The organism is Catenulispora sp. EB89, assembly GCF_041261445.1.
Taxonomy (GTDB): domain Bacteria; phylum Actinomycetota; class Actinomycetes; order Streptomycetales; family Catenulisporaceae; genus Catenulispora.
Window position 1 is genome coordinate 171,594 of sequence record NZ_JBGCCU010000002.1, and the last position, 57,671, is coordinate 229,264.

Genomic DNA, 57,671 nt, shown 5'->3' on the forward strand with positions numbered 1-57,671 from the left:
ATCACCAGCACCCGGTCGGCCTGGCCGGCGACCACGCCCAGGTCGTGGGTGATCAGCACCATGGCGGCGCCGGTCTCCTTCTGCGCCGCCCGCAGCGCCTCCAGCACCTGCGCCTGGACCGTCACGTCCAGTGCGGTGGTCGGCTCGTCGGCGATGATCACGTCCGGGTCGTTGGCCATCGCGATCGCGATCACCACGCGCTGCCGCATGCCGCCGGAGAACTCGTGCGGGTACTGGTCGATCCGCTTTTCCGGGGAGGGGATGCCGACGATCTCCAGCAGCTCCATGGCGCGCTTGCGCGCCACGTCCTTGGAGACGTCGTTGTGCGCCAGCACCGCCTCGGACAGCTGCCAGCCGATCTTGTAGACCGGGTTGAGCGAGGTCATCGGGTCCTGGAAGATCATCGCGATCTTCTTGCCCCGGACCTCGGTCATCTCCTTCTCGGTGAGCCCGAGCAGCTCCCGGTCCCGGAACAGCACCGAGCCGGTGATCCGCGCGGTCTTGGGCAGCAGCCCCATGACCGCCATCGAGGTCACCGACTTGCCCGAGCCGGACTCGCCGACGATGCCCAGCACCTCGCCGGCGTGCAGGTCGTAGGAGACCCCGCGCACGGCCTTGACCAGTCCGTCGTCGCCGGGGAACGTGACGGTCAGGTCCCGGACCGACAGCACGGTGTCGGCGGCCGGGACCGTGCCGGCCGGGAACCCGGTGTTCTCTGGTGTCATGCGCGGGCCTTCGTCTGCGTCGGGTCGAGGGCGTCGCGCAGGCCGTCGCCGATGAAGTTCACGGTCAGCGCGATCAGGATGATGAACAGGCCCGGGAAGTAGAACAGCCAGCCCCGGCCGCCGGTGGCCGCGGTCTCGCCGCTGGTGATCAGCGAGCCCAGCGAGATGTCCGGGAACTGCACGCCGAAGCCCAGATAGCTCAGCGCCGTCTCGGTCAGCACCGCGGCGGCCACCAGCAGCGTGAACAACACGATGATCGGGCCGGCCACGTTCGGGATGATGTGCCGGAAGATGATCCGCCGGTCGGTGGCGCCCAGCGCCCGCGCCGCCTCGATGTACTCCTTCTCGCGCACCGAGAGCACCTGGCCGCGCACCACGCGGGCCGAGCCGGTCCACAGCAGGCCGGCCAGCACCACGGCCAGCAGCGCCCAGTTGTTGCCGAACTTCTTGCCCAGCAGCGCGCCGACGGCCAGCGCCGGGATGGTCAGCACCAGGTCGACCAGGCGCATCATCAGGGTGTCGGTGACGCCCCGGTAGAAGCCGGAGACCGCGCCGTAGATCGAGCCGAAGACGGTGCCGGCGATCGCCACGGTGAAGGCGATCTTCAGCGACAGCTGGGTGCCGGCCATCACCTGCGCCATGTGGTCGGCGCCGTTGGAGTCGGTGCCGAACGGGTGGCTGAACGAGGGCGCCACCGAGAAGTCGTTGGTGAAGTCGTTCGGCCCGTACTTCCACACCACCGGCCCGATGAAGGCGAACAGGATCACCAGGATCAGCACGAACAGCGAGGCCACCGCCAGCTTGTGCTGCCGGAACCGGCGCAGCACCAGCTGCCACTGGTTGCGCGCGGCCACCGTGAACTCGTTGTCGGTCGGCTCCGGGCCCGACTGCAGTATGTCCTCGCCGCCCGGGGTGACGGCGTCTATCATCAGCCCGGGCTGCTGGCCCTGTTCGCCCAGGAACTCGGCGCCCCGGCCGCCGGGGGTCCCGGGCAGGTCCGGTTCCACCGGCTCGTCGTTGACGTCCCGCGGCGGGATGTTGTCAGCCACGCTCATCCCTCCTAGGACAGCCGGATTCGGGGGTCGAGGACCGCGTAGAGCAGGTCCGCGATCAGGTTGAAGACGATCACCAGGGTGGCCGAGATCAGCAGCCAGGCCAGCACCGTGTTGGTGTCCTGGGTCTGGATGCCGTTGATGAACATCGTGCCCAGGCCCTGCCACTGGAAGATGCGCTCGGTGATCACCGTGCCGCCCATGATCGCCGCGACGTCCAGCGTCACCTGCGTGGTCATCGGGATCAGCGCGGTGCGCAGGCCGTGCCGCACCATGACCCGGCGCGGGGACAGGCCCTTGGCCCGGGCCAGCCGCATGTAGTCGCTGTTCAGCACGTCCAGCATCGACGCGCGCTGGAACCGGGCCCAGGTGGCGTACGAGCTCAGCGCCAGGGTGATGGTCGGCAGCAGCAGGAAGCCGAACCAGGACCCGACCCCGCCCCACTGCCCGCCGGGCGGGCCCAGGGTCTTGATGCTGGTGCCCAGCGAGTTGTTGATGTCGGTGGCCCAGATCTTCAGCAGGATCGCGAACCAGAACACCGGCAGCGACAGGAAGAAGAACCCGATCAGGGTCGCGACGTAGTCGGTGATGCTGTACTGCTTCATCGCGGTGATCACGCCGACGATCACGGCCAGGATCAGCGCGATGATGATCGCGCAGATCACCAGCCGGAAGGTGACCCAGACCCGGCGGCTCAGCTCGGCGTTGATGTCGAACGCCGACCCCTGCACCGAGGGCCCGAAGTTCCCGTGGATCACCAGGTTCTTGATCCAGTTCCAGTACTGGACCAGCAGCCCGTGGTTCAGCCCGAGCGCCTTCTCGCGCGCGGCGATCTCGGCCGGCGCCGGCGGCGGGTTCTTCGCCTTGAAGTCGCCCAGCGGGTCCGCACCCCAGGCGACCAGCAGGAAGACCAGGAACGTGGACAGGATCAGGATCGGGATCGACACCAGCAGTCGGCGGATGGTGAAGGCGAGCATCTTTCGGGCCTTCTTCGTTAAGAGGGTGGAAAGTGACAATTCGCGGCGCGAAACGGCCTATGAGCGGCGCCTGGCGTCGCCAGGTGGCCCTTACAGCCAACCAGGATGCGGCGGACCACCTGTCTAGCCATGCTTGCTCCTAGACCGTTTCGCTAGTTCTCGACGTTTGCTGGCGTTCCGTGTGCCGCAAATCGCCACTCTCCACCCTCTAGAGCGGACGGGACCGTACCTGCGCCGGCAGGGAGGCCGGGCGCACGCTAGGCGCGCCCGGCGGTACTCCTGACTACTTCTCGCCCCACTGCGCGATGTTGTACGTCGGCCCGATCTGCGTCGGGTTGTCGCGCACGTTGCCCAGGGTGTTCTTGTACGCGATCATCGTCGGCTTCTGGTACAGCGGGAGCGTGTACGCGTCCTTGGTGATCTGCGCGTCGGCCTCGTTCAGGTCCTTCTCGCGGGCCGTCTGGTCGGGGTTGACCGTGGCGTCGGCCAGCCACTTGTCCACGTTGGCGTTGCTGTAGTACCCGTAGTTGCTCTGCGGGTTGCCCTGCGTCGTGGTGGTGTACAGGGGCTGGTTCGCCGAGTTCGGGAACGGGGTGTCCACCCAGGCGAAGACGATGATGTCGTACTGGTGCTGGGCGTCGGCCTGGGTCAGCGTCTTGCCCAGGGCGTCGGTGGAGCTGACGTTGACCGTGATCCCGAGCTGCTTCATGGCCTGCGCGAACAGGTTGCAGGTGTCCTGGCGCAGCTGGTTGCCGACGGTGTAGCGCATGCTGAACGCCGGGACGGCCTTGCCGGTCGGGTCGACCAGCGCGGTGCCCACGCCCTTGTACCCGGCCGAGGTCAGGAGCTGCTTGGCCTTGTTCAGGTCGCCGGACTCCGGGTACATCGCGGACGTGTTGTCCTGGTAGCCGGGCTGGCCGGGCACCACCATGCGGTTGTTCAGCACGGCCGCGTCGTTGTCGAACTGCTTGATGGTCCGGTTCAGCAGGCCCAGCCGGTCGAAGGCGGTGAACATCGCCTGGCGCAGCGCGACCTTGGCCGGCTCGGTCTGGTCGGCGTTGGCCGGGCCGCCGAAGGCGGTGTTGCGCAGGTTCAGGTCGATGTGCTCCCAGACCAGGCCCTGGTTGATGTGGTAGTCCACGCCGGAGATGCTCTTGACCCGGTTCACCAGGTCCAGCTGCGGCTGCGGGTAGATGCCGTCCACCTCGCCGTTGGCCAGCGCGGTCGGCTCCTGCGAGGAGTCGGTGATCGCGCGGAAGTCGACCTCGTCCAGGTTGGCCGGCTTGCCGTAGTACTGCGGGTTCTTGATCGTCTTGATCAGGCTCTTGTCGGCCGAGACGCCGCCGGGGGCGATCTCGAACGGGCCGCCGGAGACGGTCGGCGGGTTGGCGTCCAGCCAGGTGAAGGAGGCCGCGACGTCGCCGTGCTGCTTGGCGATGTGCGAGGGCAGGATCGAGGTGAACAGGCTCTTCCAGTCCGAGAACGGCTTGTCCTGCTTGAAGGTGACGGTCACCGTCTTGCCGTTGTTGCTGCCCGCCACCGAGGCCACGTCGCTGTAGCCGGTGGTGCTGGCCACGTCGACGTTCGGGTTGGTGCCGTTCTGCGCCTGCCACAGGTAGATGAAGTCGTCGGCGGTGATCTCGGTGCCGTCGGACCACTTCGCGTTCGGCTGGATCTGGTAGACGATCTTCTGCGGCGTGGTCGCGGTGCCGTTGGTGACGACCGGGTCGCCGGCCATCAGGTCGGCGTTCAGCACCAGCGAGTAGTCCGGCTGCGGGACGTAGACGTCCGGGTAGATGCCGTTGGTGGTCTGCGCGTAGTCGAACGTGTTGCCCAGGGAGGTGAGCGGGTTCCAGTCCTGGACCGTCTTCTCGATGGTCCAGGTGATCTTCCCGCCCGGTTTCACGGTCGCGACGTTGACCGAGTTGCGCTGTGCGATGGGGGTTCCGGTGCCCGAACCCGAACTCGTCCCGGAGTTCGATCCTCCGCTGCTCTTGCTGCTGCTGCACGCGGTGGCGGCCAACGCCACCGCTGCCGCGATCGCCCCGGTCTGCAGCGCGAGTGTCCTCCTGCTGACGCCCATCTTTCTCCTCCTGTCGGGACACACGATGCGAACGCGCTGCTGGGAGCGCGTTCGCCACTCTATTCCCGACAAAGGGGGCATTCAGTGTGAGCATGCCAAAAGAGTGACAGGTGGTGATCAAAGGCGAAGCAGAACACGAAGGGCCGGCACCGCACAGGTGTGCGGTGCCGGCCCGGAACAGCCTTGGGGAATCAGCCGTGGCGGATCGGCCCCGGCGGATCAGTCCTCGCGGATCCAGGACATCATCGAGCGCAGCTTCTTGCCGGTCTCGGTGATCGGGTGCGCGGCCTCGGCCTCGACGTACTTCTTGTAGTTCGGCAGGCCGGCGTCGTACTCGGCGATCCAGTTGTCGGCGAAGGTGCCGTCCTGGATCTCGGCGAGCACCTGCTTCATCGTGGCCTTGGTCTGGTCGTTGACGATGCGCGGACCGGTGACGTAGTCGCCCCACTCGGCGGTCTCGGAGACCGACCAGCGCATCTTCTCCAGGCCGCCCTCGTACATCAGGTCGACGATGAGCTTGAGCTCGTGCAGGCACTCGAAGTAGGCCACCTCCGGCTGGTAGCCGGCCTCGACCAGGGTCTCGAACCCGGCCTTGACCAGCGCCGAGGCGCCGCCGCAGAGCACCGCCTGCTCGCCGAACAGGTCGGTCTCGGTCTCCTCGGTGAAGGTGGTCTTGATGACCCCGGCCCGGGTGCCGCCGATGCCCTTGGCGTAGGACAGCGCGAGCTCGGTGGCGGTGCCGGTGGCGTCCTGCTCCACGGCGATCAGACACGGCACGCCGCGGCCCTCGACGAACTGCCGGCGCACCAGGTGGCCGGGACCCTTGGGGGCGACCATGCAGACGTCGACGCCGGCCGGGGGCTTGATCAGGCCGTAGCGGATGTTCAGGCCGTGGCCGAAGAAGATCGCGTCGCCCTCGGCCAGGTTCGGCTCGACGGCCTCGGCGTAGACCTTGCGCTGCACCGGGTCCGGCACCAGAATCATGATCACGTCGGCCTCTTCGCAGGCCTCGAACGGCGTGACGACCCGCAGCCCGGCCTCCTCGGCGGCCTGGCGGGACTTGGACCCCTCGTGCAGACCCACCCGCACGTCCACGCCGGAGTCGCGCAGGGACAGCGCGTGCGCGTGGCCCTGGGAGCCGTAACCCAGAACCGCGACGCTGCGGCCCTGGATGATGCTCAGGTCCGCGTCGTCGTCGTAGTACATCTCAGCCATGGTGGTCGCTCATTTGCTTTCTGTGGGTGCGGTTGTGGTTGTCCCGGGAGCCGTTGGCAGCGTGGGCGTGGTTGCCCTCGTGGTGCGACCGGACGTCCTCGGGGGTGATGCTGCGCAGCGGCCGGTCGGCGATCGAGCGGGAGCCGCGGCCGATGGCCACCATCCCGGACTGCACCAGCTCCTTGACCCCGAAGGGCTCCAGGACGCGCAGCAGCGCCTCGATCTTCTCGCTGTCCCCGGTGGCCTCGACGGTCACGGCGTCGACCGCCACGTCGACGATCTTGGCGCGGAACAGCTGCACCGTGGCCATCACCTCGGCGCGGGTCTCCTGGTCGCAGCGCACCTTGACCAGCAGCAGCTCGCGCTGCACGCTGGCGGCCGGCTCCAGCTCGACGATCTTCAGCACGTTGACCAGCTTGTTGAGCTGCTTGGTGACCTGCTCCAGCGGATGGTCCTCGACCGTGACCACCAGGGTGATGCGGGAGACGTCCTCGTGCTCGGTCGGCCCGACCGCCAGCGACTCGATGTTGAAGTCGCGGCGGGCGAACAGGCCGGCGACCCTGGTCAGGACGCCGGGCTTGTTCTCGACCAGGACGGACAGGGTGTGTCGTGACATAGTCTCTATTCCTCCCCGTCACCGAAGTCTGGGCGCACGTCTTGCGCGGCCAGGATTTCATCATTGGACACGCCTGAGGGGACCATCGGCCACACCATCGCGTCCCGGTGCACCACGAAGTCCACGACCACCGGCGCGTCGTCGATCTCCATCGCCCTCTCGATCGTCTTGTCCAGATCGTCCGGCGACTCGCAGCGCAGGCCCACACAGCCGTAGGCGTCGGCCAGCTTCACGAAGTCCGGGATCCGGCGCGAGTCCAGGTCGGTGTTCGAGTAGCGCTTGCCGTAGAACAGGGTCTGCCACTGCCGGACCATGCCCAGGCTGCCGTTGTTGATGACGGCCACCTTGATCGGGATGTTGTTGATCGCGCAGGTGGCCAGCTCCTGGTTGGTCATCTGGAAGCAGCCGTCGCCGTCGATCGCCCAGACCGTGGAGTCCGGCATGCCGACCTTGGCCCCCATCGCGGCCGGGACCGCGTAGCCCATGGTCCCGGCGCCGCCGGAGTTCAGCCAGGTGTACGGGTTCTCATAAGAGATGAACTGCGAGGCCCACATCTGGTGCTGGCCCACGCCGGCGGCGAAGATCGTCTCGGGGCCCGCGATCCGGCCCAGCCGCTCGATCACCTGCTGCGGCGCCAGCGAGCCGTCGGAAGGCAGCTCGTAGCCCAGCGGGTAGGTCTTGCGCCAGCCGTTGAGCTGCTCCCACCAGCCGGCGTAGTCGCCGCGCCGGCCGGCGGCGTGCTCGGCCTGGACCGCGACCACCAGGTCGGCGATCACCTCGCGGCAGTCGCCGACGATCGGCACGTCGGCGGTGCGGTTCTTGGAGATCTCCGCCGGGTCGATGTCGGCGTGCACGATCTTCGCGTTCGGGGCGAAGCTGGACAGCTTGCCGGTCACCCGGTCGTCGAAGCGGGTGCCCAGGGCGACGATCAGGTCGGCCTTCTGCAGCGCGGTGACCGCCGCGACCGTGCCGTGCATACCGGGCATGCCCAGGTGCAGCGGGTGGGAGTCGGGGAAGGCGCCGCGGGCCATCAGGGTGGTGACGACCGGGGCCTCGGTGAGCTCGGCCAGCACCCGCAGCTCGGTGGTGGCCCGGGCCTTGAGCACGCCGCCGCCGATGTACAGCACCGGGCGCTTGGCCTCGGTGAGCATCTTGGCCGCCTCGCGCACCTGCTTGGCGTGCGGCTTGGAGACCGGGCGGTAGCCGGGCAGGTCCATCTCGACCGGCCAGGCGAAGTCGGTGGCGGACTGCAGCGCGTCCTTGGTGACGTCGATCAGCACCGGGCCGGGGCGGCCGGTGGAGGCGATGTGGAAGGCCTCGGCGACGGTGCGGGCGATCTCGTCGGCCCGGGAGACCAGGAAGCTGTGCTTGGTGATCGGCAGCGTGATGCCGACGATGTCCGCCTCCTGGAAGGCGTCGGTGCCGATGTGCGTGCTGGCCACCTGGCCGGTGATCGCGACCATCGGGACCGAGTCCATGTGCGCGTCGGCGATCGGGGTGACCAGGTTGGTGGCGCCGGGCCCGGAGGTCGCCATGCAGACCCCGACCTTGCCGGTGGCCTGCGCGTAACCGGTGGCCGCGTGCCCCGCGCCCTGCTCGTGGCGGACCAGGATGTGCCGCAGCCGGGTGGAGTCCAGCAACGGGTCGTAGGCCGGGAGGATCGCGCCGCCGGGGATGCCGAAGACGGTGTCGACCCCGCTCTCCTCCAACGACCGGATCAACGAGGCGGCGCCGGAGATCGCCTGCTGATCGCCGCGGTCTGTCATGACTTTCTCTTCTCTGAAGACTCGTACTGGGCCAACAAAAAACCCCCGGAGCCGGAAGGCTCAACGAGGGGAGGCGCGTGGCTACTTGTTGAAAGTCAGCCTACGCGCCTGGCAAGTACGAGAATCGACTGTCGTGTCGTCATGGTCGTTACCCTCCTCCTCGCCCCTTCCCTGTGTCAAGCATTGATCGGAGCGGTCTCGCCATGCGAAATGGCCCACGTGGCCGCGAGCGGTTCGGCGACCACCCGGTTGCGGCCCCCGGTCTTGGCCCGGTACATCGCGGCGTCCGCGCGCCGGAGCAGGTTGGACGCCGTGCCGCCGGGCTCGGAGAACGCCACGCCGATCGACGCGCCGAGGCAGTGCGCCAGCCCTTCGATGCGGTACTCCTCACACAGCCGGCCGCGGATCCGCTCGGCCACCCCCAGCGCGCCGCCCACCGTGGTGCCGACCTCCAGCACGATCACGAACTCGTCGCCGCCGAAGCGCGCCACGGTGTCCCCGACCCGCAGCGAGCCGGAGATCCGGCCGGCCGCCTCGACCAGCACCCGGTCGCCGGTCTCGTGGCCGACGGAGTCGTTGACGCCCTTGAAGCCGTCCAGGTCCAGGAAGATCACCGCGACCGGCTCCCACTCGGCCTGCCGCTGGGTCAGCGCGTGCTCCAGCCGGTCGGTGAGCAGCGCGCGGTTGGCCAGGCCGGTAAGTGCGTCGTGATAGGCGTGGTGCTGCAGGGTGGCGGCCGCGCGGCGCAGGTCCTCGGTCAGGCGCTGGTTCTCGAACAGCGTCAGCGCCTGCCGGGCCACCAGCGCGACCAGCACCGCGGCGCCGGCGATCAGCACCACCGGGTCCATCCGGCGCCCGGTGTCCAGGCCGTCGGCCAGCACACCGCCCAGGCTGAAGGCGCCGGCCAGGTACGGCAGTATCCCGCGCACCGTCCGTAACAGCGAGGCCCAGCGGGACGGCGAGTCGATGAAGCGCGTCCCGGAGCCGATGCCGCGTGCGGCGGGGACGTCCGGGGCGGCCAGCGTGAGCGCGACCTCGCGGCCGGTGGCGGCGTCGCAGTCGTGCAGGCCGATCGAGCATCCGGTGCCGCACTGGTGCATCAGACCCGCGGCCGCGGCGCCGCCGGCCGCGCCGCGGCCGATCCGTTCGGGCCGCCAGCCGTCGCCGTACCAGGCCGCCACCGCGATCACCAGGTAGCCGGCGAACCAGCCGGTGTCCAGGATGCCGCCGGACCGGTAGCCGTCGCGCACTGCGGGCATGGTGAAGATCGAGTCGCAGACCACGATCATCAGGTAGCCGACCCGCACCCCGGTGCCGATCCCGCCCCGCTCCCCCGGCGTGCGCGCCCGCAGCGCCAGCAGCAGGCTGACCAGCACCAGGTCGAAGGCCGGATAGCCGAGGACCAGGAAGGTGCGCACCGGGGAGTCCACCCGCTCGATGGCCAGCGCCAGCGCGAGCACCCAGGCCACCACGAACAGCGAGCCGGCCACCAGCGTGGTGTCCAGCAGCAGCCGGACCCGGACCGACAGGCTGACCTGCTCGCCGTGCGCGGTGACGAAGGCGGCCAGGGCCAGCGGCCCGAAGAACAGGAAGGACCAGTCGGCGGCCGACGGGCTCGGCGGCGTGACGTCCAGGACCAGCTCGTACCAGGCCCACACCGCGTTCCCGACCGCCGCGGCCAGACAGGACAGCCCGGCCAGCAGCCACGAGTAGCAGCGGAAGCAGGCCATCCGGTAGAAGCGCACCATCAGGACCGTGCGATGGATGCACGCCGCCGCCGCGAGACCCGCGGCGGCGGCCAGACCCGCGTCGCCCATCAGGGCCGGGACCGCGCCGGCCGGACCGACCAGGGCCACGGACGCGTGCGCGGCGATCAGAACGGCGGCGGCCTTATAGCCCGGCGGCACGCCGTGGATGCGCGCCCCGGGCAGCCGCCGCATGTGCAGGGCCGGAATCGGCCCTCGCCTGTCCAGTCCCATGGCAGTGCGTCACCAACCCTCGCTGACTTCCGACGGAAGGCTGACTCTAGGGCACTGACCCCTTACGCACCGTCATATTAGCGGGAGATAACCGAGATGAGAGCGTGAATCATCACCGATCGGGTCAATAGCCTGCCTTTCGGAGGACTTCTCAGGGCCCCCTTCAGAGCACTGTCTCACCATTGGCGAGCAGACCAAAGGTCACCGCGTCGACGAGTGCCTGCCAGGACGCCGTGATGACGTTCTCGTCCACGCCGACGGTCGACCACTCCGTCGTGCCGTCCGAAGTGGTGATCAACACCCTGGTACGCGACGCCGTGCCGTGGTCGCCGGTCAGGATCCGCACCTTGTAGTCCATCAGCTCCAGACCCGCCAGCGCCGGGTAAGCGGCGGCCAGCGCGGTGCGCAGCGCCGTGTCCAGGGCGTTGACCGGGCCGTTGCCCTCGCCGGCGGCGAGCACCTCCTCGTCCTTGACCTTCAGCTTCACCGTCGCCTGGTTGACCACCGCGCCGTCGGCCAGCTGCTCGGCGAAGGTGCGCCAGGACAGCACCTCGAAGAAGCGCACCGGCGCGCCGCTGAGCTCGCCGCGCAGCAGCAGCTCGAAGCTGGCGTCGGCGGCCTCGAAGGAGTAGCCGTGCGCCTCCAGCTCCTTCACCCGGTTGGTCACCCGGCCCAGCGTGTCGGGGTCCGCGGACAGGTCGAAGCCGAGCTCGCGGCCCTTGAGCTCGATCGAGGCCCGGCCGGCCATCTCCGAGACCAGCATCCGCATGTCGTTGCCGACCAGCTGCGGGTCGATGTGCTGGTACAGGCCGGGGTCGACGCGGACCGCCGAGGCGTGCAGCCCGGCCTTGTGCGCGAAGGCCGACAGCCCGACGTAGGGGGCCTGCGGGTTCGGCGCCAGGTTGGTGACCTCCGAGACCGCGTGCGCGATCCGGGTCATCTCGGCCAGCCCGGCCGGCGGGATCACCTCGCGGCCCAGCTTGAGCTGCAGGTTGGCGACCACGCTGAACAGGTTCGCGTTGCCGGAGCGCTCGCCGTAGCCGTTGGCGGTGCCCTGCACGTGGGTCGCGCCGGCGTCGACCGCGGCCAGCGCGTTGGCCACCGCGCAGGCGGCGTCGTCGTGGGTGTGGATGCCGATCCGGGTGCCGGTGGCCTCGCGCACCTCGTGCACGATGTCCGCGAGCTGCGCCGGGAGCATGCCGCCGTTGGTGTCGCAGAGCACGACCACGTCCGCCCCGGCCTCGGCCGCGGTGCGCAGGCACTCCAGGGCGTAGTCCCGGTCGGCCAGGTAGCCGTCGAAGAAGTGCTCGGCGTCCAGGAACACCCGGCGCCCCTCGGCCCGCAGGTGCTCGACGGTGTCCCGGATCATCGCCAGGTTCTCCTCCAAGGTGGTCCGGAGCGCCAGGTCGACATGCCGGACATGGCTTTTGGCCACCAGCGTGACGATCGGCGCCCCGGACTCCCGCAGCGCGGCCACCAACGGGTCGTCGGCGGCCTTCACACCGGTCCGGCGGGTTTTGCCGAACGCGGCGAGCTGCGCGTGCTTCAGGTCGAGCTCTGTTTGAGCCCGCCGGAAGAACTCCGTGTCCTTCGGGACGGCCCCGGGCCATCCCCCTTCGATGAAGCCGACGCCCAAGGAGTCCAGGTGCCGGGCGATCGTGAGCTTGTCGGCGACGGCGAGGGTCAGGCCCTCCTGCTGGCTGCCGTCGCGCAGGGTGGTGTCGTAGACGTGGAAGGACTCGTAGTCGCCTTGTGCGGACATGCCCGGGACTCCTCGGCTGTGCAGGCTTCATAGAAAAAACAGAAAACCTCCCGTGGGAATCCACGAGAGGTCTGCGCGCTGGCGGTGGGCAGTGGCTTATCGCTGCTCCGGTGCCGGCGCGCACGCCGTAATAATCTGCGGCTGATGCTGCATGGGATCAACATTGCCACAACTCCGCGCGGCTGGGACAGTGCATCTCGTCATGCGGGATCGGGCACATCACGCATGTGGCGCAGCGGCGAGAAGAACACCCAGGCCACGGCCACGTAACTGCCGATCACCGCGATCCACAGCGTGGGCCGCAGCCCGAGCCAGGTGCCGACCACACCGCCGAGCAGCGCGCCCAGCGGCATGGTGCCCCAGACGATGAACCGGACGCTGGCGTTCATCCGCCCGAGCAGCGCGTGCGGGGTGATCGCCTGCCGGTAGGAGACCTGCGCGACGTTGTAGACGACCGCCATCATCCCGAAGAACGCCAGGCCGGCGCCGTAGAGCAGCACGGCCCAACCAGGCCTCGCCAGCGGCGCCAGGAACGCCGGGATCCCCAGCACCAGCGGCGCCAGCCAGATGATCCGCGCGCTGCCGAAACGCTTGGCCAACGGCCCGGCGGCGACGCCGCCGACCATCCCGCCGACCGCGGCCAGAGTCAGCAGCAGGCCGACGCCGCTCGCCTTGAGGTGCAGCACCCGGACCATGAAGGGCATCTCCACGGCCAGCATCATCGCGCTGAACAGGTTGCTGGTGCCGGTGCAGGCCACGACCTTGCGCAGGATCGGGTGCCCGAGGACGAAGTGCAGGCCCTCCTTGACGTCGTCCCGGATCCTGCGCTCCTTGTGGCCGGGATGCGGCGGCTGCTCCGGCGTCCGGATCAGCAGCAGCGACAGCGCGGACAGGCCGTAGCTGGCCGCGTCGGCGACCAGCGCCCGCGCCGCGCCGAGCGCCCCGACCAGCACGCCGCCCAGCGACGGCCCGGCGAACTGTGCGAAGGACTGCGTGACGCCGAGCTTGCCATTGCCGTCGACCAGGTCCTCCCGCTCCAGCAGGGTCGGCAGGTAGCTCTGGTAGGCGACGTCGAAGAACACCGTCAGCACGCCGGCCAGCAGCGCGACGATCAGCAGGTGGAGGTAGGTCAGGTGCAGCCCGGGCAGCGTCGCCAGCGGCACCGAGGCCATCAGCAGCAGCCGGCCCAGATCGCACCACATCATCAGCCGGTGCTTCGCGGCCCGGTCCACCATGGCCCCGGCCGGCAGCGCGACCAGCAGGAACGGCACCGTGCTCATCGCGGTGAGCAGGCCGACCTGGAAGGTGCTGGCGTCCAGCAGCACCACGGCGGCCAACGGCAGCGCCAGCACGGTGACCGAGCTGCCGATCTCGCTGACCGACTGGCCGCCCCACAGCAGCAGGAAGTCGCGGTGGCGCCACAACGAACGGCGGGGCGCGGAGTCGGTCGGGGTCTGTGTCACCTTTAAAGGCTGTGTCACTCCCCGACCTTCTCGCGCGCCCCGCTCGGTTTCAACCGAACAGCGGCGAAAACCCCGCCACTAGGCGATCTTGCGCAGCCAGTGGTGCAGGTCCGGAGCCTTGCCGGTCTGGATGTCGAGCAGCGCCTCGCGGATCTTCAGCGTCACCGGGCCCGGCTCGCCGTTCCCGATGGTGAACTCGCCGTCCTTGCCCTTGACCTTGCCCAGCGGCGTCACCACGGCCGCGGTGCCGCAGCCGAACACCTCGGTGATCTCCCCGGAGGCCACGCCGTCGCGCCACTGCTCGACCGAGATGGTCCCCTCCTCGGCCGGGATGCCGAGGTCGGCGGCCACCTTGAGGAGCGAGTCGCGGGTGATGCCGGGCAGCAGCGAACCGGTCAGCGCCGGCGTCATCAGCCGCGCGTCGGCGCCCTGGCCGTAGACGAAGTAGAGGTTGTTGCTGCCCATCTCCTCGACGTACTTGTGCTCGAAGCCGTCGAGCCACACCACCTGGTCGCAGCCCTGCTCCACGGCCTGGGCCTGGGCCAGGAAGCTGGCCGCGTAGTTGCCGCCGCACTTGGCCTCGCCGGTACCGCCCTTGACCGCGCGCACGTAGTCCTCGGACAGCCACACCGTCACCGGCTTGACGCCGCCGGCGAAGTAGGAGCCGGCGGGACCGGCGATCAGCATGAACAGGTACTCCTTGCTCGGCGAGTTCACGCCGAGGCCGACCTGCGTGGCGAACATGAAGGGGCGCAGGTACAGGCTGCGGCCCTCGCCCTCGGGCACCCACTCGCGGTCGGTGCTGACCAGCGCGTCGATGGCGGCCAGGAACAGGTCCTCGGGCAGCTCCGGCATCGCCATCCGGGCCGCGCTGCGGTTGAAGCGCGCGGCGTTGGCGTCGGGGCGGAAGGAGACGATCTGGCCGTCGTCGGTCCGGAACGCCTTCAGACCCTCGAAGATCTCCTGGCCGTAGTGCAGGACCGAGGCCGCCGGGTCCAGGCTCACCGGGCCGTAGGCCGCCAGGACGGCGTCGTGCCAGCCCTTGCCCTCGGTGTAGCGGATCGTGACCATGTGGTCGGAGAAGATCTGGCCGAACCCGCCGACCGCCTTCAGCGCCTCGCGCTCTTCAACGGGCTTGGGGGTGCTGCTCGGCTTAAGTTCGATGGTCAGTGACATCTCGCGCGTCCTCCTTGACGGCCTAGACGGCCAGCTCTGGCCCGGTGTGCAGCCGAGGTGCGCAGCTCGCAGCGCCCCTCCCAGGGAAAATCCCATTATCTGAGACCGTACCTCAGGAGCGGGTCGAGGCATACCTCGGTTCACGCCCTGGCGCGGGCGTGACGCAAACCGGCCTGGCATCCTGCTGCCGCCAGGCCGGTCTCCGGGTGTGGATGTGTTACAGCGGCGTGTTACAAACCGGCGGCCCTGGCCGCCAGCGCGTCGCCGATCTCGGAGGTCGTCCGCGGCGTGGTCTGCGTGGCGCGCTCGGTGAGGTCGGCCTCGACGGCCGCCTCGATCCGGCGCGCGGACTCGGACAGGGCCGGGCTGGCCTTGGTCCGTCCGAGGTGGTCCAGGAGCAGGGCGGCGGAGAGCACCGCGGCGGTCGGATCCGCCTTGCCCTGCCCCGCGATGTCCGGCGCCGAGCCGTGTACGGGCTCGAACATCGACGGGAACGTGCCGGTGACGTCCAGGTTCCCGGAGGCCGCCAGCCCGATGCCGCCGGTGACGGCGGCGGCGAGGTCGGTGATGATGTCGCCGAACAGGTTGTCGGTGACGATCACGTCGAACCGCTCCGGCTGGGTGGCCAGGAAGATGGTCGCGGCGTCGACGTGCAGGTAGTCGGTGGCCACCTCGGGGAACTCCGCGGCGACCTCGGTGAAGATCCGGCTCCACAGAGAGCCGGCGAAGACCAGCACGTTGGTCTTGTGGACCAGCGTCAGCTTCTTGCGCGGCCGGGCCTGGGCCCGGGCGAAGGCGTCGCGCACCACGCGCTCGACGCCGTAGGCGGTGTTCAGGCTGACCTCGGTGGCCACCTCGTGCACCGTGCCCTTGCGGATGGTCCCGCCGTTGCCGGTGTACGGACCCTCGGTGCCCTCGCGGACCACCACGAAGTCGACCGCGCCGGGCTCCTTCAGCGGACCCGGTACGCCCGGGAACAGCCGCGAGGGCCGCAGGTTGACGTGGTGGTCGAACGCGAAGCGCAGCTTGAGCAGCAGCCCGCGCTCCAGCACGCCGGAGGGCACGCTCGGGTCGCCGATCGCGCCGAGCAGGATCGCGTCGTAGCCCTTGAGCTCGTCGAGCACCTCGTCCGGAAGCGTCTCGCCGGTGGCGTGGTAGCGGCGGGCCCCGAGGTCGTACTCGGTGCCCTCCACCTTCACGTCCTGCGGCAGCGCGGCCTGCAGGACCTTCAGGGCCTCGGCGGTGACCTCGACGCCGATGCCGTCGCCGGGGATCACGGCCAGCCGGATGGAAGAGGGTGCTGTCATGGTCCTACGGTAGACCGTGTCTCGATGGGCAAGCTGCGAGCGTTCGCTATCTGGACAGCGGGCCTCAGCGGCTGCGCCGGTCCAGCGCCTGCTGCAGTGCCTCGCGGGCGGCCGCGGCCGCCTCGGAGGACGCGGCGGAAGTGTGACGGGGACGGCGGGTGCGGGTCATGGCGGACTCCAGACAGACTCGAGATGCGGAATTGTCGTCGTAATGGGGAGGACGACTCCGAAGGGGTGCCGGAGTACTGCTGAGAATCGACTACCGCGGTAAGGGTGGCCTGCGGCGCAAGGAAAACACTAGGACATCCGACTAAATCTTGTCTGCGTCGCGGGCGGATGTTCTTACGATGTGAGACCACCGCGAAGCGCCCCACTCCGTCCCCGTTCGCCGTCCGAGTGCCGCTTCCGCCCCGCGGGCGAAGAATCAGGAGCTATGAGCCAGGCCCCCGCGCACCGCCACGGAACCCGCGCGCACCAGCCCGAACAGCCCCGCGAGCGCTACGGCGACCGCCTCTTCCGCCCGGAGCGCCTGACCACGGAGATCCCCCGCCTGTCGGCCCTCGCGGCGATGTACGACGACCACACCTTCCGCTGCCTGAAGGCCCTCGGCGTGTCCCCCGGATGGCGGTGTCTGGACGTCGGCACGGGCCTCGGCTCCGTGGCCCGTTGGCTGGCCGCCGCCGTGGCCCCGGAGGGCACCGTGACGGCCCTGGACCGCAGCACGCGGATGCTGCACTACTCCGCGAACCCCTCGAACCTCGAAGACCTGGAGGCCGACGCCCTGGACGCCGAGCCGGGCCGGTACGACCTCGTGCACTGTCGCACCATGCTGATGCACACCCCGCAGCGCACCGCCCTGCTGGCCCGCCTGGCCTCCTGGGTCCGCCCCGGCGGCTGGCTGATGGTCGGCGACGACGTGGACTTCGCCACCCACTCCTCGGCGCACCAGGCGCTCCGCCAGACCTTCACCGCGATGCGCCGCATGCTGAACACCACCATCGGCACCGACTTCCACTTCGCCCGCGACTACCCGGGCCGGCTGCGCGACCTGGGCCTGACCGACATCGGCGTGGACGCCGCGACCCCGGCGCTGCGCGCGGGCGCCGCGGCGAACGAGTTCTGGCTGCGGACCTGGGACCAGCTGTGGCCGCGGATGGAGCTGGACGAGGCGGTGTACCGGGAGGCGCGGCGGCTGTTGCAGGATCCCGAGGTGGTGGACCTGTCGCTGACGCACATCACGGCCTGGGGCCGGCTGCCGGAGTAGCGATCCGCGCGGCGGCGCCACCGCCGGGGCACGTCGGCAAGCCAGGCAAAAGGGTTGTCCCGGCTCGTGCTCGCGCGGCCGGTGCGGCCCGGCACGCCGACGGGCGGCTCCGGAATCCCGGAACCGCCCGTCGCAGCATTCTCATTCACCGGCTCCCGCCGGCCCCGCTCAGTTCTCCAGCGAGATGCTGTGCACCGCCGTCGCGCCGATGGCCGCCTTGATCTCCTCCAGCAGCCCGGCCGGCACCACCGAGTCGACGGTCAGCGCGACCAGCGCCTCGCCGCCCTTGGCGGCGCGGGCGACCTGCATGCCGCCGATGTTGATGCCCGCGGCGCCCAGGACCCCGCCGAGCTGGCCGACCACGCCGGGACGGTCGGTGTAGCGCAGGAAGAGCAGGTGCTCGGCGATGGTGACGTCGAGCTGGAAGTCGTCGACCTCGACGATCTTCTCCACCAGGCGCGGGCCGGTGACGGTCCCCGACACCGACACCACCGAGCCGTCGGCCAGGACGCCGCGGACCGTGGTCATGTTGCGGTAGTCCGGGCTGTCCGAGCTGGTGGTCAGGCGCACCTCCATGCCGCGCTCGGTGGCCAGCAGCGGGGCGTTCACGTAGGACACCGAGTGCTCGACCACGTCGGCGAACACGCCCTTGAGCGCGGCCAGCTCCAGCACCTTCACGTCGTGCTGGGTGATCTCGCCGCGGACGATCACGTCCAGCTGGGTCGGCGCGGCGCCGGCCAGGGCGGTGAACACCCGGCCCAGGCGCTCGGCCAGCGGCAGGCCGGGGCGCACGTCCTCGGCGATGGTGCCGCCCTGCACGTTCACCGCGTCCGGGACCAGCTCGCCGGCCAGCGCCAGGCGCACCGACTTGGCCACCGCGATGCCGGCCTTCTCCTGGGCCTCGTCCGTCGAGGCGCCCAGGTGCGGGGTCACGACGACCTGGTCCAGGTCGAACAGCGGGGACTCGGTGCACGGCTCGGTGACGAACACGTCCACGCCGGCGCCGCCGACCCGGCCCTCCTTGATCGCGATGGCCAGCGCGGCCTCGTCCACGATGCCGCCGCGGGCCGCGTTGATGATCCGCACGCCCGGCTTCACCTTGGTCAGCGCCTCCTCGCCGATGAGCCCGAGGGTCTCCGGCGTCTTCGGCAGGTGCACGGTGATGAAGTCGGACTCGGCCAGCAGCTCGTCCAGGCTCACGACCTTCGCGCCGAGCTGCCCGGCCCGGGCCGGCTGCACGTACGGGTCGTAGGCCAGCAGCCGCACGCCGAACGGCGCCAGCCGCTGCGCGACCAGCTGCCCGATCCGGCCGAAGCCGACGATGCCGACGACCTTCTCGTCCAGCTCCACGCCGGTGAACTTGCTGCGCTCCCACTTGCCGGACTTCAGCGAGGCGTTGGCCTTGGGGATGTGCCGCGCGGTGGCCAGCAGCAGCGCGATGGCCAGCTCCGCGGCCGAGGTGATGTTCGAGGTGGGGGCGTTCACCACCATGACGCCGGCCTTGGTGGCGGCGCCGACGTCCACGTTGTCCAGCCCGACGCCGGCCCGGGCGACCACCTTCAGCTTGCCGGCCACGGCCAGCGCCTCGGCGTTCACCTGGGTCGCGGAGCGGACCAGCAGGGCGTCGGCCTCGGGCAGCGCGGCGAGCAGCTCGGCGCGGTCGGCGCCGTTGCAGTGCCGGATCTCGAAATCGGGGCCGAGCGCGTCGACCGTGGCCGGCGACAGTTCCTCGGCGATCAGGACGACGGGTTTCTCGGACACCACAGGCTTCGTCACGACAGCTCTTCCTTCTCGCAGGTCAGGAGTGAATTCGCCCGGATTCCACGACGCTGTGATGTGGGCTGTACGCGATTCAATATAGCCCTTGGGTGGTGCGTCTCACGTCTGTCGCCGCGTAATGAGACGCGGTGTCGGTTGTACAAGTTGGAGTGTGGTGCGTGACGCAGCGCATACAAGGCGGCCTCCGTCACCGTGCGGGGAAGACGTAGCATCGTGTGCATGAGTATCACCGTCGAGCACGGGATCACCGAGGACGCCATCCACAAGGCGCTCTCGAAGGTCCAGGACCCTGAGATCCACCGCTCCATCACCGAGCTGGACATGGTGAAAGAGGTCCACGTCGCCGCCGACGGCGCCGTCCAGGTGGCCATCTTCCTCACGGTCGCCGGCTGTCCGATGAAGGACCGGCTGACCAACGACATCAAGCGCGAGGTCGGCGCGATCGACGGCGTCACCGCGGTCGAGGTCGAGCTGGACGTGATGAGCTCGGAGCAGCGCGACGCGCTCAAGACCAAGCTGCGCGGCGGCCAGGTCGACCGGGAGATCCCGTTCGCCCAGCCCGGCAGCCTGACCCGGGTCTACGCGATCGCCTCCGGCAAGGGCGGCGTCGGCAAGTCCTCGGTCACCGTGAACCTGGCCGCGGCGCTGGTCGCGAAGGGCCTGAAGGTCGGCGTCGTGGACGCCGACATCTACGGCCACTCGATCCCGCGCATGCTCGGCGTGACCGAGCCCCCGACCCCGATCGACGACATGATCCTGGCGCCGACCGCGCCCTCGGGCGTGAAGGTCATCTCCATCGGCATGTTCACCCCGGGCAACTCCCCGGTGGTCTGGCGCGGCCCGATGCTGCACCGCGCGATCCAGCAGTTCCTGGGCGACGTCTACTGGGGCGACCTGGACGTGCTGCTGCTGGACCTGCCCCCGGGCACCGGCGACATCGCCATCTCGGTGGCCCAGCTGGTCCCGAACGCGGAGATCCTGGTGGTCACCACCCCGCAGCAGGCCGCCGCCGAGGTGGCCGAGCGCGCCGGCACCATCGCCGTGCAGACCCGCCAGCGCATCACCGGCGTCATCGAGAACATGTCCTGGATGCCCTGCCCGCACTGCGGCGAGCAGGTGGACGTCTTCGGCAGCGGCGGCGGCGAAACCGTGGCCGAGGCCCTGACCCGGGCCACCGGCACCAAGGTCCCGGTGCTCGGCCAGGTCCCGATCGACGTGCGGCTGCGCGAGGGCGGCGACAACGGCCAGCCGCTGACCGTCTCGGCCCCGGAGTCGCCGGCGGCGCAGGTGCTGATCGGGATCGCGGACAAGATCGCCACCCGGAGCCGCGGGCTGGTGGGGATGTCGCTGGGCGTCTCACCGGTGCGGAAGTAGTTCGGCAGCTCGCAGAACACTGAGCGCGTGCCACGATGAGGCATGCGCTCAGCACCCCCTCTCGGCGACGAACTGACCGCCCTGCTCGGCAGCCCGAAGCGGGTGCGATCGCTCGCCAGCAGCCCGCGCTCAGAGGTCTGGCGCGCAAGACTGGATGGCACGCCGGCGGTGATCAAACAGCTGGTCGCCGGCCCCGGTGCGGAGGAGCGCTACGCCCACGAGGTCGCGGCGATTCAGGCCGCGTCGGTCGTGCAGCCGGCGGTGGTGCCGCGGCTCCTCGGCACCGATCCGGCCGAGCGCGTGCTGGTGACGGAGTCCATCGAGGAGCAAAAGCCCGCCGCGGACTGGGTCATCGGCTACGCCTCGGCGCTGGGCCGCCTGCACAGCACACCGACCGAGGGCGTCGATCTGCCGACCTGGTCCGGGCCGACAAGCGCGGACATCGAGGCGTTCCTGAAGCTGGCCGCGTGGCTCGGCATCCCGGTTTCGGATGAAGTCGGCACCGAACTGGAAGCCATGCTGACCCGGCTCGCGGCCCGCTCCGCGCGCGGGGACCTGCTCCACGGCGACCCCTGCCCGGCCAACGACCTGCACACCGCGGACGGCGTCCGCTTCGTCGACTTCGAGCAGGCCGCGCTCGGCGACGGCACCGTCGAGCTGGCCTACCTCCGCATCGCGTTCCCGACCTGCTGGTGCGCGACCGCGCAGCCGCCCGAGCTGATCGCCGAGGCCGAGGCGGCCTACGCCGCGGCCACCGGCCGCGTGATCGACGAGCACGAACTCGCCGACGCCTGCGCGGGCTGGACGATCCGCGGCGACGCCCTGGTCCAGCGCGCCCACCGCGAGACGGCGGACCACCTCGCGCGGCTGACCGTCGAGGACTGGAAGTTGTGGACGGTCAGCGCCCGGGACCGGCTCGCCTACCGGCTCGGCGTGGTGGGCCGGCTCGGCGACGGACCACTCCGCGAGACGGCGCTGCTCGCCGAGCGGATGCGCGAAGCCATGCTCCAGCGCTGGCCGGGCCTGCGACCTCTGCCGACCAAGCGGCCCTGACAGCAGCGCCTCTCCTCACCGACTCCTCGCATCGGGCGTCTGGCGCGCCTCGCCGCCGCGCGAAATCCTTCTGCCGCAAGCCGAACCGCCGCCACAAAGCCCGAGAGCGGGTCTCAGAAACCTGAGACCCGCTCTCGCCATGTGTCCGCACCGCCGGAAGGACCCCCGATCCCGCCCCGGCAGCCGGGTAACCGTTTTCGCGGCCTGCGCCGCCGGTACCGGTGCTCCGTCAGTTCAGGAACAACCCGGCGAGCGTCCGGCGCGCACGGCGCCCGCTCTCCCGGCGCAGACGACTCGCCTCTCGCAGCAGCCGCTGGCGGTCAGCCTCGTCGCGCAGCTCCTGTGATCGGTATCGTGCGGCTTCTTCGTATTGGAATAGCATCTTGAAACTCCTTGTGGGATCGCCGGTCTCGGCGGTCGCTGAAATCTGTCTCGGGTACTGCTGGAACTGCGTGTCCTGCTGGGCCTGCTGCGGGCTCGCGGCACGGCGGCCGGGGTTCTGCAGCATGCGCTGACGCGGAAGACCGTGGACGCTCATGCCGGGATCGCGACCTTCTTGGCGGCCTCGACCGCGGCGGCGGCCTCGACGGCGATCTGGGCCTCGACCAGGGCGGCGTCCTTGCGGGGACGCCCACGCGGCCGCTTGCGGGCCACGATCACACCCTGGACGAAGAGCTCACCGCCCCAGACCCCCCACGGCTCGCGGCGCTCGAGGGCGCCAGCCAGGCAGGCGGCCTTCACCGGGCACTCGACGCAGATCGCCTTGGCGAACTCGACGTCGGCCGGGGTCTCGGCGAAGAACACCTCAGGGTCGTAAGCCCGGCAGGGCAGGGTGGTGTCGGTCTGCTCGACGACCGTGTCGAACACGTTCTGCACTGTGAGTCACCTCGTCAGTCGGTTTCTTCCGGCTTGAGTTCTTCAGGCCGGTCTCTTGCGGTACCGCTCCCGATCCGGGGTCACCGTCACGGGCCGTACTGTCGTGCTGGGAAACACGAAGGCCGCGGATCCCTTATCGGGATTCCGCGGCCTCAAGTCCTGCCGGGCTGAAGATAACTCTCTTCATCCAGGTGGACTGGAAGTGCGGAAGTCCCTGTGGCTCACCGGCTTGGAGCCGTTGTCGCCCTTGCTGCTGTCGTTGCCGTCGTAGTCGCGCTCGGAGGTGCCACTGCCGTCGATACCGCTGCCGTTCGGCGCCTGCGGGTCCTCCAGGACCCGGCCCGTCAAGGGGGCCGGAGCCGGCTGGAAGGCCGGACGCGGACGCTCTTGTCCCAGCTGACCGACATAGCCGTGCCGCTCCAGCAGGCCTTCGCCCAGGGCGACGAGCCCCAGGAAGCCGGCCGCACCGGCCAGGCCGGTACCGGAGACGGACTCCACCTGCCAGACGGCGGCGGCCGAGCCGAAGCACTCCTGCCCCGACACCAGGCGGCAAGCGGCGGCGAACTCCTCGAACGCGCGGTAAACCGGCGCAGGGGTCATCGCCTGCACGTCGTCGACAACAACGTCGGTCATGTACCTCATCGAAATTCGCCTCCTTCACTTCGCTTGGTGTGGACGGAGCCGCTGGCAGTCGGCACCACACGTCTTACAGATGGGATGTTCAGTTGAGCCGCACACAGTGCTGCGCCCGGGCGATCTCTCGCCCGCATCGGAAGGTTAAGTGATCCCCGTACAGGGCCGCAAACTATTTTTGACCTGCGGTTACGCCCTTGAGCCAGAACTTTCGGCTCCGATGGCCCCCACCATGGTCGACACAGTTGCCCCCAACCTCGACGCTGACCATGCTGTCAGAGCCGCACGGGCCTGTCACCCCTTTCACGCCAACTTTCTGGAAAACTTCGGAGGAAGATGGGCGAGTATGGGGCGAGGATGAGTGGCGACGGGGCGCACCACCGTTAAAGGGCGAGGGATACAGGGGCGGGATGGACAGGAACCACGGTGCCGTCGGCGACCCGGAGGACGATGACGTCTTCGGCCCGGTCGAGGACGGCGAAGAAGTCTTCGAGTGGATCGACGACGAGAACGGCCCGGACGCGTCCGACGAGTCCGGGGCCAAGCAGCCGAGCCTGACGTTCCGGGAGCGCGTGGCCGCCGTCCGCGCGGGCGGCCGCCGGCTGCGCCGCTCGCGCCGCGAGATCGCGGCCACCGCCGCGGCGGTGGTCCTGGCTTGCGGCATCGGCGGCGCCTGCACCGCCTGGTTCGACAACGTCGCCGGCGCGGCCGACCGCGCCGAGGTGGTCTCGCTGGCCGTCGACTCCGTGGTGAACGGCGACCCCGCGGCCGCCTCCTACAACTCCCAGGACTCCTCCGCGGTCGGCCAGTACGTCGTCGAGATCGCCAACAACGGCCCGGACGCGGTGACCCTGGACTCCGTGGGCGTCGACGCCGGAACCCTGATGACCAGCACCGCCTGGAAGCCGGTCGGCGGCTCGCCCCGGATCCCCGGCGGCGGCACCGCCAGGGTCGCGCTCACCGCCAAGCTGTTCTGCCCGATGGTGCTCATGGCCCAGCAGACCGGGATGTTCGGCGACACCGCCGGCACCGGGGGCGGGCCCTCGCTGGCGTTCCCGGCGCTGCACGTCGCGGTCCGCGACGGCGACGGCGACCTGCGCTCCCTGACCCTGCCGACCCGGGTCGCCACGTCCGCCCCGCCGTCCGCGAACAGCGGGCTGATGACGTTCACCAGGCCCGGCAGCACGGCCGGCCCGCAGATCGTCTCCGCCGACGCCGGGGCCTGCAGCCAGTTCACGGCCGACCGCGCCCAGCGCCTGGCCCTCGGCGGCACCGCGCGGTTCACGACCGACGTCGCCTTCACCTACGTCAAGGTCCATTCCCCCACATCCGACGGGGTGTTCGTGCTCGACTTCACGGTGAAGAACACCAGCAACCACGCCGTGACCCTGACCAAGCGCGCCGACGTGTCCTTCCTGGACGACAACCAGCTGCGCACCGACTGGCTCCCCTCGCCCCTCAAGCTCGCCGCCGGCGCGAGCGCGCCGGCCCAGCTGACGATCGACATCCACAACTGCACCAGCGTCCTGGCCGGCGTCTCGGTGCTCGGCGAGACCATGCTCGAAGTGGACGACCTGAACGGCAGCCCGCCGCAGCCGGTGTTCATAGACCAGGCGCTGTCCGGCTCGCTGCGGCTGGCCGCGGACATCGTCCAGCAGGAGAAGGCGGCGTGCCCATGACCGATCTGATCGAGTCCGAGGACGAACTCCTCGACCCGCCGGCCGGCCCGGCCGTCGCGGCACCCCCGCACCGCCTGGCCTCCGCCCTGCACCGGCTGCGCGAGCGCACCCCGCTGGGCGCCGGGGAAGAGATCGACCCGGACCGCCGGCGCCGTCTGGGCCTGGCCGCCCTGCTCGCGGTCGCGATAGCGGCCGGCGCCGGCGCGACCGGCGTGGCGGTGCACAGCCGCGACCTCGACCACGCCCAGACCCGCACCCAGGACCGGGTCCTGCTGCACCTGCTGGGCGGCGGCGCCAGCATGAACTTCGGCGGGGACATCTCCCAGGACATCGGCGCGCCCGGCACCTTCCAGACCCCGCTGTCCGCCGACTTCACCGTCGCGGTGCGCAACGACGGCGCGAAGCCGTTGCAGGTCACCGCCGTCGGGATCGCGGTACCCGGGGTCGACGTGGTCGCCGCCGCGCCGGCCACGACCCTCGCCCCCGGCGACTCGGAGTCCCTGACCAGCCGCGTCGCCGTGCACTGCACCGCCGCGGACCTGCCGCGGTACCCCTCGGGCGTGACGCTGACCGTGCGCACCCCGGCTGCGGACGGCAAGGCCGCCGGCGCCCCGACCTCCCTGCCGCTGGCCTTCGACGCCGGGCACCCCAGCGCCCTCCCGCTGGCGTCGAACGGCGTCTTCACCGAGGTGGACGGCTTCAGCACCACCTCGACCAGCAGTTTCTACCAGCTCTGCGGCGACGTGCTGACCATGATCCCGCCCCGGGTGAGCGCCACGGCGAGCCCCGGCGACGCGAGCCAGCGCAACCCCGTGGTGGGCTACACCCTGCACATCGACAACAGCCCCGACGCCGCGCAGATGGCGGTGGTGCTGGCGAAGCCGCCGGCCGTCCCCGGCGTGAGCGCGCAGACCGACCTGGCCGGTCCGGAGCAGATCGGGAGCCAGGGCCTGGACGTGAACGTCACGGACCGGATCACCGACTGCGACGCGTTCGGCACCTACCTGGCCGTCCGGGGCGGCGCCACGCAGGCCCCGGAGGCGCTGAACGCGGCCACGCCGATCGGGCTGCAGCCGGTCGACCCGCGGTTCCAGACCACCCCGACGCCGCTTTCCATCACGGCCCAGGCGGTCTTCGACGGGGTCACGCCGGGCACCGCCGACCTGCAGTCCACGCTGCTGACTCAGCTGGCGGCGGTCTGCCCCATGCTGTGACCGTGGCTCTCGATGAGCCCCAGCACCTCCTCGCCGTAGCGGTCCGCCTTCGCCTTGCCGACTCCGGCGATCCGGGTCAGCGCGGCGGGCGTGGCCGGCCGGGTCTCGCCGATCGCGGTCAGCGTGGCGTCGGTGAAGATGCAGTAGGCGGGCAGCTTCTGCTGCTTCGCCTGCCCCGAGCGCCATTCCCGCAGCGCCTCGTACAGCTCCGGGCTCAGGTCGCTGGGGCAGGTCTCGCAGCGGCCGATCTTGCGCTCGGCCGGGTCGATCAGGGACTTGTGACACACCCGGCAGGTGATCGGTTCGACGATCCGGCGCGAGGGCCGGTCCTCGGCGTCGCTCGAACCGCCGGAGCCGCCGGAACCTCGCCGCCGCGCTGAGCCGCCGCCCCTTATGACGCCGCCCGCCGCGCCCTCCCGGGTGTCGCGCCCCACGCCGCCGCGCAGGCCGTCCAGGAAGCGCGAGGGACTGCGCGAGGCCCGGCCGCCCGGCGAGCGCGCAAGCGACCAGGACAGGAACAGCCGCTCCCGGGCCCGGGTGACCCCGACATAGAGCAGCCGCCGCTCCTCCTCGATCTGCTCCGGGGTCTCGGCGTAGGTGATCGGCATCATGCCCTCGGTCATGCCGACCAGGAAGACCGCGTCCCATTCCAGGCCCTTGGCGGCGTGGAAGGTGGACAGCGTCACGCCCTCGACGGTCGGCGCGTGCTGGGCGTCGGCGCGCTCGCGCAGCTCGGCGCTGAACCGGTCGAGGCCGGCGTCCGGATGCGTGCGGCCGTACTCCTCAGCCAGGGCCACCAGCGCGGCCAGCGACTCCCAGCGGTCGCGCAGGCGCCCGGCGCCCTTGGGCGCCAGCGGGGTCCAGCCGTGGCTGGAGAAGATGGCGCGGACCTCGGAGGCCAGGTCGCCGCCCTCGTCGTCGTCCGGCGCGCCGTCCGGCCCGGACCGCCCCGGCAGCGTGTCGGAGGCGTGGTCGGACCGGGCCTTGGCGGCCCCGCGCAGCCAGACCTGGATCGCCTCGCGGACCTCGGGGCGCTCGAAGAAGCGCTCGACGCCGCGCAGTATGTAGGGCACGCCGGCGTCGCTGAGCGCCTGCTCGTACTCCTCGGACTGCGCGTTGATCCGGTAGAGCACGGCGATCTCGGAGAGCCGGACGCCGGCGTCCACCAGCTTCTTGATCTCCCGCGCCACCTCGCGCGCCTCGGTCTCGGCGTCGGGGTGCTCGGCGAACTTCGGCCGCGGCCCGTCGGCCCGCTGCGCGATCAGCTGGACCCGGGCCTTGGCGGCCCGGCCCTCGGCCCGGTCCAGCAGGGCGTTGGCCAGCGCGACGACCTGCGGCGTGGAGCGGTAGTCGCGGACCAGCTTGACCATGGTCGGGTCGTCGAAGCGGTCGGCGAAGTCCAGCAGGTAGCGCGGGTCGGCGCCGGTGAAGGAGTAGATGGTCTGGCTGGCGTCGCCGACCACGCACACGTCGGCCCGGTCCCCCAGCCAGCAGTCCAGCAGGCGCTGTTGCAGGGGGTTGACGTCCTGGTACTCGTCGACGGTGAAGAAGCGGTACTGGTTCCGCACGGTCGCGGCGATGTCCGGGCGCTCCTCCATGATCCCGATGGTGAGCAGGAGCACGTCCTCGAAGTCGATGGCGTTGCGGTCCCGCTTGGCGCTCTCGTACTCGGCGTAGACCTTGGCCACCTCGGCGGCGTCGCGCGGCGGCGTCCGCAGCGCCTTGGCCGCGGCCGCGGCATAGTCGTCGGCCACCACCTGCGTCGACTTGGCCCACTCGATCTCCCCGGCCAGGTCCCGCAGCTCGGCACGCTCGGCGTTCAGCCGCAGCCGCCGCACCGCCTCGGAGACCAGCGGGATCTTGGAGTCGATCAGCTGCGGATTCGGCCCCCCGACGGCCTTGGGCCAGAAGTACTGGAGCTGCCGCAGCGCCGCGGCGTGGAACGTCCGCGCCTGCACGCCCCCGGCGCCCAGCTGCCGCAGCCGCCCCCGCATCTCCCCGGCGGCCCGCTGCGTGAAGGTGACCGCCAGCACCTGGCTCGGGATGTACTCCCCGGTCGCCACGCCATAGGCGATGCGGTACGTGATGGCCCGCGTCTTGCCGGTCCCGGCCCCGGCCAGCACGCACACCGGACCGTGCAGCGCCTCGACCACGGCACGCTGCTCCGGATCGAGCGCGTCGAGCAGCGCGGCGACGGGAACCGGTCCGGAGCCGGATTGAGTCTGCGGCATCCGTCCATGTTCGCATCCATCACCGACACCCAGAACGCGACCATGCGGAAGAATCAGCCCCCCGCGCTGGTTGCACCCCCTGGATGTTCCCGACAGCCGATGAGGAAGTGGAAGATGAACGACCAGATCACGATGTACTCGACGACCTGGTGCGGTTACTGCCGCCGGCTGAAGAGCCAGCTCGAGCGCGAGGGCATCGGATACACCGAGGTCGACATCGAGCAGGTCCCGGACGCCGCGGACTACGTGATGAGCGTCAACGGCGGCAACCAGACCGTCCCGACCGTCGTGGTCGTGGCGCCGGGCGGGGAGAAGGTCGCGATGACGAATCCTTCGCTGGCCCAGGTGAAGGCGGCTGCCGGGCTCTGAGCCGGCGCGCGGTTCCACCACCGCGACGAGCCTCCGGTCCCCGGGACCGGAGGTTTGTCGCGTCCGTGCCGCTGGCGCGGGCAAGACGCTGGCCTCGCTGACGCTGCCGACCTTGACGCTGCCGACCTTGGCGGCGCCGCCGGCCGGCAACGAGCTGCGGCGCGACGAGCCTCCGGTCCCGCCGGACCGGAGGCTTCGGCGTGCCCGATCACGCTCGCGTCTGTCCGGTTCGCTACCGCTGGCCGTTGCGGAAGAGGCGTATCAGGCGGCGGATGATGAAAACGATGAACATGATGGCCTCCCAGGCCTTCCAAAGATGCGCTGACGTCCCCGTTCTCGGGTTCGTCTGCGAAGTTACCGAGCGTCGCCGCGAGCAGCGTCAACCCACGGGTTGACTCCGGGGTGGAACGCGGGTGGAAGGGTCGACCACCTTCGGGTGGGATATGCGGACTCTGCGTGACGAGCCGGTCACCCCGCGACTACACCTGGAGTCATGACCAAGACAGCAGGCGTCTTTCTCGCCCTCATCGTCGTGGGCATCGCGGTGACCACGCACACGCATGCGTCAGGGCCGGTGTGTCCGGCGACGACGACGAGTGGGCATGCGGCCTCGAGCAGCAGCGGAGGCAACAGCAGCGGGAGCAACGGCCGCTAGCCGCACAGCCTTCAGGCCCCGCCTCAGGGCGCCGGCGACCCGTTCGCGATGTTGTAGAGCTGCTTCGCACTCGCGTCCAGATACGGCCCGGCGAGCCAGTTCCCGCTGTGCGCGTTGTGCGCGCTGCCGACGGACGTGTTGGTCACCAACGACATCTCGCCCGCAGCCTGCCCCGGCGCCCGGGCGAACCAGCCGCCGCCCGAAGCGCCGCCGGTGAGATCGCAGCCGGCGCGGTACTCCTTCGCCTGCGGCCCGAGTTCGGTGACGTTCAGCAGTTGCACCGAGTCGGCCGTGCATCCCCACTGCGACATCCCGTTGAAGGGCTGCGCCGCCGGATAGCCGCGGATCGAGATCGGCGGTGTCTTGCCCTGCGCGGTCGGGGCGTTGAACCACATCGGCACCGGCTTCGCGCCTGCCGACTCCACCGCCGAGTCCAGGGTCTGGCCGTCGCTGTTGCGGCCGACCTCGATCACCGCGTAGTCGTGCGCCAGGTCGCCGCCGTGCTCGTCGCCGGTCTTGACCCACTCCGGCGAGGTCCAGACGTGGACCGCCGGGAAGGTGCCGAGCGGGGCGTACGCCGACAGGTCGCTGGGGTCGACGTTCGGGTCGCCGTCGGCGTTGTCGAAGGCCGGGACGAACACCATGTCCAGGTGCCAGGTCCCGCCCTTGCCGTCGTGGACGCAGTGCCCCGCGGTCCACACCAGGCTGGCGTTCTGGCTCTTGATCACGGTGCCGGAGCACACGTAGTAGTTCCCGGAGTTGGCGTCGCCCTGCCGGTAGAAGAAGAGCTTGCCGGTCACCGCGCCGCTGGGCGTGGTGTACGGGCCCGGCAGCTGGTGCGCCGTGATCGGCTGCGGCAGCGGGGCGTTGTCGAACGAGGGCAGCGACTGCTGTCCGGTCAGTCCGCCGTCCTTGCCCTGATGGGCGCCGCCGGCCGCGGACGGCGCGTTCGGGCTGAGCACCGAGCCGACGAAGTCCTTGCCGAAATCCCCGGTGGCGGACGACTCCCCGATGACCCCCGAGCTGGAGCAGGCGGCGGTCAACGATGCCACGGTCGTCAGTGCGACCAGCGTCGACAGCACTCGGCTCTTGATCACCCGGCCCCCGCGTGGGCGTATCAGCATGGCGTCGCCTCCCCTCCCTTCAACGCCGACGACACTACCAATGGTTCTCTAAAAGAAGCCTGAGTCGCCGGCGAATCCGATGAGGGTGGAAGCTCAGGACGCGACCGGATCGCCGCCGTACCAGTGGTCGACCAGGCGGCGCGCGATCGAGATCTCGGTAGGCAGCATCAGGAGTTCACCGGTGTTGACGGCCTCCTTCAGCTCCGCTCGCGAGTACCACTTGGCCCAGTCGAGTTCGGCGCCGTCCAGGTGCAGCGTGGGGTCCTCGACGGTGGCGGTGAAGCCGAGCATCAGGGAGCGCGGCAGCGGCCAGGGCTGGCTGCCGAGGTAGCGCACCGAGGTGATGCGCAGTCCGGCCTCCTCCGCGCACTCGCGCGCGACCGCCGCCTCCAGCGTCTCTCCGGGCTCGACGAAGCCCGCCAGCACCGAGGCCCGGTTCGGCGGCCACGACGCGTTCCGGGCCAGCAGCAGCCGGTCGTCCGGGTCGGTGACGGCCATGATGACGGCCGGGTCCGTGCGCGGGTAGTGCTCGGTGCCGCAGTGGTCGCACTTGCGGACCGAGCCGGCGTAGGTCACGCGCGTCCGGTGCCCGCACACGCCGCAGAAGCTGTGCGTGCGGTGCCAGTTGTCCAGGCCGACGGCGTGCGCCAGCAGGCCGCCGTCGCGGTCCGGCAGCGCCGCCGCGACCTCGCGGACGTGCCGCAGGTCGCCCAGCGCCGGCGCCTCCTCGGCGGCCGGCGGCCGCGGCGAGGTCAGCGCCGCGCCCGGGGTGGAGGCGGAGCCGGCGGTGGAGGCCGTCGGCAGGCCGTCCGGGCCGGGCGTGCCGACGCTGACCGCGAAGTAGGCGACGTCCTCGTCGTCCAGCCCGAGGAAGTAGCGCTGGGCGTCCGGGTAGAGCGCGTCGAAGACCGCGCCGGGGTGGAAGACCAGACCCGCTTCCGGGTCCAGGACCGCCTCGGCCCGGCTGTCGTCGACCGCGAACACCCGGGTGCCCGGGTCGGCCCAGGCCGCGGCCAGCCAATCGTCGTCGGTGCGCCGCTCGCCGGCGCGGTCGACGACCGACCGCGCCAGGAGCATCCGGCCGAGCTCGCCTTCGAAGAACCGTGTCTGGCCGCTCATCGTGCGTCCTCCCCGAACCGTCCCGGCCGCCGTCAGCGCTTCTCGTCCGACGCCTCGGCCAAGTCCGACCACAGGTAGGCGGCCGCCTCGGCGCCCTTGAGCAGCAGCGGAATCGTCATGCTCTCGTTCGGCGAGTGCCAGCCGTCCGAAGGCAGCGACACCCCGAGGAACACCACCGGCGCCTCGATGACTTCCTGCAGGTCAGCCTCCGGGCCGGAGCCGCCCTCGCGGGTGAAGAGCACCTCGCGCGGGTCGTCGGGCTCGCCGAAGGCCTTGCCCATGGAGCGGGTGATCGCCTGCACGGCCGGGTGGTCCAGCGGGGTCATGCAGGGCTTCACGCCGTCGGACTCCCAGTGGTGCGCGCCGGTGAGGCCGGCCGGGATGTTGGCGTAGAACCAGTCCTCGAACTTCTTCGCGACGTCCAGCGGCTCCTGGCCGGCGACGAGGCGCATCGAGATCTTGGCGTGCGCCGCGGACGGCACGATGGTCTTGTGGCCGGGGCCGGTGTGGCCGCCCCAGAAGCCGTTCAGCTCGAACGTCGGCCGTGCCCAGACCCGCTCCAGCGTGGTGAACCCGGCCTCGCCGGCAGTCGCGGCGGACTTGGCGTTGCCCAGCCAGGCCTGCTCGTCGAAGGGGAGCTTGGCGAACATCTCGCGGTCGGTCTCGGTGAGCTCGACGACGCCGTCGTAGAACCCGGGGATCACCACGCGCTTGTCGTCGTCGTGCACCCGGCCCAGCAGGCGCACCAGCTCGGTCAGCGGGTTCGGGATCGCGCCGCCGAACGAGCCGGAGTGCACGTCGTTGGCCGGGCCCCGCAGGTCGATCTGGCCGGTGATCATGCCCCGCATGCCGGTGCAGGTGGACGGCGTCTCGCGGTCCCACATGCCGGTGTCGGAGACCACGACGACGTCCGCCTTCACGCGGTCCCGCTTGTCCTCCAGCAACGCGCGGAAGTTCGGCGAACCCGACTCCTCCTCGCCCTCGGCGATGATCTTCAGGTTCACCGCCGGCGCGGTCCGCCCGGTCACGGCCAGGTGCGCCCGCAGACCGAGCAGGTGGAAGGCCAGCTGCCCCTTGTCGTCGGCGGCACCGCGCGCGTAGAGGCGGTCCCCCTTGACCGTCGGCTCGAACGGCGGGGTGTCCCACAGCTCCAGCGGCGTCACCGGCTGCACGTCGTGGTGGCCGTAGACGGCGACGGTCGGCGCGCCGGCGTCGCCGGACGGCCACTCGGCGAAGACGGTCGGCAGCCCCTTGCCACCGGCGGTCTCCCAGATCTCAACGGTCGGAAAACCGATTTCCCGCAACTTCGCCGCCAGCCACTCCGCCGACCGCCGCACCTCCGGCGCGCTCTCCGGATCCGAGGAGATGGAAGGGATGCGCAGCCATTCATTGAGCTCGGCGAAGAACTCGTCGGCGTGCTCGGCTACATACGGACGGACGGCTTTGTCCGAGGCAGAAGTCATGCCTGCACCTTACTCCTGCCCCGGATCATCAACTTTGCGGGAACCGGTCAGCCGACGAGGTCCGCGGGGACGCCCTGCAACGCCACCGGACGGATGAACCGCCGGATCGCCTCAGTGCCCACGGACGTGCTCCAGGACGCCGACGTGGCCGGCCACGGCCCGCCGTGCTGCATCGCCTCGACCACGGCCACACCGGTCGGCACAGCGTTCCAGACCACGCGTCCCGCCCTCGCCACGAGCGAGGGCAGCAGGGTGCGGGCCGCCTCGCGGTCCGCGGTGCTGGCGTCGTCGGCGATGATCGTCGCGGTCAGCTGTCCCTCCAGCGAGTCCGCGAGCGCCGGGTACTCCGCCGGGTCCGCGCGCACGATCACCGTCGCCGGGCCGAAGTGCTCCTCGCGGTAGTCGCCGGCGAAGTCCTTCGCAGAGATCTGCGCCGCGAACGGCTTCCCCGCCCGCTCGGCGTCCGCACCCGCGCCGGTGATCTGTTCCTGCCAGCGCCGGTGCGCCGCGGCCATGCCGTCGGTGAGCATCGGGATCGGGCCGTTGTCGGCGATGAGGGTACCGGTCAGATCGCCCAGCGCCTCGCCGTCGGCGGTCTCCGGGACGAACACCACGCCCGGCTTCGTGCACAGCTGCCCGGCCGAGCCGGTCACCGCGCCGGCCAGGGTGGCCGCCCACTTCTCGCGGTCCGCCTGGTCGGCGATCGCGCCGGGCAGCACGAACACCGGGTTCACGCTCCCCATCTCCGCGTACACCGGGATCGGCTCCGGGCGCGCGGCCGCGGCGTCCATCAGCGCGCGGCCGCCGCCGAAGGAGCCGGTGAAGCCCACCGCCTTGATCGCGGGGTGCTGGACCAGCTCGATGGACAGCTTGTTGGGGTCGCCGTCGGTGGACTCGGCGTCCAGGAAGCCGAAGGTGCCCTCCGGGGCGCCGGCCCCGGCGACCGCCGCGCTCAGGATCTCGGCGATCCGGCGCGACAGCCGCGGCTGGGCCGGGTGCCCCTTCACGACCACCGGGCAGCCGGCGGCCAGGGCGGACGCCGTGTCGCCGCCGGGGACGCCGAAGGCGAACGGGAAGTTCGAGGCCGCGAACACCGCGACCGGCCCGAGCGGGACGTCGACCGTGTACACGTCGGCGCCGCCGAGCCCGGCGCCCGGCGAGCTGCGGTGCGACAGGTGCCGGCCGGCCGCCACGTGGTCGCCGTACAGCCGCAGCTGCCCGGTGGTGCGGGTGACCTCGCCGTCCAGCCGCGCCTCGGTGAGCCCGGTCTCGGTGCCGGCCAGGGCGACGAGCTCCGCGCGCGCCGCGTCCACGGCGTCGGCGCACGCGTGGAGCAGGTCGCGTCGGCGCTCGGCGTTCCAGGAACCGTAAACGCCCGCCGCGGACGCCGCGGCGTCGGCGGCCTGATCCAGTGTCGTGTGATATGTCACCGGACCAGGGTAACCCCGGTCCGGTCGAGCGCCCAAGCCCTCGGGCTGAGCAGTACCGCTATTCGGACGCCGGCACAGCCGGCCGCCTCCAGCGGAACAGCCGGCCGCGTCTACTTGGACGGCGCGGACTGCGCCCAGAACGTCGCCGAGTCCGCCTTCAGCTTGCTGATGAACGGCTGCGGAGCGAGCTTGCCGGTCATGAACGAGACCGCTGCGGGCTGGAACACCGTCGTGTACCACTTGGAGTCGTCGCGCATCAGCGCGTCCTGGTCCGGGAAGACCGTCCGGTTGGTAAGCGCGGTCTGCACCTTGGCCAGCACATCCGGCGCCGGGATGTCGATCCGCGGGGTCATGTTGCCGGCCTCCGAGGAGATCTTCGACAGCTGGTTCTTGGCCATGAAGTAGAGGACGAACTTCTCCGCGGCGTCCGAGTTCCTGCCGGCCTTCGGCACCGCGAACCCGAAGAAGTTCACGCCCGCGGAGTTGTCCGAGGGCACGCCGCCCTGGTCCGGCATCGCCGGGAACACGAAGCTGTCCACGTCCGTGGTGCGCTTGGTCTCGCTCGGCACCCATGTGCCACCCAGGATCAGCGCGGCCTTCCCGGCGGCCCACGCGTTCTGCTGGTCCTTGGCGTGGGTGCTGGTGGTCCCGGTGTCCTCGGTGTTCCAGCCGGGCGCGAAATAGCCGCCCTTCACCAGCGCCTCAAGCTTCTGCGCGCCGTCCAGCAGCCGCGCGTCGTCCCAGCGGCTGTCGGTGCCGGGCCCGGTGGGCCGCTCCTCGGCGGTGCGCTTGAACTGGCCGGGGCCGAGTTCGCGCTCGAACATCCACTCCACCCAGTACGCGGCGTTGCCGCCGGTGGCGTCCAGCGCCAGCGGCGCCTGCCCCCGGCTCTTGATCTGGTCCAGCAGGGTCATGAACGCGTCCCAGGTCCGCGGCGGGTTCGAGGACAGCTGCGGGAACTTGCCCTTGTCGAAGAACACCGACTCGGAGGCGACCTCGTAGGGCACCATCACGAGCGAGCCGTTCGCGTCGGTCATCAGCGGCGTGTACTTGTCCGGCACGATGTCGGTCAGGTTCTGGTTCTCGCCGGGCACCGGCCGCTGGTACAGCGAGGTCAGGTCGTCGACCGCCACGCCCTCGGCCGAGGCGCCCAGGATGGTGTTGACGCTGCCGTCCGACAGGTCCGGCACCGGCTTGCCGGTCTTGACGGCGGCCGCGACGTCGTCCAGCACGGCCCGACCGTGCCACTGGACGGTCACCGTGACCCCGGTGGCGGCCTGGTACCCGGCCAACGCCTCCTTGATCGCTGCGGCCTGCGGCTCGTCCTCCCTCCACATGGACCAGTATGTGAAGGACTTGGCGCCCCCGGACGCGCCCGACGACTTGCTGCTCGAACAGGCCGGAACGGTCGCGGCCATGACGAGCACCGCTGCTGTCACGGCTATGTTCCGCCTCTTATGTCTTCCCCTGGACTGCGATGGCATGACGGCAGGGTACGACGATGGGGAAAACGCTTACAACGCGGGGCGACCGCCCCGTTCGGGTGCCGTTCACCCGGTGGGCGAAAGGGCCTGGCGACCGTTACCCCGGACCGGGCGTCTCAGCCGTCTCCGAACAGCTCTTCAAGCTCTTCGCGCTCGGCCAGCCCGGTCGGGCGGACGGTCTGTCCGTCGCGCACGTAGACGAACGCCGCGGACACCGCCGACAGCGGCACGCCGCGCATCTCCGCCCAGGCCAGACGGTAGACCGCGAGCTGGACCGGGTCGGCGTCGTGCGACCGGGAGGTCTTCCAGTCGACGACCTCCCAACCGTCAGCGGTCTTGTACACGGCATCGATGCGCCCGCGCACCACCCGGCCGGCCAGCACCACCTGGAACGGCTGCTCGACCGCGGTCGGCACGGAATCGGCCCACGGCGTCCGCAGGAACGCCTCCTGGAGTTCCTTGAGGTCCACCTCGTCGGCGATCTCCTCGTCGGCGGCGCCCGGCAGGTCCTCGTACTCGAACAGCGCCTGCTGCCCGAACAGCGACTCGATCCAGGCGTGGAACTTGGTGCCCAGCCGGGCCGAGGGCTGCGGCGGCTGCGGCATGGGGCGGGCCAGCTCGCGGCGGAAGCGCGAGGGGTCGTTGCGGTACCGCAGCAGCTGGGAGGCGGACATCGAGGAGGGCAGCGGGGCGTAGCGCTGGATGGAGTCGCCGCGCTTGAGCTCTTCCAGCAGGGCTTCCAGGTCGCGGTCCCAGGAGGCGATGGCCGCGCGGTCCTCGGCGGTGGCGGCGGTCTCGGCGTCGAGCAGATGCGGCTCGGCCGGCGGCGGCGCGCCCTCGCGTTGACCGGGCACGTGGACGGCCGGTCCATCGGGATCGCGCTGGTCTTGAGATTCCTCAGTAACGCTTTGAGGATCGGGTTCCTCGGAGCCTGGCTCCGCGGCGCCCGATTCCCCGGATACCGGTTCCCCGGATACCGGTTCCCCGGATACCGGTTCCTCGTCCGGTTCCTCTTCTGGTTCCTCGTACTCGGGTTCATCGAAATTCGGCTCGTCGGCATCCGACGGCATGCCGGCGGCCGGCGCGGTCTCCATCGGCTCGCCGTACACCGCCGCCTGCCGCCGCCACAGCGCGGCCATCACCATCTCGGCCCCGATCCGCCGCCGCTCGGCCGCCTCGGCGTCCGGCAGCACCGGCCAGTGCGCCTCGGTCGCGCCGAGGCTGGGGTTCACGGCGTCCGGGTCCGGCTCGGCGGCCCAGGCGACGATCTCGCCGTGGCCCTCCTGGCAGTGCTCGAACAGCCCGGTCAGCCAGGTGTCCGGTCCGCGGCGCCGCTTCTGCGTCGGCCCCCACCAGTGCCCGGAGGCGGTCAGGTAGTAGCGCGGCCGGGTGACCGTCACGTACTCCAGCCGCAGGTCCTCCCAGGACTCGTACTCCTTGGCCTGCTCCTTGAAGGACTTGAACGCGGCGGTGTTGCCGGCGTCGTCCAGGCTCGGCAGGTGCTCGGCGTCGCCGCGCAGCGGATAGGGCAGCACCGCGCCGGAGCCGATCCACGACTCGCGCGGCTTCTGCGCGGCGCCGGCCAGGTGCGGCACGAACACCGCGTCCCACTCAAGCCCTTTCGACTTGTGCATGGTCAGCAGCTTCACCGAGTCGCCCTGCGACGGCAGCGAGGCGTCGATGCCGCGCTCGTGCCGCTCGGCCGCCTTCAGATAAGCACGGAAAGCGGTTACTGACTGGTCTCCCTCCAGGTCCTGGAAGTCGGCCGCCCGGCTGAGGAACGCCGCGAGGGTCTCCGCCGAGCGCTGCGCCACCAGCTTCGGCGAGGCCGCGACCTCCACGTCCAGCCCGGTCACCGAGATCACCCGGTGCAGCACGTCCAGGACCGGTTCGGACAGCCGGCGGCGCAGGATCCGCACCTCGGAGGCGAACCGCGCGAAGCGCACCCGCGCCTCCGCCGAGAAGGGCAGATCAGGGCCCGGATCCGCCATCGCGTCGGACAGCGACACCACCTCGGTCGGATCCGACCCCGCGACCGCCTCGGCCAGCCGGTCCCGGCCCGCCCGGTCGGCGTACTCCGTGGGATCGCGCACCAGCGCCCGGGCGCGCATGCCGAGCAGCGCCAGGTCCCGCGCGCCGATCCGCCAGCGCGGCCCGGTCAGCAGCCGGACCAGCGAGGCGTTGGCGATCGGCTCGTCCAGCACGTCCAGCATCGCGATCAGGTCCGCGACCTCCGGCAGGTGCACGAGGCCGGAGAGCCCGACCACCTCGACCGGCAGGCCCTGCGCGTGCATCTCCTCGTACAGCGGCGGGATCTGGTTGCCCTTGCGCACCAGCACCGCGATCTCGCGCAGCGCGATCCCGCCCCGGTAGTGCGCGTCGGCGACCATCCGCGCGACCCACTTCACCTCGTCCTCGGCGGTCTCGGTGAGCCCGACGCGGGTCCAGCCCTGGTTCGCCTTCTCCTCCGAGGGCCGCAGCTGCCGGACGCCGGTGTGCCGCTGGCGCAGCGGGTCCGAGACCACGTTCGCGAACTCCAGCAGATGGCCGCCGCTGCGCCGGTTCTCGCTCAACGCGTAGCCGTGCGAGCGGGAGCCGTCCGCCTTCGCGAAGTGGTCCGGGAAGTCGTCGAGGTTCGCCACCGAGGCGCCGCGCCAGCCGTAGATGGACTGGCAGGGGTCGCCGACCGCGGTCACGGGGTGGCCGCCGCCGAACAACCCGACCAGCATCCGGCGCTGGGCCACCGACGTGTCCTGATACTCGTCGAGCAGCACCACTCGATACTTCTCACGCTCGATCGCCCCGACCTCGGGCCGCTCCTCGGCCAGCCGCGCGCCGAGGACCATCTGGTCGCCGAAGTCGATCAGGTCGCGCCGCACCTTCAGGTCCCGGTAGCGCTCGACCAGCTCGGACAGCTCGACCCGCTGCCGGGCGACGTCGGCGGCCTTGAGGAAGTCGGTGTAGCCGCGCTTGGCCTTGCCGTTCCTGGGGTCCCGGAACGACTCCGCCTGCCCGATGAACGCCTCCTCGTGCTCGCGCAGTTGCTCCGGGGTCACCAGGTGCTCGGACAGCTCGCCGTCCAGGGCCAGCACCTTGTCCGCGAGGTCGGCGACCTTGCCCTTGAAGTAGCGCAGCTCCTTGGGCCCGCGCACCGCGGTGACGGCGAGCTGGTAGCGCGTGGCGTCGGCCAGCAGCCGTGCCGAGGGCTCCAGGCCCAGGCGCAGACCGTGTTCCTTGATCAGGCGGTCGGCGTAGGCGTGGTAGGTCGAGACCGTGGGCTCGCCGACCGACTCCTCGATATCGGAGTCAGGGTTGTCGAGCTCTTCGTCCTCCAGCTTCCGCAGCGCCTTGCGGATGCGCTCCGACAGCTCGGCGGCGGCCTTGTTGGTGAACGTCAGCCCGAGCACCTGGTGCGGCCCGACCTGCCCGGTCCCGACCAGCCACACCACGCGCGCGGCCATCACGGTGGTCTTGCCCGACCCCGCGCCGGCCACGATGACGGCCGGTTCGAGCGGCGCCGTGATGGCTTCGAGCTGTTCTTCCGTGTAAGGAACCCCGAGCAGTGCTTTGAGATCTTCGGTGTCCCGGATCAAAGGAGTTGCTTTCCCTCGGGCTGTTTCGGGCAGCACTTGCGGAAGACGCAGGTGCCGCACTGTTTCTCGCCGTACGCGGCGAAGTTCTCGTCCAGGACCCGCGCCGCCATCTTCGCGAGCTTCTTCTCGATCGGCGTCTCGCCGGGCTGCTCCCGCGAGGGGTCCTGCTCGGCGGTCTTGGGCAGCCCGGCCGCGTCGCCCTCGCGCAGGAACACCAGCTCGGCACCGCCGGACTCGTTCGAGACGCCCTGTATCGCGCCCTCGCGCACCACCAGCTGGTAGACCGCGAGCTGCGGGTGTTCCTGGGCCTCGTTCTTGGTCGGCACATTCTTGCCGGTCTTGAAGTCGACCACGTAGACCAGCCCGGCCTCGTCGGTCTCCACCCGGTCGAAGGAGCCGCGGATGCGCAGGTCGAAGCCCTCTCCTTCGCCTGCTTCCTCGGAACTGACGTTGAGCCGGACGTCGAAGTCCTGCTCCGAGGAGTGCAGCAGCCGGCCGCGGTCGGTGACGTGCCAGGCCAGGAACCGCTCCAGCGCGGCCCGCGCCTCCTCCTTCTGCTGCGGCGACTGCCACTGCGCCTCGAAGGACAACCGGTCCCAGACCCGGTCCAGCCGCTCCATCAGGACGTCCAGCCGGGCCGGGGTGTCGCCCTTGGCGACCTCGTCGGCGAGCACGTGCACCACGTTGCCGAAGCCGAGCGCGACGGTCTTCTGCTCGTGCGCGGCGGCCTCGTGGTCCAGGAACCAGCGCAGCGAGCACTCGTCTATGGCCGCGACCTGGCTCGCGGACAGCAGCAGCGGCTTGTCCGGATCGCGCACCGGCTGCTCGGAGGAGGTCTCCTCGACCAGGCCCCACCACTTGTCGGGGTGTGCGGAGGGCACCAGCGGCCGGCCGTCCCCGGCCTGCGCGTCGGCCAGCCGGGCCAGCCGCTCGGCCGCGGCCTGCCGCAGCTGGTCGGAGCTCTTCGGGTCGGTCAGCACCCGGCGCAGGTCGGCGACCAGGGCCGGGATGGCCAGCGCGCGCTTGCGCAGGCCGGGCAGCGGCTGCACCTCGACGCCGAGTTCGTACACGAACCGCGAGGGCGCCTCGGCCGCGGCGTCGTCGCCGATCAGGGAGCTGTCGACGGCGGTCACGACCAGCCGCTCGCGGGCCCGGGTGGCGGCCACGTAGAACAGCCGGCGCTCCTCGGCGAGCAGCGTCGCCGCGGTCGGGATCTCCTCCATCGACCGCAGGCCGTTGCGGCCGATCAGGTCGGCCTGGAGCAGCGAGCCGCGCAGCCGCAGGTCCGGCCACAGGCCGTCCTGGACCCCGGCGACGATCACGAAGCGCCACTGCAGTCCCTTGGACTTGTGCGCGCTCATCAGCTGCACCGCGCCGCCGCGCGAGGACTGCGCCGCCATCGAGTCGCCGGCCAGCTCCTGCGCCTCCAGGTCGGCGATGAAGTTGCGGACGCCGCGACCGGTCGCGCGGTCCTCGGCGCGCGAGGCGTAGTCGAAGAGCACGCACACCGCGTCCAGGTCGCGGTCCGCCGAGCGTCCGGTGTTGCCGCCGCGCTGCGCGGTGCGCTCCAGGCGCTCGGGCCACTTGGTGGCGCTCCACAGCTGCCACAGCGCCTGTTCGACCGAGCCGCCGCCGCGCAGGATCTGGCGGGTGCGCAGCAGGAGCATGCCGAGCTGGTAGGCGGGACGTGCGACGTCCTCTTCCATGGCGATCAGGCGCGCGGGCTCGGCGAGGGCTTCGCGGAGCAGGACCTCGCTGGGCCGGACGCCGTTAACGGTCGCGTCGGTGATCTCTCGGGGCTCGGGCGCGACAGCGTTCTGGTTCGCCACGCGCTCCTCGGCGCGCAGCGCGCGAGCCAGCTTGCGGAGTTCGAACGCGTCCATGCCGCCGAGCGGTCCGGACAGCAGCGACCGCGCGACCTCCGGCGTCAGCGCGTTCTCGTTGTCCGCGACCCGCAGCGCCTGCAACAGCACCGAGACCGAGGGCTCGGCGGCCAGCGGCAGCTCGTCGCCGGAGGTGTCGACCGGCACGCCGGCGGTGATCAGCGCGCGCCGCAGCGCCGGGATCGAGCGGGTCGCGGAGCGGACGAGAACGGCGATCTCGTCCCACGGGACGCCGTCCTCCAGGTGCGCGCGGCGCACCATGTCCACGATGTTGTCGAGCTCGGTGTTCGGCGTCGGGAAGGTGAAGACCTGGAGCGAGCCCTCGACCGGCGCGCCGTCCACGACCGGCCCCTCGGCGGCCAGGTCGCGGTGCTCGCGCACCTTCTCGACCGGCAGCAGCGGGATCGGCATGCGCCGGGTGAGCTCGCGCGAGGCCTTCAGCAGCGCCGGGCCGCAGCGGCGCGAGGTGCGCAGCACCGCGGTGTCGGCGGCGGTGCCGTCCATGTTCCGGAAGGACTCGGGGAAGTCGAGGATGCCGCGCACGTCCGCGCCGCGGAACTGGTAGATCGACTGGTCCGGGTCGCCGAACACCACCAGGTCGGCGCCGTCCCCGGCCAGTGCCTGGAGCAGCCGCACCTGGGAGGGGTCGGTGTCCTGGTACTCGTCCACGAACACCGCGCGGAAGTCGTGGCGCAGTTCCCGGCGGACGTCGTCCTGCCCGGCCAGCAGCACCGCGCGGTGCACGAGCTCGCCGTAGTCCAGGACGCCCTGGACGTCGAGCACGTCGAGGTACTCCTCGAAGAACGCCGAGGCGGCGTACCAGTCGCCGCGGTCGGCCCGCCGCGCGGCCTCGGCCAGCTCGGTCGGGTCCAGGCCGAGCTCCCGCGCGCGGGCCAGCACGGTCCGCAGCTCCTCGGCGAAGCCGCGGGTGGCCAGCGCCGCGCGCAGGTCCTGCGGCCACTGGATGCGCTCGCCGAGCGCACCGCCGCCTATTCCGACATCGATGCTGCCGGAGACCAGGTCACGGACGAACACGTCCTGCTCGGGGCCGGAGAGCAGCCGGATCGGCTCGGTGAACAGCTCGGGGTCCTGGAAGCGGCGGACCAGTGCGTAACAAAAGGAGTGGAACGTGGTCGCCAGCGGCGCGACGCCGGACATCGACAGCCGGCGGCCGATGCGGTCGCGCAGTTCGGAGGCGGCCTTGCGGCTGAATGTGAGGATCAACACCTGGTCGGGGCGCAGCGCCGCGCGATCGGGGTCGGTCTTGGAGATGACCGCTTCGACCAGCGTGTGCGTCTTCCCGGTGCCGGGTCCGGCCAGCACCAGGAGCGGCCCGCCGGGGTGGTCGACGACGCGGCGCTGCGCCGGGTCCAGCGGGGGTCCGCTGACCTGGGACGGCGCCTGCGTGTCGAACAACGTTTCGAATCCTTCGCCGGTGGGTATACCCGAGCGATACACCACGGTCCTCTATGACAACACAGACCACCGACTGTCACGCCCGATTCGGCAATCGATCATGCCTGCGCGCCGATCATGCCGTACCGGCGAACGCGAAGGACCCGCGGGTTCGACCGCGGGTCCTTCACTCTCTTAGGCGCACTTCCCTATCCGGGTCTATTCGCTGCGCAGCACCTCAGCGATCGACGACCGGGCCGCGGAGCGCGCCGGGACCAGCGCGCCGAGGACCGCGATCCCCACGCCGGCCAGGAACATCCAGGCCAGCAGCGGCAGCGAGTAGACGTGGATCATGCTCGGCGCGAGGTCCAGGCCCTGGGCGCGTTCGATCATCGAGACGATCAGCGCGTGCAGGCCGTAGCCCAGCGGCAGCCCGACGATCCCGCCGAGCAGCCCGAGCAGCCCCATCGAGGTCACGATCATCCCCACCACCTGGCGCGGGGTCATGCCCACCGACTTCAGCATGCCGATGTCGCGGCGGCGCTCGCGGGTGTTCAGCAGCACGGTGTTGAACACCCCGAGGGCGGCGACCAGGCTGAGCACGATGGTGATGACCGCCGCGAACATCTCCAGCTCGGCGTTCGGGTTCCCGTAATCGCGGACGGTGACGTCCCAGGTCGGGTCCAGCGCCTTCAGCTTCGCGGCCAGCGCCTGCCGGTCCGCACCGGCCGCGGCGTGCACCTCGAAGCCGTCGGCCTGACGGCCCGGCGCCAGCTGCTGGAAGGTGCTCCAGTCCGCCTGGAACATGCCGTCCCCGCCGGTGATCCCCTCGCCGACGATGACGTCCTTCGCGGTACGGCCGTTCGACTCGATGGTCAGGGTCTGGCCGACGGCCAGGTGGTGCCGGTTCAGGAACCGGGCCGGGGCCACGATCTGGTTCGGGCCGTCCAGCCAGTGCCCCTTGACGATGGTCCAGCCCATCATCGCCGAGTCGCCGCCGTAGTACTGCACGTTGACCTCGCTGGTCATCCCGGCGATCCCGACCATGTCGCCGGCCTGCGACGCCACTCCGTCCACGCCGGGGACGGCGCGCATCGCCCGCTCCATGGCGGCCGGGGCCACGTTCACCGACTTCGCCGGGTCGTGCCCGACGTCCACGGCCACCGCGCCGATGCGGTCCGAGGCGGCGCTGGTGTCGCTCATAGTGCGGGCCAGGCCGTTGGCGAAGACCACGGTGGTCACCCCGAGCAGCACCGCCGCGAAGGTCAGGGCGCTGCGGGCGGGCCGGGCGAACGGCAGCCCCAGGCCCATGCTCACCGAGCGCGGCAGCCGGGAGCCGGCCAGCTTGCGCTGCACCTTCAGGCCGCGGCCGCGCCTGGGCGCCGAGCCGGCCGAGATCGCGGCGATCGCCGACATCCCCGCCGCGCGCCGGGCCGGGAGGTAGGCGGCCAGCGCGACCAGCAGCGGCACCCCGAGCAGGCACACCGCGTCCACCAGCGGACTGATCTGCTGCTGGCCGCCGAGCCCGTTGAAGGCCTTGTTCAGCAGCGGCGAGCCGACCACCAGCCCGATCGGCACCCCGACCACGGTCCCGACGACGGCCGGCACCGCCATGGTGGCCACGTAGACCCGGACCACCTGGCGCGGGGTGAAGCCGATGGTCTTGTAGATCCCGATGTCCCGGTATCCGGAGACCACGGCCCCGCTGACCACGTTCAGCACGATCAGCACCGCGACCGCGACCGCCAGCACGCCGAACGCGATCAGCATCGGCAGCAGGCTCTGCAGCTTGGCCAGCATCTCGGCGCGGGTGGTGTGCCAGGACTGGAAGCCGGTGAGGGTGCCGGTCGGCAGGTTCCCGGTCGCGGCGGTCACGTCCGCCTTGACCTGGGCGTCGCTGCCGGCGTGCGCGAACCGGTAGAGCATTTCCAGGTGGTCCGGGTGCAGGGCCGCCATCTGGGCGGGCACGACCCAGGCGTCAGCGGTCTGCGAAACGGAGTACGCGTACCCGACGATGGTGAAGGTGGGCAGGCCCGGGCCGGTGATGGTGGTGGCGTCCTGCCCCGGCGGCGCCGGGAGGACCTGGCCGACCGGCTGGTCCAGCACGATCTCCCCCGGCGCGCTGGGCCACCGGCCCTGCCACAGCCGGACCCGGTCCACGTCGCCGGGTCCGGGCTGCGAGCGGCCGACCACGGTCATCTGCATCGGGCCGCCCATGTGCGGCATCTGCATGCTGACCTGCGCCGCTTCGAACGGCCCGGCCGCCCCGGTGACCCCGGCGGCGTGCGCGGTCGCGGCGAGCTGCTGGTCAGTGGCCTTGGCGCCGTCGAAGGCGACGACGGCGTGCGCCCCGTTCTGCTGCCCGAAGGCCTGCTCGAACGGCCCTCTCGAGGCCTCCAGCAGCCCCAGCCCGAGCACCGCGCTCATCGCGGACATGGTGACGACGAGCCCGATGACGAAGGTCTGGACCTTGCGGCGTTTCACGGCCGCGCGCGAGGCGCGCCAGACCGGTCCCTTGGCGAATCTCATGGCGTTCACGCGGTCCTCTCCACGGCGCGCTCGGCCACGATCCGGCCGTCGGCGACCTCGACCAGGCGGCTGGCGCAGCGGGCGGCCAGGCGCGGGTCGTGGGTCACCATCAGCAGGGTCTGCCCGAGCTGGTTCAGGTCGATCAGCAGGTCCATCACCTGCTCGCCGGAGCGGCTGTCCAGCGCGCCGGTCGGCTCGTCGGCCAGCAGCAGGGCCGGCCGGTTCATCAGGGCGCGGGCCACCGCGACGCGCTGGCGCTCGCCGCCGGACAGCTGCTGCGGGTAGGTGTTCTGTCGGTCGGCGATGCCCAGCTCGCCGAGCAGTTCCAGCGCGCGGCGCCGGGCCTGGCCGGCCGGGACGCCGCTGAGCTGCGCGGCCAGCGCGACGTTGTCCAGCGCCGGCAGGTCGTCGATCAGGTTGAAGAACTGGAAGATCATCCCGATCCGGCGGCGGCGGAACAGCGCCAGGCCGGTCTCGTTCAGCGCACCGAGGTCCTCGCCGTGCACGACGACCTGCCCGGAACTGGGCCGGTCCAGCCCGGCGACCAGGTTCAGCAGCGTGGACTTGCCGCAGCCGGACGGGCCCATGACGGCCACGGCCTCGCCCTGGCGGATGTGCAGCGTGACGCCGTCGAGGGCGGTGGTGTCCCCGAACTCCTTGCGGACGGCGTCGAGACGGACGATGGGTCCGGTGGCTTCTGCGGACTCTGCGGTCCCTGCGGACTCGGCGGCGGTAGCGGTCATGTGATCAACGTATGGTGGGGGCGCACCGCGGCGGATCGGTCCGTGGTGGTAATCGTCCGGGCCTCTCATCCTGGGGATGTAGACATGCTGTGGGTGCTGGTGGGGGCGCTGCTCGCGGCGTCCGCGGCGGCGGGATGGTTCGCGGTCCTGCTGCGCCGGGAACGCGGGCGCTACGCCCGGGCCATCGAGGAGCGCGGGTGGCTGCTGGAGAAGGAGCGGGAGAGCGCCGCGCAGCAGGCCGTGGACGGTGAGCGGGCGCGGATCGCGCGGGAGCTGCACGACATCGTCAGCCACAACGTGAGCATGATGCTGATCCAGGCGGGGGCGGCGCGGCAGGTACTGGCGGCTTCCCCTCCCCTGACCGAAGCCACCGGGGAGCCGGCCGCCTCGGAAGTGGCCGAGGACGCGTTGCTGGCCGTCGAGAGCGCGGGCCGCGAGACCATGACCGAGCTGCGGCATCTGCTCGGCGTCCTGGCGCCGGCGCAGGACGGCCGCGACGACGGGCCTGGCCTGGCGCCACAGCCGACGCTGGCACGGCTGTCGGCGCTCGTGGACAAGATCGCTTTCGCCGGGCTTCCGGTGGACGTGCGGATCTCCGGCGAGCCGCGCGCGTTGCCCGGCGGCATTGATTCGACGGCGTACCGGGTGGTGCAGGAGGCGCTGACCAACGCGCTCAAGTACGGCGGGTCGAACGCCGAGCTGACCGTCCGCTACGACGACCGCTACCTGCGGATCGAGGTGCTGACCAGTGGGAACGGCTCACTGACCGGGATCGGCGGGACCGTCTCCAGCGAGTCGCTCGGCACCGGCCGCGGCTTGATGGGCCTGAAAGAACGCGTCGCGGTCTACGGCGGCGATCTGGATGCCCGCCGTCGCCTCGGCGGCGGCTTCCGAGTCCGTGCGAAGATACCTTTGGACGCACCATGAGCCCCCGTGTCTTGATAGCCGACGACCAGTCCCTGGTCCGCACCGGTTTCCGCATGATCCTGACCGCCAACGGCATCGAAGTCCTCGGCGAGGTCTCCGACGGCCTGGAGGCGGTCGAGGCCGCCGCCCGGCTGAAGCCCGACGTGGTGCTGATGGACATCCGCATGCCGAACCTCGACGGCCTGGAGGCCGCGCGCCGGATCCTGGCCGCCGACCCCCGGATCCGGATCCTGATGCTCACCACCTTCGACCTGGACGAGTACGTCTACGAGGCCCTGGCCGCCGGCGCCTCCGGCTTCCTGCTGAAGGACGTCACCCCCGAGCACCTGGTGGCCAGCGTCCGCCTGGTGGACACCGGCGACGCACTGCTGGCACCGTCGATCACCCGCCGCCTGGTGGAGAAGTTCGCAGCCCCCGCCGCCGACTCGGCAGGCACCCCGCCGAGAACCCCCGCCGTCCACCGCGACCTGGCCGCCCTGACCCCGCGCGAACTCGAGATCCTGACCCTCCTGGGCCGCGGCCTGTCCAACACCGAGCTGGCCGCGCACCTGGTGCTGTCCGAGGCGACGGTGAAGACGCACGTCGCGCACATCTTCACAAAACTCTCGCTCCGCGACCGGGCGCAGGCGGTGGTGGTCGCTTACGAGACCGGCCTGGTCGCGCCCGGCGACGAGGACTGAGGCCGGGCGCGGGCCGGCGGCGGGCTGTTCGGCCTGGCCCGGCGCGGCGCGGCTTGCCCGACCTGGCCCGGCTGCAGCTGCCGGCGCCGCAGCCATTGCCCGGCCCGCGCGCCGCGCCCGGCGACGAGAACTGAGGCCGGGCGCGTATCGCCCCTACTCCCCCGCGAAGTCCTTCGGCACCTCGTCCATCGACCCGCGCCCCGGCGTCCCGTCCTCCCCCGGCGACCAGCGGGCCCGGACCATGTCGATCCGGCTGCCGTCCGGCTTCAGCGGCGTGCCCTCCTCGCGGTAGTTGGCCAGCGCCTCGCGCTCGTGCCCGGGCAGGAAGCCGCCGTCGCTGCGCACCACGCGCCACCAGGGGGAACCGCCGCCGTACTTGGCCATCGCGGTGCCGACCTGGCGCGGGCCGCCCTCGCCGAGCCAGTCGGCGACGTCGCCGTAGGCCATCACGCGGCCCGGCGGGATCCGGTCCACCACTTCGAACACGCGGTCCACGTACGGAGGCAGTTCGGGTGGTTTGCTCACTTCCATCACTCCTGTCGAGGTAATCCGCCGCGCCCCGGGGAACCCCCTCGTGGGACGATCAACCACAGTCGCCGCACTCGCGGGGCGCCAGGGACTATCGTCCTTGTGTCCGACACGGCGCACCACGACGACAACAAGAGCAGAAAACAGGTGGACAGTGGCAGGGGAGCCCGGCACCACCTCACCGACCCGACCGGGTCCGGTCGAGGCTGCCACGCCTGCCGTCAGCCTGCCCGCCGCCGGGTCGGGAGGTCCTGGTACGCCCCGGAAGTCCGGATCCGACGACAGCCCGGCCGCGCGCCCCACCCGCGCGCCGACACCCGGCCGGCCGACGTCCGTGCCGGTCATCGACGAGCCGCCGGAGCCGCGCCGCATACGCCGCCCGGCCGATCTGCTCCGCGCGGCGGCCAGCTTCGTCTTCATGCTCCTGTTCCTGGGCATCGGGATGGTCGCCGGCGGCACCACCCGAGGCGCGGAGTCGGACATCTCCAAGCTGTCCGCGGACCAGAAGCTTCCACTGGGCCTCGTACTTGCAGTGACGTCGATGCTCCTCGCGGTGGTTCCCATCGTGCTGGCGATCGACCGGCTGTACCAGCGCGACTCGCGGCGCGTGGTGGACTCGGTGCTGGCCGCGGCGATGGCCTACCTGGGCGCGGTCGGGCTGAACGCACTGGTCGCCTCGCCGCACATGCCGAAGACCATCCGGGACGCGCTGACGCTGCCGACCAACGCCGCCGGGGACACCGCGGCGTTCCACATCTACCTGACGACCGTCGTGGCCTATCTGACGATCATCGGGTTCTCCAACCGGCACAACTTCCAGACCGCGACCTGGATCGCGCTGATCGCCTACGGCGTGGTCACCCTGATCCAGGGCGACGCGACGATCATCAGCCTGGCCGAGACCGTCCTGCTGGGCCGGCTGGTGGCCTTCGGCTGGCGCTGGGTCCGCGGGGTGATCAACGACCGGCCGACCGGCGAGGCGGTGCACCACTCGCTGTCGCAGGCCGGGCTGGACCCGCTGTCGTGCCGCCGGGTCCCGGACACCGAGGACGTGCGGCGGTACGTCGTGGCCACCGTGGACCGCGGCGACGTCGACGCCATCGTCCTGGACCGCGACCAGCAGGCCGCGGGCCTGGTGTACCGGCTCTACCGCCGGGCCCGGCTGCGCGGCCCGGCGCAGCGCCGCAACCTGCTGAGCCTGCGCCGGATGCTGGAGCAGGAGGCGCTGATGTCGTACGCGGTCACCGCCGCCGACATCAGCACCCCGCGCCTGCTGGCCGTCCGCGACCTGGGCCCGGACACCGGCCTGCTGGCCTACCAGCTGGTCCCGGGCCGCACTCTGGAGCAGCTGACCGCCGAGGAACTCACCGACGACCTGCTCAGCCAGCTCTGGAGCATGCTCGCCGAACTGCACGAGCACCAGCTGGCGCACCGGCGGCTGTCGGCGCACGCGTTCCTGATCGACGAGGACGGCCGGCCCTGGCTGACCGACCTGCGCCTGGGCGAGGTCGCGGCCGGCACGCTGTCGCGCCGCCTGGACACCGCCGAGATGCTGACCGTGACCAGCCTGTACTTCGGCTACGAGCGCAGCGTCGCGGCAGGCGTGACCAGGCTCGGCGAGGACGACATCGCAGCGGCGCTGCCGATGCTCCAGCCGGTGATCCTGACCCGCAACACCCGCGCCGCACTGAAGAAGTCGAAGGGCCTGCTGAGCAACATCCAGGAGGCGGTCCAGGCCCTGCACCCCTCGGTGGAGCCGGAGCCGGTGAAGCTGGAACGCTTCGGGCCCCGCACGCTTTTCTCGGTGGTCGGCCTGGCCTTCGCGGCCTACCTGCTGCTGGCCTCGAACTACTCCTGGTCCAGCCTCAGCGCGGTGAACTGGTGGTGGACCGGCGCGGTGGCACTGGCCTCGGCGGGAACGTACGTCGCGGCGGCGATGGCCCTGGACGGCTTCGTCCCGGAGAACCTGCGCTGGCACCGCACGGTGCTGTCACAGGTGGCGGCCTCGTTCGTGACCCTGGTGGCCCCGGCGGCGGTCGGCGGCGTGGCGGTGAACACCCGCTACCTGCAACGCACCGGCATCCCGACCCGCGCGGCGGTGACAGCGGTCGGCGCCCAGCAGATCATGGGCCTGGTCCAGCACCTCCTGCTGATCCTGATCTTCGGCGTCATCGCCGGCAGCTCCGGCGACAACAGCGGCGGCGGCTCCCACGCCTCCAGCGCCACCCTGATCGCCATCATCCTGGCCCTGGCCCTCCTGGTCCTCCTGATCGCGACGATCCCCCAACTCCGCCGCTTCGCGGTGAACCGCCTCCGCCCCCTGGTAGCCGGCATCATCCCGCGCATGATGGACGTGGCGCAGAACCCGATCAAACTCGCCGCCGGCCTCGGCGGCACCGTCCTGCTGTCCCTGCTCTACATCTTCGCCCTCTGGGCCTCCATCCAGGCCTCGGCGACCGACGACCGCGCAGCGAAAATCAACTTCGCGGTGGTGGCGGTGGTCTTCCTGACAGCCCAGGCGGCGGGCTCCATCGTCCCGACCCCCGGCGGCGTCGGCGGCGTCGAGGCCGCGCTGATCGGCGCGCTGACGACCTTCGGCCGCCTGGACACCGGGCTGGCGACGACGGCGGTGCTGCTCTTCCGGCTGATGACGTTCTGGCTGCCGGTGCTGCCGGGGTGGATCGCCTACAACTACATGACGAGGCGCGGGGAGTTGTAGGGGTCACCCGATCGTGGGATTCGGGTTGAGAGACGGGGACGGATCGGGGCATACTAGCGAGCAGTAGGGTGCCGCATCTACGAAAGGTGCGGAAGTGAAGCCGGGAGCTACCGATGGAATCGGGTGCCCGGCTTTGCGCTTTTCAGGGGTCGACATCAACGACGCGGGTCACGGCTTCCAGGTGCTGCCAACCGACCGCATCCCCGTTCAGCCACCAGGCAACGGCGCCAGCGGCGCAATCAGCAGCCCACAGCGCTGGCTCGGAGGCACTCACGAAGAAGTCGGTCCGGACATCGCATCCGGGTCGGCCGAAGCGCCGCCAGTTCTGAATCAGCCGAAGTTCAGAGCGATCCTGATCGCGACGCGAATCAAACACGGCCTGGTTCACGCCTTCGACACTCAGCTCGTGCAACAACCTGCCGAGCGACAGTCGGCGAGCTCGCTCACTCGGCACGCTGGGGCCGTGAATACAGACAGCCACCACGGCAGCGACCGGCAGTCCGGCGACCGCCTCCGCGATCAAAGGACGCCGTTCGGGCCGCTCGTCGCGCCAATGGAGCTCCCTCGACTTGCCGTACCGCAGGCCCCGCAGCACGGCCCGTACGTCATCGAGGTCACTGTCATCGACCAGCACCGCGGCGAGCACATAGAAGCACGCTCCTTCGCCTCGCCGGCGACGCATGCTCTCATCCACATAAGCGGTCAGCACCACGCCGATCAGCGTATTGACCAACAAACACGTCGACCGCCGCCCCAAGCGTGAGGCGACGGTCGACTCCACTCAAACGAGCGAAAAACCAGTGCGAAGCCGATCAGTACGAAGGCTTCTCCGGCTCGATCTGGTTCACCCAGGCCAGGACGCCGCCGCCGACGTGCACCGCGTCCTTGTAGCCCGCCGCGTGCACCACGGCCAGGGCCTCGGCGGAGCGGACGCCGCTCTTGCAGTGCAGGACGATGCGCTTCGTCGGGTCCAGCTTCTCCAGGGCGGTGCCCATCAGGAACTCACCCTTGGGGATCAGGGTGGCGCCGGGGATGTTGACGATCTCGTACTCGTTCGGCTCGCGGACGTCGATGAGCTGGATCTTCTCGTCGGTGTCCAGCCACTCCTTCAGCTGGGTGACGGTGATGGTCGAGTCCTTCGCCGCGTCGGCCGCCTCCTCGGAGATGGCGCCGCAGAAGGCCTCGTAGTCGATCAGCTCGGTGACGGTCGGGTGCTCGCCGCAGATCGCGCAGTCCGGGTCCTTGCGGACCTTGACCTGGCGGTAGGTCATCTCCAGGGCGTCGTAGATCATCAGGCGGCCGACCAGCGGTTCGCCGATGCCGGTGAGGAGCTTGATGGCCTCGGTGACCTGGATGGAGCCGATCGAGGCGCACAGCACGCCCAGGACGCCGCCCTCGGCGCAGCTGGGGACCATGCCCGGCGGCGGGGGCTCGGGGTACAGGCAGCGGTAGCAGGGGCCGTACTCGGACCAGAAGACCGAGGCCTGGCCGTCGAAGCGGTAGATCGAGCCCCAGACGTAGGGCTTGTTCAGCAGCACGCAGGCGTCGTTGACCAGGTAGCGGGTCGCGAAGTTGTCCGTGCCGTCGACGATCAGGTCATACTGCGCGAACAGCTCCATCACGTTCGTCGAGTCCAGGCGCTCCTCGTGCAGGTTGACCTGCACCAGGGGGTTGATCTCCTTGATCGAGTCGCGGGCGGACTCGGCCTTGGAGCGGCCGATGTCGCTCTGGCCGTGGATGACCTGGCGCTGCAGGTTGGACTCGTCGACGACGTCGAACTCGACGATGCCCAGCGTGCCCACGCCGGCCGCGGCCAGATACAGCAGTGTCGGGGAGCCCAGGCCCCCGGCGCCGACGCACAGCACCTTGGCGTTCTTCAGCCGCTTCTGGCCCGCCATGCCCACGTCGGGGATGATCAGGTGGCGCGAGTAGCGGCGCACCTCTTCCACGCTCAGGTCCGCGGCCGGCTCGACCAGCGGGGGTAGGTTGCTCACAACATCTCCCAGAGAAGTCTTCGAAGCGCCTGGGGGTAATCCGCGGCATTAAGCGACAACCGTCGCACGCCCCACTCGATTCCCGGACCCGCCGTCCACTTCGCGAGACCGCCGGCCGACGGTGTCCGGCGGCGCCCACCTGCGATCGACGCGCCTGGCCGCGGCTTGGCGGATCGGCGGCGGATCGGCGGCGAACGGTGCTCGGACCGTCTGCGGACCCCGCACGCACCATCCATGGACCGACCGGGTGGAAACAACCTACTCGCGCGTAGACTGCTGACCATGACCACTACCGACGCCGCCTACGCGGACACCGGCACGTCCCGGCAACGGTCTGCCAGGCTGCCTCGGAGTGCCCGCCGCAACCAGCTCCTGGGTGCGGCCGAGGAGGTGTTCGTCGCGCAGGGCTACCACGCCGCCGCGATGGACGACATCGCCGAGCGCGCCGGCGTCAGCAAGCCGGTGCTCTACCAGCACTTCCCGGGCAAGCTCGAGCTCTACCTGGCGCTGCTGGACAAGCACTGCGACGCCCTGGTCTCGCAGGTGCGCGGGGCCCTGGCCTCCACCAGCGACAACAAGCTGCGGGTGGCCGCCACCATCGGCGCCTACTTCGACTACGTCGAGCACGAGAGCGGCGCCTTCCGCCTGGTCTTCGAGTCCGACCTGAACAACGAGGCGGCGGTCCGCGAGCGCACCCACCGGGTCACCCAGGAGTGCGCCGAGGCGATCCGCGACGTCATCGCCACCGACACCGGCCTGTCCGACGAGGAGTCGATGCTGCTGGCTGTCGGTCTGACCGGGATCGCGCACGTCACCGCCCGGTACTGGCTGTCCACCGAGGGCGGCCAGATCCCCCGCGACGCCGCGGCACGGATCGTGTCGCAGCTGGCGTGGCGCGGCATCGGGAACTTCCCGCGCAAGGATTCTGTCTAGATAGCTGGCACGCTAGGACCGTCGGCGACGATGTCGCAGTCGCCGGCGTGCCGCTACGAGCACTCGAGCACTTAAGGAAGCCTTCGTGGAAATCAAGATCGGCATCCAGAACACAGCCCGTGAGCTGAACCTGGAGTCCAACCAGTCGTCCGAAGAGGTGGAGGCCGCCGTGGCCGCCGCGCTGAAGGACGGTGGCGTGCTGACCCTCACCGACGACAAGGACCGCAAGGTCCTGGTCCCCGGGGACAAGATCGCCTACGTCGAGCTCGGCGAGCCGACCGGCCGCCGTGTCGGCTTCGGGGCGATCTGACCCGATTCGGGAGTTTTCGGTGGGGTAGAAGAGGCGCATGTCCTTTTTCGCTCTACTGTGGCTGGCGGCCCTGGGGCTCGGTATCGGTGCCCTGGGCCGCGCCGTCGTCAAGCACGGCACCCCGATGGCGACGTGGATGACCACCGTGGTCGGGGTGGTCGGGGCCGTCGGCGGCGGCTCGATCATCCACGCGATCCTCGGCGACGGGCACACCTTCGTCGCCACCATGCTCGGCGCCGCTCTGGCCGCGCTGCTGGTGATGGCGATCACGAGCTGGCAGCGGACCCGGGGCGAGGAGTCCTGACCGACCCGCGTACTGACCCAGCCGCGTTAGGTGTTAACCCCCCGTACCGCACCGCTCACGCACTGAGGCCGAGCGTCGCCATCCGCGCGCCGTGCGCCTCGGTGAGCCGGGTCAGCATCTTCCCCACCTCGGCCAGGTCCACGGTCGTGGCGCAGTCCGGCGCGGCCAGCACCCCGGCCAGCAGGGCCGCCAGCGCCGCCCGCCGCGCCGCGATGTGCTGCGCCTGGGTCAGCGCCTCCCCCATGATCCGGCGGCCCCACAGCGCCAGCCGCCCGGAGATCTTCGGGTCCTCCTCGATGGCCGCGCGCACGTGTTCCACCACGAACGCGCTGTGCCCCAGGTCCTCCAGCACGCCCTCGACCACGGCCCGCGACTCCGGGTCCAGGTAGCGCGCCGCCTCGCGGTAGAAGTCCGCCGTGAGCGTGTCGCCGATGTAGGCCTTGACCAGCGACTCCAGCCAGCCCGAGGGCTTGGTGTGCTCGTGGAAGGCGTCCACCGGGGCGGCGAACGGCTGCATCGCCTCGTTCGGGTCCGCGCCGAGCTCGGCCAGCCGGTCCCGGACCCGCCGGAAGTGGTCGAACTCGGCCGCCGCCATGCCCGCGACCTGCGCCTTTCCGTCCAGCGTGGGGGCCAGGCCGGAGTCGGCGGCCAGGCGCTCGAACGCCGTGAGCTCCCCGTAAGCGACCAGCCCCAGAAAGTCAATGACAGCTATCTCATAGGACATGGCTGACGCCGGAGAAGTCATAGGGGCAGTTTATTCAGGTGTTTCCCGTCGGGTACACTGTGCGTGACTAGCAGGATGCCCGGTCGGTGGCCCGATCGGCTCCGACCCACTGCGGCAACCGGATCCACAGAGGATCCCTCCGAGCCGCGAGGCCGCTCGCTCCTCCAGATGTCTTGATCGACGGAGTCGACGCGAGCACGTACGCAAGCAGCACACATAGCACCGTGCTAGCCCCTCGCGCAGTGCCGCTCAACAGAAGAGGCATACATCATCAGCGCTGTCACGAACGACATCGAAGACACGAACGACATCGAAGACGGTACCGGCACGGCCGGGACCACACCCGAGACTCCCGAAGCCCTCGAGGCGCAGACGGCCGAGACGCCGAACGCCGAGACGGCCGAGCCGGCCGAGACCCCCGAGGTCCCCGAGCCGATCGAGAAGACCTTCCGCGACCTGGGCGTGGACGAGCGGATCGCCGAGGCCCTGTCGGCCGGCGGCATCATCACCCCGTTCCCGATCCAGGCCGCGACCATCCCCGTCGCGCTCACCGGCGCCGACGTGATCGGCCAGGCGAAGACCGGCACCGGCAAGACGCTGGCGTTCGGCATCCCGGTCCTGCAGCGGATGGTGCGCGAGATCGCCGCCGCCGCGGTGGCCGCCGAGACCGCCGCCGCCGGCACCCTGGACGAGGGCGCCGCCACCACGGCCGACGCCACCGCCGCCGCCACCGACTCCCTCACGACCGACACCGCCGACGCCGCCGCGACCGGCGCCAGCGCCGCGCGCGGCGGACGCCGTCCGCGCGGCCGGGGCCGCAAGCCCGCCGGCGGCCCCGCGCCGACCGGCGTTCCGGGCCGTCCGCTCGGCCTGATCGTGGTGCCGACCCGCGAGCTCGCCGTCCAGGTCACCGAGGACCTCGCGGCGGCCGGCAAGGTCATGGCCGCCCGCGTGCAGTCCGTCTACGGCGGACGCGCCTACGAGCCGCAGATCGCCGCGCTGTCGGCCGGCGTCGACGTGGTCGTCGGCACCCCCGGCCGGCTGCTCGACCTGGCCAAGCAGGGGCACCTGGACCTGTCCGGGGTGCGCATGCTGGTGCTGGACGAGGCCGACGAGATGCTGGACCTGGGCTTCCTGCCCGACGTCGAGCGGATCGTCACCCACGTCCCGGACGACCGCCAGACCCTGCTGTTCTCCGCGACGATGCCCGGCCAGGTCATCGCGCTGGCCCGGCAGTACATGAGCCGTCCGACGCACATCCGCGCGGCCGACCCGCACGACACCGGCAGCACCGTCCTCAACGTCACCCAGCGCGTCTACCGGGCCCACGCCCTGGACAAGACCGAGATGCTGGCCCGCATGCTGCAGGCCGAGGGCCGCGGTCTGACCATGGTGTTCTGCCGCACCAAGCGCACCGCCGCCAAGGTCGCCGAGGAGCTCGACGACCGCGGCTTCGCCGCCGCGGCGGTCCACGGCGACCTCGGCCAGGGCGCCCGCGAGCAGGCGCTGCGCGCCTTCCGCAACGGCAAGGTCGACGTCCTGGTGGCCACCGACGTGGCGGCCCGCGGCATCGACGTCGAGGGCGTCACCCACGTGGTGAACTTCCAGTGCCCCGAGGACGACAAGACCTACCTGCACCGCATCGGCCGCACCGCCCGCGCCGGCGCCTCCGGCACCGCGGTCACCTTCGTGGACTGGGACGAGGTCCCGCGCTGGAACCTCATCAACAAGACCCTCGGCCTGGACCACCACGAGCCCCGCGAGACCTACTCCACCTCGGACTGGTTCTTCGAGGAGCTGAGCATCCCGGCCGACTCCAAGGGCCGGCTGCTCAAGTCCGAGCAGACCCGCGCCGGCCTGGCCGCCGAGGAGGTCGAGGACCTGGGCGAGACCGGCCGCGGCGCCGGCGTCCGGGCCCGCGGCGGCGCGGCCCGCACCGAGCGCGCCGAGCGCACCGAGCGCCCGTCCCGCGCGAAGCGCGAGCGGGTGCGCACCCGGGGCGGCCGTCGCTCCGCCGACGAGCTGAACGGCGCCGAGGAGGCGCTGTCCGGCTCCGACGCGGCAGCCGACGTGCTGGACGAGACCTCGGGCGCCGACAAGCCGAAGCGGAGCCGCACGCGGACCCGCAGCCGGGGCGGAGCGAAGCTCGAGACCACGGCGACCGAGACCGCTGAGACGGACGTCGTCACCGACGCCGTCGTGGCGGCCGCCGAGGTCGCCGGCGACGAGACGGACACGCCGAAGCGCACGCGGACGCGGAGCCGGTCGAAGGCCGCTGAGACGGCCGGGCCGGACGGCATCGCCACCGAGGCTGCCGAGGCCGCTGTGGCCGCCGCGGTCACCGGGGCGGCCGCCGCCGAGGCGAGCGCCGAGGTCGTCGCCGAGGCCGGGACCGACGAGGCCGAGAAGCCGAAGCGGACCCGCACGCGGAGCCGGAAGCCGGAGACCGCCGAGGCGGCCACCGACACCGTCGAGCCCGCCGCCGAGGTCACCCTCCCGAAGCAGTCGAGCCGCAGCCGATCGAAGACCGCTGAGCCGACC

Annotated in this window: 42 protein-coding genes and 2 pseudogenes (2 of these 44 cut by a window edge); 14 read left to right on the forward strand and 30 right to left on the reverse strand. The window is 71.0% G+C overall.

Annotated features, from left to right (window positions below; translation table 11 throughout):
* The 12 genes and pseudogenes from ABH920_RS04390 to ABH920_RS04445 form a co-directional block, all read right to left on the reverse strand.
* Positions 1-725 carry the 5' portion of an ABC transporter ATP-binding protein gene (locus ABH920_RS04390; RefSeq protein ID WP_370347041.1) on the reverse strand. 421 nt of this gene lie to the left of the window's left edge, so only the first 725 of its 1,146 coding nucleotides appear in the window; its start codon is at positions 723-725; its stop codon lies beyond the left edge, outside the window.
* Positions 722-1,774 (reverse strand): ABC transporter permease, encoded by a 1,053-nt coding sequence (locus ABH920_RS04395; RefSeq protein ID WP_370347043.1) that lies wholly within the window; start codon positions 1,772-1,774, stop codon positions 722-724. Before ABH920_RS04395 ends, ABH920_RS04390 begins: the two co-directional genes overlap by 4 nt.
* Positions 1,775-1,785: 11 nt before the next feature.
* Positions 1,786-2,754: an ABC transporter permease gene (locus tag ABH920_RS04400; protein WP_370347045.1), complete on the reverse strand. Its 969-nt coding sequence runs from the start codon at positions 2,752-2,754 to the stop codon at positions 1,786-1,788.
* Between the two features lie 283 nt (positions 2,755-3,037).
* Positions 3,038-4,837: an ABC transporter family substrate-binding protein gene (locus ABH920_RS04405; protein WP_370347047.1), complete on the reverse strand. Its 1,800-nt coding sequence runs from the start codon at positions 4,835-4,837 to the stop codon at positions 3,038-3,040.
* A 219-nt stretch (positions 4,838-5,056) separates the two neighbouring features.
* Positions 5,057-6,052, reverse strand: coding sequence for a ketol-acid reductoisomerase (gene ilvC, locus ABH920_RS04410; RefSeq protein ID WP_370347049.1), 996 nt, complete (start codon positions 6,050-6,052; stop codon positions 5,057-5,059).
* A 106-nt stretch (positions 6,053-6,158) separates the two neighbouring features.
* A pseudogene (gene ilvN / locus ABH920_RS04415) lies at positions 6,159-6,668 on the reverse strand (acetolactate synthase small subunit); the annotation flags it as partial.
* Positions 6,669-6,673: 5 nt separating this feature from the next.
* Entirely contained in the window at positions 6,674-8,434 is a 1,761-nt protein-coding gene (locus ABH920_RS04420) for an acetolactate synthase large subunit (protein WP_370347052.1), read from the reverse strand.
* A gap of 176 nt (positions 8,435-8,610) precedes the next feature.
* Positions 8,611-10,413, reverse strand: coding sequence for a diguanylate cyclase (locus ABH920_RS04425; protein ID WP_370347054.1), 1,803 nt, complete (start codon positions 10,411-10,413; stop codon positions 8,611-8,613).
* Positions 10,414-10,576: 163 nt separating this feature from the next.
* The gene (gene cimA / locus ABH920_RS04430) at positions 10,577-12,175 is read right to left on the reverse strand and encodes a citramalate synthase (protein WP_370347056.1); all 1,599 of its coding nucleotides are present in this window, start codon (positions 12,173-12,175) and stop codon (positions 10,577-10,579) included.
* Between the two features lie 200 nt (positions 12,176-12,375).
* Positions 12,376-13,638 carry an MFS transporter gene (locus tag ABH920_RS04435; protein WP_370347058.1) on the reverse strand — a complete coding sequence of 421 codons (1,263 nt, stop codon included), beginning with the start codon at positions 13,636-13,638 and terminating at the stop codon, positions 12,376-12,378.
* Between the two features lie 78 nt (positions 13,639-13,716).
* Entirely contained in the window at positions 13,717-14,814 is a 1,098-nt protein-coding gene (locus tag ABH920_RS04440) for a branched-chain amino acid aminotransferase (RefSeq protein WP_370347060.1), read from the reverse strand.
* A 230-nt stretch (positions 14,815-15,044) separates the two neighbouring features.
* Positions 15,045-16,121 (reverse strand): 3-isopropylmalate dehydrogenase, encoded by a 1,077-nt coding sequence (locus ABH920_RS04445; RefSeq protein ID WP_370347062.1) that lies wholly within the window; start codon positions 16,119-16,121, stop codon positions 15,045-15,047.
* Positions 16,122-16,554: 433 nt separating this feature from the next.
* Between ABH920_RS04445 and ABH920_RS04450 the strand changes: the two genes are divergently transcribed.
* A complete protein-coding gene (locus ABH920_RS04450) occupies positions 16,555-17,385 on the forward strand; it encodes a class I SAM-dependent methyltransferase (RefSeq protein ID WP_370347064.1) in 831 nt (276 codons plus the stop codon).
* Between the two features lie 168 nt (positions 17,386-17,553).
* Here the strand turns inward: ABH920_RS04450 and serA are convergent, their stop codons facing one another.
* The gene (serA, locus tag ABH920_RS04455; RefSeq protein ID WP_370347985.1) at positions 17,554-19,146 is read right to left on the reverse strand and encodes a phosphoglycerate dehydrogenase; all 1,593 of its coding nucleotides are present in this window, start codon (positions 19,144-19,146) and stop codon (positions 17,554-17,556) included.
* 237 nt (positions 19,147-19,383) lie between these two features.
* On the opposite strand from serA, the gene ABH920_RS04460 reads away from it, so the two are divergent.
* Together ABH920_RS04460 and ABH920_RS04465 are read left to right on the forward strand one after the other, a co-directional pair.
* Positions 19,384-20,538, forward strand: a complete 1,155-nt coding sequence (locus tag ABH920_RS04460) for an Mrp/NBP35 family ATP-binding protein (protein WP_370347066.1) — start codon at positions 19,384-19,386, stop codon at positions 20,536-20,538.
* A gap of 42 nt (positions 20,539-20,580) precedes the next feature.
* Positions 20,581-21,591 (forward strand): phosphotransferase, encoded by a 1,011-nt coding sequence (locus ABH920_RS04465; RefSeq protein ID WP_370347068.1) that lies wholly within the window; start codon positions 20,581-20,583, stop codon positions 21,589-21,591.
* A gap of 229 nt (positions 21,592-21,820) precedes the next feature.
* Here the strand turns inward: ABH920_RS04465 and ABH920_RS04470 are convergent, their stop codons facing one another.
* The 3 genes and pseudogenes from ABH920_RS04470 to ABH920_RS04480 all read right to left on the reverse strand — a co-directional run bounded on the left by ABH920_RS04470 (position 21,821) and on the right by ABH920_RS04480 (position 23,100).
* Complete coding sequence (locus ABH920_RS04470; protein WP_370347070.1) at positions 21,821-22,129, reverse strand: hypothetical protein; 309 nt, start codon at positions 22,127-22,129, stop codon at positions 21,821-21,823.
* A gap of 77 nt (positions 22,130-22,206) precedes the next feature.
* Positions 22,207-22,467, reverse strand: a pseudogene (locus tag ABH920_RS04475) (WhiB family transcriptional regulator); the annotation flags it as partial.
* A 183-nt stretch (positions 22,468-22,650) separates the two neighbouring features.
* Positions 22,651-23,100 carry a hypothetical protein gene (locus tag ABH920_RS04480; protein ID WP_370347072.1) on the reverse strand — a complete coding sequence of 150 codons (450 nt, stop codon included), beginning with the start codon at positions 23,098-23,100 and terminating at the stop codon, positions 22,651-22,653.
* Positions 23,101-23,510: 410 nt separating this feature from the next.
* Here ABH920_RS04480 and ABH920_RS04485 point away from each other — a divergent pair, with 410 nt between their 5' ends.
* Entirely contained in the window at positions 23,511-24,779 is a 1,269-nt protein-coding gene (locus ABH920_RS04485; RefSeq protein WP_370347075.1) for a hypothetical protein, read from the forward strand.
* Positions 24,776-25,993: a hypothetical protein gene (locus tag ABH920_RS04490; protein WP_370347077.1), complete on the forward strand. Its 1,218-nt coding sequence runs from the start codon at positions 24,776-24,778 to the stop codon at positions 25,991-25,993. Before ABH920_RS04485 ends, ABH920_RS04490 begins: the two co-directional genes overlap by 4 nt.
* Here the strand turns inward: ABH920_RS04490 and ABH920_RS04495 are convergent.
* A complete protein-coding gene (locus tag ABH920_RS04495) occupies positions 25,963-28,224 on the reverse strand; it encodes an ATP-dependent DNA helicase UvrD2 (protein ID WP_370347079.1) in 2,262 nt (753 codons plus the stop codon). The two genes, ABH920_RS04490 and ABH920_RS04495, sit on opposite strands and share 31 nt — an antisense overlap.
* A gap of 114 nt (positions 28,225-28,338) precedes the next feature.
* On the opposite strand from ABH920_RS04495, the gene ABH920_RS04500 reads away from it, so the two are divergent.
* On the forward strand, positions 28,339-28,593 hold the full coding sequence (locus tag ABH920_RS04500) for a mycoredoxin (RefSeq protein WP_370347081.1): 255 nt from the start codon (positions 28,339-28,341) through the stop codon (positions 28,591-28,593).
* Positions 28,594-29,086: 493 nt separating this feature from the next.
* Complete coding sequence (locus tag ABH920_RS04505; protein WP_370347083.1) at positions 29,087-29,248, forward strand: hypothetical protein; 162 nt, start codon at positions 29,087-29,089, stop codon at positions 29,246-29,248.
* Between the two features lie 23 nt (positions 29,249-29,271).
* Here ABH920_RS04505 and ABH920_RS04510 read toward each other — a convergent pair whose 3' ends face one another.
* The 9 genes from ABH920_RS04510 to ABH920_RS04550 form a co-directional block, all read right to left on the reverse strand.
* On the reverse strand, positions 29,272-30,372 hold the full coding sequence (locus ABH920_RS04510; RefSeq protein WP_370347085.1) for a serine protease: 1,101 nt from the start codon (positions 30,370-30,372) through the stop codon (positions 29,272-29,274).
* Between the two features lie 93 nt (positions 30,373-30,465).
* Entirely contained in the window at positions 30,466-31,491 is a 1,026-nt protein-coding gene (nudC, locus tag ABH920_RS04515; RefSeq protein WP_370347086.1) for an NAD(+) diphosphatase, read from the reverse strand.
* 32 nt (positions 31,492-31,523) lie between these two features.
* Positions 31,524-32,954: a dipeptidase gene (locus ABH920_RS04520; protein WP_370347088.1), complete on the reverse strand. Its 1,431-nt coding sequence runs from the start codon at positions 32,952-32,954 to the stop codon at positions 31,524-31,526.
* Positions 32,955-33,001: 47 nt separating this feature from the next.
* Positions 33,002-34,384, reverse strand: a complete 1,383-nt coding sequence (locus ABH920_RS04525; RefSeq protein WP_370347090.1) for an aldehyde dehydrogenase family protein — start codon at positions 34,382-34,384, stop codon at positions 33,002-33,004.
* A gap of 110 nt (positions 34,385-34,494) precedes the next feature.
* Positions 34,495-35,823 (reverse strand): ABC transporter substrate-binding protein, encoded by a 1,329-nt coding sequence (locus tag ABH920_RS04530; protein WP_370347092.1) that lies wholly within the window; start codon positions 35,821-35,823, stop codon positions 34,495-34,497.
* Between the two features lie 161 nt (positions 35,824-35,984).
* Entirely contained in the window at positions 35,985-39,461 is a 3,477-nt protein-coding gene (locus ABH920_RS04535) for a UvrD-helicase domain-containing protein (protein WP_370347094.1), read from the reverse strand.
* The gene (locus tag ABH920_RS04540; protein ID WP_370347096.1) at positions 39,458-42,760 is read right to left on the reverse strand and encodes an ATP-dependent helicase; all 3,303 of its coding nucleotides are present in this window, start codon (positions 42,758-42,760) and stop codon (positions 39,458-39,460) included. The genes ABH920_RS04535 and ABH920_RS04540 overlap by 4 nt, the downstream gene beginning before the upstream one ends.
* Positions 42,761-42,958: 198 nt before the next feature.
* Entirely contained in the window at positions 42,959-45,268 is a 2,310-nt protein-coding gene (locus tag ABH920_RS04545; protein ID WP_370347987.1) for an FtsX-like permease family protein, read from the reverse strand.
* Between the two features lie 5 nt (positions 45,269-45,273).
* On the reverse strand, positions 45,274-46,011 hold the full coding sequence (locus ABH920_RS04550) for an ABC transporter ATP-binding protein (protein ID WP_370347098.1): 738 nt from the start codon (positions 46,009-46,011) through the stop codon (positions 45,274-45,276).
* 84 nt (positions 46,012-46,095) lie between these two features.
* Between ABH920_RS04550 and ABH920_RS04555 the strand changes: the two genes are divergently transcribed.
* Complete coding sequence (locus tag ABH920_RS04555; RefSeq protein ID WP_370347100.1) at positions 46,096-46,938, forward strand: sensor histidine kinase; 843 nt, start codon at positions 46,096-46,098, stop codon at positions 46,936-46,938.
* Positions 46,935-47,618 (forward strand): response regulator, encoded by a 684-nt coding sequence (locus tag ABH920_RS04560; protein ID WP_370347102.1) that lies wholly within the window; start codon positions 46,935-46,937, stop codon positions 47,616-47,618. Before ABH920_RS04555 ends, ABH920_RS04560 begins: the two co-directional genes overlap by 4 nt.
* A gap of 153 nt (positions 47,619-47,771) precedes the next feature.
* On the opposite strand, the gene ABH920_RS04565 is transcribed toward ABH920_RS04560, so the two are convergent.
* Positions 47,772-48,149 carry an MGMT family protein gene (locus ABH920_RS04565; RefSeq protein ID WP_370347104.1) on the reverse strand — a complete coding sequence of 126 codons (378 nt, stop codon included), beginning with the start codon at positions 48,147-48,149 and terminating at the stop codon, positions 47,772-47,774.
* 151 nt (positions 48,150-48,300) lie between these two features.
* On the opposite strand from ABH920_RS04565, the gene ABH920_RS04570 reads away from it, so the two are divergent.
* On the forward strand, positions 48,301-50,865 hold the full coding sequence (locus tag ABH920_RS04570) for a lysylphosphatidylglycerol synthase domain-containing protein (protein WP_370347106.1): 2,565 nt from the start codon (positions 48,301-48,303) through the stop codon (positions 50,863-50,865).
* A gap of 142 nt (positions 50,866-51,007) precedes the next feature.
* On the opposite strand, the gene ABH920_RS04575 is transcribed toward ABH920_RS04570, so the two are convergent.
* Both ABH920_RS04575 and moeZ read right to left on the reverse strand, forming a co-directional pair.
* The gene (locus ABH920_RS04575) at positions 51,008-51,577 is read right to left on the reverse strand and encodes a hypothetical protein (RefSeq protein WP_370347108.1); all 570 of its coding nucleotides are present in this window, start codon (positions 51,575-51,577) and stop codon (positions 51,008-51,010) included.
* Positions 51,578-51,677: 100 nt separating this feature from the next.
* On the reverse strand, positions 51,678-52,859 hold the full coding sequence (moeZ, locus tag ABH920_RS04580; protein WP_370347110.1) for an adenylyltransferase/sulfurtransferase MoeZ: 1,182 nt from the start codon (positions 52,857-52,859) through the stop codon (positions 51,678-51,680).
* A 282-nt stretch (positions 52,860-53,141) separates the two neighbouring features.
* Here moeZ and ABH920_RS04585 point away from each other — a divergent pair, with 282 nt between their 5' ends.
* The 3 genes from ABH920_RS04585 (at position 53,142) to ABH920_RS04595 (ending at position 54,406) form a co-directional block, all read left to right on the forward strand.
* A complete protein-coding gene (locus ABH920_RS04585; RefSeq protein WP_370347112.1) occupies positions 53,142-53,792 on the forward strand; it encodes a TetR/AcrR family transcriptional regulator in 651 nt (216 codons plus the stop codon).
* An 85-nt stretch (positions 53,793-53,877) separates the two neighbouring features.
* On the forward strand, positions 53,878-54,102 hold the full coding sequence (locus tag ABH920_RS04590) for a DUF3107 domain-containing protein (protein WP_194906932.1): 225 nt from the start codon (positions 53,878-53,880) through the stop codon (positions 54,100-54,102).
* A gap of 37 nt (positions 54,103-54,139) precedes the next feature.
* Entirely contained in the window at positions 54,140-54,406 is a 267-nt protein-coding gene (locus ABH920_RS04595; protein WP_370347115.1) for a hypothetical protein, read from the forward strand.
* Positions 54,407-54,461: 55 nt separating this feature from the next.
* Here ABH920_RS04595 and ABH920_RS04600 read toward each other — a convergent pair whose 3' ends face one another.
* Entirely contained in the window at positions 54,462-55,151 is a 690-nt protein-coding gene (locus ABH920_RS04600; RefSeq protein WP_370347117.1) for a ferritin-like fold-containing protein, read from the reverse strand.
* Between the two features lie 441 nt (positions 55,152-55,592).
* Between ABH920_RS04600 and ABH920_RS04605 the strand changes: the two genes are divergently transcribed.
* On the forward strand, positions 55,593-57,671 hold the 5' portion of the coding sequence (locus tag ABH920_RS04605) for a DEAD/DEAH box helicase (RefSeq protein WP_370347119.1). Its footprint extends 183 nt past the window's final position; only the first 2,079 of its 2,262 coding nucleotides appear in the window; it begins with the start codon at positions 55,593-55,595; its stop codon lies off the right edge, out of view.

Coding starts and splice junctions, on each gene's coding strand:
- ABH920_RS04400 (WP_370347045.1), bottom strand. CDS start 2,754: ATGCTCGCCTTCACCATCCGCCGACTGCTGGTGTCGATCCCGATCCTG.
- ABH920_RS04405 (WP_370347047.1), bottom strand. CDS start 4,837: ATGGGCGTCAGCAGGAGGACACTCGCGCTGCAGACCGGGGCGATCGCG.
- ilvC (WP_370347049.1), bottom strand. CDS start 6,052: ATGGCTGAGATGTACTACGACGACGACGCGGACCTGAGCATCATCCAG.
- ABH920_RS04420 (WP_370347052.1), bottom strand. CDS start 8,434: ATGACAGACCGCGGCGATCAGCAGGCGATCTCCGGCGCCGCCTCGTTG.
- ABH920_RS04425 (WP_370347054.1), bottom strand. CDS start 10,413: ATGGGACTGGACAGGCGAGGGCCGATTCCGGCCCTGCACATGCGGCGG.
- cimA (WP_370347056.1), bottom strand. CDS start 12,175: ATGTCCGCACAAGGCGACTACGAGTCCTTCCACGTCTACGACACCACC.
- ABH920_RS04440 (WP_370347060.1), bottom strand. CDS start 14,814: ATGTCACTGACCATCGAACTTAAGCCGAGCAGCACCCCCAAGCCCGTT.
- ABH920_RS04445 (WP_370347062.1), bottom strand. CDS start 16,121: ATGACAGCACCCTCTTCCATCCGGCTGGCCGTGATCCCCGGCGACGGC.
- ABH920_RS04450 (WP_370347064.1), top strand. CDS start 16,555: ATGAGCCAGGCCCCCGCGCACCGCCACGGAACCCGCGCGCACCAGCCC.
- ABH920_RS04460 (WP_370347066.1), top strand. CDS start 19,384: ATGAGTATCACCGTCGAGCACGGGATCACCGAGGACGCCATCCACAAG.
- ABH920_RS04465 (WP_370347068.1), top strand. CDS start 20,581: ATGCGCTCAGCACCCCCTCTCGGCGACGAACTGACCGCCCTGCTCGGC.
- ABH920_RS04470 (WP_370347070.1), bottom strand. CDS start 22,129: ATGAGCGTCCACGGTCTTCCGCGTCAGCGCATGCTGCAGAACCCCGGC.
- ABH920_RS04480 (WP_370347072.1), bottom strand. CDS start 23,100: ATGACCGACGTTGTTGTCGACGACGTGCAGGCGATGACCCCTGCGCCG.
- ABH920_RS04485 (WP_370347075.1), top strand. CDS start 23,511: ATGGACAGGAACCACGGTGCCGTCGGCGACCCGGAGGACGATGACGTC.
- ABH920_RS04490 (WP_370347077.1), top strand. CDS start 24,776: ATGACCGATCTGATCGAGTCCGAGGACGAACTCCTCGACCCGCCGGCC.
- ABH920_RS04495 (WP_370347079.1), bottom strand. CDS start 28,224: ATGCCGCAGACTCAATCCGGCTCCGGACCGGTTCCCGTCGCCGCGCTG.
- ABH920_RS04500 (WP_370347081.1), top strand. CDS start 28,339: ATGAACGACCAGATCACGATGTACTCGACGACCTGGTGCGGTTACTGC.
- ABH920_RS04505 (WP_370347083.1), top strand. CDS start 29,087: ATGACCAAGACAGCAGGCGTCTTTCTCGCCCTCATCGTCGTGGGCATC.
- ABH920_RS04510 (WP_370347085.1), bottom strand. CDS start 30,372: ATGCTGATACGCCCACGCGGGGGCCGGGTGATCAAGAGCCGAGTGCTG.
- nudC (WP_370347086.1), bottom strand. CDS start 31,491: ATGAGCGGCCAGACACGGTTCTTCGAAGGCGAGCTCGGCCGGATGCTC.
- ABH920_RS04520 (WP_370347088.1), bottom strand. CDS start 32,954: ATGACTTCTGCCTCGGACAAAGCCGTCCGTCCGTATGTAGCCGAGCAC.
- ABH920_RS04545 (WP_370347987.1), bottom strand. CDS start 45,268: ATGAGATTCGCCAAGGGACCGGTCTGGCGCGCCTCGCGCGCGGCCGTG.
- ABH920_RS04550 (WP_370347098.1), bottom strand. CDS start 46,011: ATGACCGCTACCGCCGCCGAGTCCGCAGGGACCGCAGAGTCCGCAGAA.
- ABH920_RS04555 (WP_370347100.1), top strand. CDS start 46,096: ATGCTGTGGGTGCTGGTGGGGGCGCTGCTCGCGGCGTCCGCGGCGGCG.
- ABH920_RS04560 (WP_370347102.1), top strand. CDS start 46,935: ATGAGCCCCCGTGTCTTGATAGCCGACGACCAGTCCCTGGTCCGCACC.
- ABH920_RS04565 (WP_370347104.1), bottom strand. CDS start 48,149: ATGGAAGTGAGCAAACCACCCGAACTGCCTCCGTACGTGGACCGCGTG.
- ABH920_RS04585 (WP_370347112.1), top strand. CDS start 53,142: ATGACCACTACCGACGCCGCCTACGCGGACACCGGCACGTCCCGGCAA.
- ABH920_RS04595 (WP_370347115.1), top strand. CDS start 54,140: ATGTCCTTTTTCGCTCTACTGTGGCTGGCGGCCCTGGGGCTCGGTATC.
- ABH920_RS04600 (WP_370347117.1), bottom strand. CDS start 55,151: ATGACTTCTCCGGCGTCAGCCATGTCCTATGAGATAGCTGTCATTGAC.